This is a genomic window from Salinibacterium sp. NSLL17 (assembly GCF_015864935.1).
GTDB lineage: Bacteria > Actinomycetota > Actinomycetes > Actinomycetales > Microbacteriaceae > Rhodoglobus.
Map to the genome: position 1 here is coordinate 1,881,160 of NZ_JADYWH010000001.1, position 55,230 is coordinate 1,936,389.

Below are 55,230 nucleotides of genomic sequence, written 5' to 3' on the forward strand. Positions count from 1 at the left end.
AGCTTCACAGTCGAGACCACGAACGACGGTAAGACTCGAGCGCGCAGCATTCGCTACCTCTCCGCTTCAGGCCGCCCCATCCGCGCCCGCAAGAGCCGCCCGGGAACAATGAGTTACGTCGTATTGGCCACCTTCGCGATCGCGATCAGCATCGTCACCGCAATCGGTGCACTCCCGTGGCTCTTCGCAGCGCTTTACCTCGTGATGAGCGTCATCACTTATGCCTCTTACGCCACCGACAAGAAGGCCGCCCAAACCAGGCAATGGCGGGTCACAGAAAGCGCTTTGCTCGGGCTCGGACTCTTCGGCGGCTGGCCCGGAGCCATCGTTGCCCAACAGCGTCTTCGCCACAAAACTCAGAAGCCAATGTTCCGCCAAGCCTTCTGGGGCACCGTGGTTCTCAACATCCTGGTATTTGCGATCCTGACAACCGCATTGCGCGAACCTGTTATCGAACTCTTTCGCTTGATCGTGACCGCAACCGCGCCCTAGCGACCAGCCGTTAGGCCAGCGAGAGAAAGAGTTTCTCGATCTCTTCCGATTGAGGCGAGCCTTCGGCATCCGGATTGATGAGGCATTCCTTCATCGCTTCGGAGATCACGAGGAACCCTGCGCGGTCGAGAGCTTTCGAGACGGCAGCCAGCTGGTGCACGACGTCGCGGCATCCGGCTCCCGTCTCGACGGTGGCGATCAGTGCGCCCAATTGCCCCTGAGCGCGACGCAAGCGATTCGCGATTTTCTTTTGCGCGTCGGGATCGGCTACCGACACTGATTCGGATGTGAAGGAATCCATAGTTGTCTCGCTTCTCTCGTGTGAGTTGACAGTTTCGATACCCCATGGGGTATAGTCTGAGCATACCCCCTAGGGTATTGCAACGGATAGCCAATCAACGAAAGCAGAGTTATGTGCAGAGCAGTCACGTGTCGCGTATGCGACAAAACAACGTGGGCCGGATGCGGAGACCACATCCAGTCCATCAAGCGCAGCGTGCCCGCATCCAACTGGTGCAACGGCAAGCACTCGCAATCCGAGATTGACGCCGCAAAATCCACTCAGGGCGGCTTCTTTGCCCGCCTCTTCGGTCGTTAGGAGACCATATGTGCGCACAAGTTACTTGCCAGAACTGCAGTAAACCCACTTGGGCTGGCTGCGGAGAACACATCGAGGATGCCCTCGCCAACGTTGCCGAAAGCGATCGTTGCCACTGCTAACACGCAGACACCGTTAACGACCCACCGTCGCTAACGCCATCCCTCCCCCGGACATAGCGAACACTCACTGGAGTAAACATGCTTCTCGAACGCATCTATGACACCGACCTCGCTCAGGCTAGCTACTTCATCGGTTGCCAGGCCAAGGGCGAAGCGATCGTTGTTGACCCCCGCCGCGACCTCGACGTTTATCTTGAGATCGCCGCCAAGAACGGGATGACCATCACAGCCGTCACCGAAACCCACATTCATGCCGACTACCTTTCGGGCACCCGCGAGCTCGCCGCTCGCACCGGCGCGGAAATTCTCGTGTCAGACGAAGGTGGCCCCGACTGGACCTACGGAAGCGCTTTCGACGGTGCTGTGCGCATGAAAGACGGCCACATCATCACCCTCGGCAACATCACGCTGAAGGCTGTTCACACTCCCGGGCACACGCCCGAGCACCTCTCGTTCCTGGTGACTGATGGTGCGCAAGCGGACGCTCCCGGTTTCATGCTGAGCGGAGACTTCGTCTTCGTCGGAGACCTCGGCCGACCCGACCTCCTTGACGAAGCAGCCGGAGGCATTGATACCCGTTTCGGCGGGGCGAAAAACATTTTCGCGAGCCTGCGTGACCGCTTCCTCACTCTCCCCGACTATGTGCAGGTTTTGCCTGCCCACGGTGCCGGTAGTGCCTGCGGCAAAGCTCTCGGAGCAATTCCGACAACCACTGTCGGTTACGAGCGCGCGTTCGCGTGGTGGAGCCACTACGTCGAGAACAACGATGAGCAAGGCTTCATCGACGAGCTGCTGAATGGCCAACCGGATGCTCACGCCTACTTTGGGCGCATGAAAGTGCAGAACCGTCAGGGCCCGAATGTCATGGGCACCGTTAGCCCGCTGCGTGAATACACGACCGAGGAAGTTGCGGCGGCTCTCGACGCCGACAGCGCCATTCTCATCGACACCCGTCACAACAGCGAAGTTCACCGTGGCACTGTGCCGCGATCCCTCAACGTTCCGGGCCCCGAGAAGGCCGCAAGCTACGGCGCCTGGGTGTACAACCCCGACGCTGAGACGCGGCCCGTCATCCTGCTTGCCGACGACCTTGAACACGCACAAGAGTTGCGCGATCACCTCGTGCGCGTGGGCATCGACACCGTGTCAGGCTTCGTGACGACGCTCGATGGACTCACCCTCGTGGTGCCCGAGCTCGTCGACCCCGCCACCCTCAATGACGTCGATCGCGTGCTTCTGCTCGACGTTCGCAACAAAACCGAGTTCGCCGAGGGACACATCCCCGGAGCAGAACAACTGAGCGGCGGCCGCGTCATGTGGTCGCTCGACCAGCTCCCCCAGGAGGGAACCATCGTGACGTATTGCCAAAGCGGAGTGCGCAATAGTGTGGCCGCGAGTGCCCTGCGCCGCGCGGGCTACCACGTTGCCGAACTCGATGGCTCGTACCTTGGTTGGCTCGCAACTGCCGGTGCAGTGCCCGCGGTGTAACGCGCCCCCATGGAGCCGAATCTGATCATCGCGCTGGCCCTCGCCGTGCTCGTGGGAGTTTCTCTCGGGATGCTCGGCGGGGGCGGCTCGATCCTCACCGTGCCGATCCTCACCTACGTTGCTGGCTTTGAGCCGCAGCAGGCGATCTCGGCTTCACTATTTATCGTGGGCGTCACGAGCGCCGTCAGTGTTTTTCATCATGCTCGAGCAGGGCGCGTTCGCTGGCGTACCGGATTGATTTTCGGCGTCGCTGGAATGGCAGGCGCTTTTGCCGGAGGCATCGTCGGCGGCTATATCCCTGGCACAGTGCTGATGGTGCTCTTCGCCGCCATGATGGTCGCCACCGCAACTGCCATGATCCGCGGGCGCAAGAAGGTGCCGGCGGGATCAGTTCACGAACCAACAAAGCTTCCCGTCATTCGCATTATTAGGGACGGCTTCTTCGTCGGAATTGCCGCCGGGCTTGTGGGCGCTGGGGGCGGCTTCCTCATTGTTCCCGCGCTCACTCTTCTCGGCGGGCTTCCGGTGGCGGTCGCCGTGGGCACCTCGCTACTGATTATTGCGATGCAGTCGTCAGCAGGGCTTGTCGCCCACCTCTTTACCGTTGAGCTTCCCTGGCCAACCATCCTCGCATTCACCGGGATCGCCGTAGCGGGCTCGTTTGTGGGCGCAGCGCTCGCGGGGCGCATTCCCGAAACCGCTCTGCGCAAGGGATTCGGAATCTTTGTTCTCGTGATCGGAGCCTTCGTGCTTGTGCAAGAAATCCCGCAGTTTATTTCGCTCGTGACAGGAGCGTGACCGGTGTCGACCACCACGCCAACTAAAGCTCCCACCGTCGGCTCCATTGTCGAGGGCTACAGCATCCCTGTCGTGAACGAGCGCGCAGTTCGCGTGGCTGCGGGCATCCTCCTTATTGGCGGTGCCGTCTCGATCGGCTTCGCGATTGTCGAGCATTCTGCGGTGCCGCTTCGCCCCTTCGGAGTGTTCTTCATGATGGATATGCTCCTGCGCGTCACGGTGGGTGATCGCTGGTCACCCACACTCGCGCTTGGTCGCCTCATCGTTCGCACGCACGAACCGAACTGGGTCGGCGCCCCGCAAAAAGAGTTCGCTTGGTGGCTCGGTTACGGTCTTGCACTGATCTCCTGCGCCGGCATGGGGGTGCTCGGCGCTCCGCTCGAAGCGACCCTCGCACTCTGCAGCCTGTGCCTCACCATGCTGTTCCTCGAAGCCGCTTTCGGCATCTGCATTGGTTGCTCACTACAACGACTGCTTTCGAAAACTCCACCCCAATACTGCCCAGGCGACACGTGCCGGGTTTCCGAATAACCACTCGTTCCACAAGGAGAAATAATGTTCCGTCCCCTCACCGCTCTCGCCGGTTCCCTCGTCGTGCTGGCTTCGATTGCCGGATGCTCGGCCGCAGGCGATTCCGTCGAACTCAGCGCTGACACCATCCTCATCGACGTTCGCACCCCGGCCGAATATGCGGCAGGGCATCTTGAGGGCGCTAACCTCCTCGACCTCAACGGAGGCGAATTTGCTGCAGCACTTCCCACTCTCGACCCCGAGGCTGAGTACGCCGTCTATTGCAAGTCAGGCAACCGTTCAGGTCAGGCCGTCGCGCTGATGGAAGATGCGGGCTTCGAGAACGTTATTGATCTCGGCTCCATCGGTGAAGCAGAAGCATCCACCCAGATTGCAGTTGTGCAGTAACTCAACTCCATCCGTTCGTGGCCGCACATTCAAGCAATCTATGGATGCTGCGGCTCCGAACCACTGCGGTGAACACAACGCCCGCTTCCAGTACGCACTTCAGCGCCGACAACCGATTTGACCGCGCCACCGCGGGGTTTTCCCGCGTCGTGGTGCCCACCGCTCTCGGCGACGTTGTTGTGCACGTGGATCCGAATGCAGCTGCGCGCTCCGATACCGCCACGGTGCTTCTCCACGGTGCCGCAGGTTCGTGGACCACATGGTTGCCCCTCATCCGCGCCGCTCACAGCGCGCACGAACCATTGCAGAATGTGGTTGCGATCGATCTTCCCGGCTGGGGTGAGAGCGGAAGTGTCCGCCCTGGTACCTCGGTCGAAGACATGGTGGATGCAGTGGCCCACGTCACGAGAACCCTCGGCTTTGCGAGGTGGAACGTCTTCGGTCACTCTCTCGGAGGGCACCTCGCGCTCACGCTGGCGGCTCGGTATCCGGAGCGCACGTTGAGCGTGACGGCCATCTCGGCGACCGGACCTGGCGCGCTGGCGGTGCTGCGGCATCCGACTCGGCGTTTCACCGTTCTGCCGCTGTTGGCAGGGATGCTCGGTGCCATGCGGTTACTTTCCGTGCTCGGTCCTGCCGGACGAGTGGTCGTGCATGCGTTGCACCGCATGAGACTCCTCGCACCGCTCAGTGCTCCCCTTTTTGAGAACCGACGTGAGCTCGACAGTTCAGTATTCGATTCACTGGCCGCCGAAATCCGCCCGCGCTCGTTCGTTCAGGGTGCTGAGGCTGCGGCCCGTTACGACGAGCGAGAGTGGTCGAACATTGAGTGCCGCGTCACGCTGGTTCGTGGCGAACGAGACGCTTTTGTGAGCGCCACTGACGATGTCTGGTTTGCGAAAGCACTCCCTCATGCCACCCAGCAGGCGCTGGCGAGTGTCGGCCACTTTGCGCACATAGAAACTGTAGGAGTGCGAACGTCGACTCCTCGGTCACGACAACTGGCTGCGTAGCGCAGGCTTGCAGCACTGCAGCACTGTGGCAGTCTGCAAGAGAGGATCACGCGCGGTGTCGCTGAGATCAAGCAACTCGGTGCGCTGAAGCACCGCGAGGGAGCACCTCTCAGTCCTACGAGTGGCTAGCGTTGTCGGTAGTTAGTTTTTCTGTGGATAAAGGCGGTACTGGTGCTCCAACTCGACAACATCACCAAGGGCTTCGGGGTGCGCCCTGCACTCGACGGGGTGACCTTTGCCGTGCGCGACGGGCGCATGACGGGTTTCGTTGGTGGCAACGGCGCGGGCAAAACGACGACCATGCGCATCCTGTTGGGCGTTCTCAATGCGGATGCCGGTGAGATTCACCTCGACGGCAAACCTCTAGGCGCAGAACAACGGCGTCGCTTCGGCTACATGCCCGAAGAACGTGGGCTGTACCCGAAGATGAAGGTGCGGGAGCAGCTCGTCTATCTCGCTCGGCTCCACGGCTTCACGCAGGCCGCGGCTGGCCGCAACACTGACAGCCTGCTTGAGGAACTCGGCCTCGGTGAGCGTCGCGATTCCACCCTCGAGAGCCTCTCGCTCGGAAATCAGCAGCGCGCGCAAATCGCAGCATCTCTCGTGCATGAGCCTGAAGTGCTCGTGCTCGATGAGCCGTTCTCGGGGTTGGATCCCCTCGCCGTCGACACAGTCGTAGAGGCGCTCAAGCAGCGGGCGGCATCCGGCGCATCGGTGTTGTTCTCCTCGCACCAACTCGAAATCGTCGAGCGGCTCTGCGACGACCTAGTCATCATTGCGGATGGCAGCATCCGGGCATCCGGAGAACGCGAAGCTTTGCGCACCCAACACTCGGCACCGCGCTACGCCATCGCGTGCAGTAGCGACCTCGGCTGGCTTCGCGGCGAACCCGACATCACTGTGGTCGAGCTCGATGGCGGCCGCGCCACTTTCGATGCTGCCGAGCCCGCCGCGGCGCAGCGCGTCTTACGACGGGCACTCGCCGACGGCGACGTCACCTCTTTTTCGCCTCAGCGCGCATCCCTCGCCCAAATCTTCCGAGAGGTCATCTAATGAACGCCACTACTGCTGACCGCCGCTCCCCCCGCTTTGCGCACTCGGTTGCGCTTGTGGCCGAACGAGAAATCACCACACGACTGCGCTCCAAAAGCTTCCTCATCACCACCGGCATCCTGCTCCTTCTCGTTCTTGGCGGAGTGATTGCCGGCGGAATCATGTCGAAGAGCGTCTCGACCACGCCGGTGGCCGTCGTCAGTTCGGTGTCGTCCGAACTCTCGAACATCCCCGGACTCGAGATTACGGTCGTGGACAACCGCACTGAAGCTGAAGCCCTCGTCACCGAGGGAACCGTGGATGCCGCGGTCGTGCCATCGGAGGATGGCTCCACGATTCCCGTTACCGTCATCGCCGCAAGCGATGCGCCGTCGTCGCTCATGCAGGGGCTCAGTGTGAGCCCGGAGCTGATCCTCCTCGACCCGAGCGACACGAGCTACCTTCTGAGCTATCTCGCTGCGTTCGGCTTCGGCATCATCTTCTTTGCTTCGGGCATGACGTTTGGCCCGATGATCGCCCAGAGCGTTGTGGAAGAAAAGCAGACACGCATCGTGGAGATTCTGATGTCGGCAGTGCCCGTTTCGGCGCTCATGGCCGGAAAGGTCATCGGCAACTCGCTACTGGCCTTCGCTCAAATCATCGCGATTGCGGTGCTGGCGATCGTCGGCCTTTCGGTCACCGGCCAGGCTGAGCTGCTGGCACTTTTGGGCGCACCGCTGCTGTGGTTCGTCGGATTCTTTATCATCGGTTTCATCCTGCTTGCAGCGCTCTTTGCCGCTGTCGGTGCCATGGTCTCCCGTCAAGAAGACCTCGGAACAACGATGACGCCCGTGACGATGCTCATCATGTTGCCGTACTTCGCAATCATCTTCCTGCACGACAACCCCGTCGCTCTGACGATCATGTCGTACGTGCCGTTCTCTGCACCGGTGGGGATGCCGATGCGCCTCTTCCTCGGAACCGCCGAATGGTGGGAGCCACTAATTTCCCTCGCGATACTCGTCGTCACGGCCGGGCTCGCCATTCTTCTGGGCTCGCGCATCTACAACAACTCACTGCTGAAGGTGGGAAGCCGGGTGAGCTGGGCTCAGGCCATCAAGGGCTAACGAACGGTAATGTGCTCGTTGTCTGCCGGCATCGCGTCGCGCTCTTCTGATTCCTCGTCGACTGACACGGAACCAAAAACCATCGGTATTCCATGCGCGGTCCAGACAGAGGCGCGATCCATCAACTGAGCGTGCACGTGGGGCTCGCTGGAGTTGCCTGAATTTCCGCAGGCGCCGATGGGCTGACCAGCTGTGACTCTGTCGCCAACACCTACGATCGCTGATCGCTGCTTCACGTGGGCCACGAGGGCGAACACCCCGTCATCACCACGAATGGTGATGGTGTTCCCCACGATGAAACGCGGGCCGCCTAGTTCTCTGAGCGTGCCTTCGACCATCATGTAGCCGAAACCAAGTAGTGATGCACGGGCTCGGTGGTCTCGCTGCGAGTCGGCAACACGCACCACGACCCCGTCGATCATCGCTCGTACCGGCTCGCCAAACGCGGGATATTCGGTGGGGTATCGCAACACGATCCCGGTGCCGAACTCGGGCCTCACGCGATCTGCGGGGTCGCAGACGAGGTCAACAGCGTGCGTCTGGCCGTAAGCGCGAACCCCGTGGCTTGGCACGCGCGTTGCGGGACTGTTCAATGCCATCCACCGGCCGGTCACCGGCGACGTCACTGTCCGTGGCTCCCACGTGGGCAGGAGTTTCACCCCGGGAATGACTACGGCGAGAACGAGCAGCATCCCCAGAATCCCCACCAAGGGCAGCACCGATGCCACCGTTTTTACCGGGACAAACGGAATAACCTGGGCGCCAATTGTGCCCACAAAGATCGCAATAACCGACACGAAGAGCAGCACGCCCCGCGCCCGGTAAATCGCACTGATCAGCCCATTCATAGCGTTGCTTTCTTTGCCGTGGATGCGCTCGTGCGCGCCTCTGAATTGCCGGCGGTTAGCTGGCGAACCACTCTGAATCTCTCCAGCACCACGATGGTGTCATCGTTAACTGTGAACGCTGGGTCGCCGAGGTACGCACGCATGTCGTCGCCGTGCCAATAGCGTTCGTGACCAGCGCGCCACTGCGCAACCGAGGAATAGCCTTCGCCTTCGTCACGAGCGTGCTCCCACCCCACGTCGGCAAGCCGCCTCTGCTCGACAGCCACAATTTCGATCACGGCAACGGGGTCGTCTTGCGAATCCACCACAGCGCAGCGCTCCCCTGCCGCAGGCAGAGGGTCGTTTTCTATGCCGTATTCCACCAGAGTCGACGTCGTCGACGTTTTCTCTCCGGCCAGAATGGCCGCCACCAAGGTGTCGCGCAGCGCCCCGGGAAAACCGAATTCTGAGCGCGGCAAATCGCTCTCGTTGCTCGCCACTTCTAGTCTTCGGCAACAGGCTGCGGCGGAAGCTTGCGCACCTTTGCGCGGCGGCGACGGCGTGCCGGGATCATTGCGCGCATCTCTTCGAGCTTGCCGAAGCAGAGCAGGCGGTCGTTCGCCTCGAGCACAGTGCTGCGCCGGGGGTTCGGCACAACGTTGGAGCCGCGGTGCAGGGTGAGCACGGTGATGTCTTTCTCGCCGAGACCCGATTCGCCCAGCTGCTTGCCCACAAAATCCGCGTCGCTTCCGACAACGATTTCGGCAACGCCATAGCCGGTTGACACGCTGAGACGCTGGCGAACATCGATCTCGGGGAATGCCACCTGGTTGGCGATGTAGTCAATGATCGCGCCCGCGACATCCAACCCGGTTGCACGCTCAATGCCCTCAAGCCCGGGCGAGGAGTTGACCTCCATCACGAGCGGGCCATCTTTGCCCTCCAGCATGTCGACACCGGCCACCCGCAAGCCCATGATCTGGGCGGCCTTGACGGCGGCACGGTGGTACTCCGGCGTGAGTTCAACAGCTTCGACGTTGCCGCCGCGGTGCACGTTCGACCGAAATTCGTCACCAACCGCAACGCGACGCATCGCCGCAACAACGCGGTCACCGACGACGAGGGCGCGGATGTCGCGGCCCTTGCTCTCAGAGATAAAGCTCTGAATCAGCACGTTCTGTTTCGTCGAATGCAGGGTCTCGATGATCGCCTTGGCGACCTGAGTGTCGGGAGCCAGAATCACGCCAATGCCCTGCGTGCCTTCGAGCAGCTTGATGACGACGGGTGCACCGCCGACGCGCTCAATGGCCATCTCGACATCCGCCCGGTTGTGCACAAAGGTGGTCGCCGGCATGGCGATGTCGTGGCGAGAAAGAATCTGGGTGGCACGCAGCTTGTCGCGCGAGTTCGTAATTCCGCTCGAGGTGTTCGGCGTGTAGACATCCATTTGCTCGAACTGGCGAACAACAGCCGTGCCGAAGTAGGTGATGGAGTTGCCGATGCGGGGCAGGATGGCGTCGTAGTCCGACAGCAACTTGCCGCGATATTGCAGATCAGGTTCGTCACCCGTGAGGTCGATCGCGAAGCGCAAAGTGTTGAGAACCTTCACCGTATGCCCACGTTGCTCAGCGGCCGCCCGAAGTCGCACAGTGGAATACGCCTGCGGCGCACGGGAGAGGATAGCGAGTTTCATCGAATGACCTGCCAAGATAAGGGGGTGATAGAGCCCACCCATTCAAACACGATCGCAGGCTGGCGTGAGTGGGTTTCCTTGCCCGATCTTGGCGTGCCGTGGATAAAAGCCAAACTCGATACTGGGGCGCAGAGTTCTGCCCTCCATGCCGACGATATCGAAGAATTTGTGCGCGCCGATGGCAGCGAGTGGGTGCGTTTTCGCGTCCGCCCGTGGCAGAGGTCCGATAAGGACGACGCTGTCGTCGAATGCGCTATCCACGATCGCCGCACCGTACGTAGCTCGTCGGGGCACCGCGAGGATCGCATTGTCGTGTTGATCGATGTTGTGCTCTGCGGGCACACCGTCACCTCCGAAACGACGCTCACGAACCGTGACGAAATGGGCTTCCGGATGCTCGTGGGCCGCGAAGCACTCAGTCAAGAGTTTCTTGTTGACTCAGGCAAGTCATTTCTCGGCGGTCGACCGCCTCGTGTGACGCGTCGTCGCAATCAGGGCCAGGGCTAGTCGGGCTGCTGGCTCGTCATCATCGTGCTGATCATTTGCCGCAGCCACGGGCAGCCCGAAAGCGCACCGGCATGAGAAAGTTGTGGCCCCAGCGGCCGCTCACGCGAGTCATCGCCGCCGTTGTTGCGACCGCGCTGCTGGCTGCCGCGACCTTCGGCATCATCGCGGCCGTGCAATCCGCCGCGTTTGCGGCAACGTTTGTACGCGCCCACGGCACCGACCTCGTGCTCCACGGCGAGACCTTCGAGTTCGCCGGTGCCAACAATTACTATCTCGGGCACAAGCCCGAGAGCACGGTAGTCGCGCTGCTTGACGACGCTGAAGCGGCAGGGCTCAGCGTCATCCGAACCTGGGGGTTTCAGGACTACGGAGACACCGACGGTTCGGGAGTTGCACCGCACGACTTCGAGGGTGTCTGGTACCAAGTGTGGGATGAGGCCGCGGGTGCCCCTGTCGTGAACTCGGGAGCGACCGGACTCGAGCACCTTGACATCGTGATCGCCGAGGCAGAAGCACGCGGCATCAAGCTCGTCATCCCCTTCACGAACAACTGGAATGCTTACGGCGGCATGGACCAGTACGTTCAGTGGGCTGGCCTCGACGAGCACGCCGATTTCTACACCGACGAACGCATTCGCGACTGGTACAAAGACTGGGTATCGACGGTACTGAATCGCACCAACACGATCACGGGCGTGCAGTACAAAAACGACCCGACGATCCTTGCCTGGGAACTCGCGAATGAGCCCAGCTGTGCAAGTTCAGGCGTCTTCGCCGACGGAGAGTGCGACACCTCAACCATCACCGAGTGGGCGGATGAGATGAGCACCTACGTGAAGTCGATCGACCGCAATCACCGGCTCAGCGTTGGTGACGAAGGATTCTTGTGCGGTGACGAAGACTCCTGGACGCTGAATCAACAATTTGGGGCATCTGGTTACGGCGCCGGCTTTGGCGAAAACTGTTCCAACGGCGTCGACACCGTTGCCCTCTCAGCTCTGCGCCACATCGACATCATGTCGGTGCATCTCTACCCCGACACCTGGCAGGTCTCTACAGAATGGGGCACTGGCTGGATCGAGAAGCACGCCGAGGCCGCAGCAGAACTTGGCAAGCCCGTGTATCTGGGCGAGTTCGGGGTGAAGGATGGGTCAACCCGGTCTGACACCTACGCGACGTGGTTAGCAACAGTGCGCGACGGCGGCGTGGATGGTGCCCTCTTCTGGATGCTGGCATCCGACCAAGAAGACGGAAGCCCGTACCCGGACTACGACGGCTTCACCGTGTACTGCCCGAGCGATGCGTGCTCGGTTGCCGGAGATCACGCGGCGGTGATTCAGGGCGAGAACTAGCCGTTTCTCACACGCACTCACCTAGTCGACCATAGTGACCTGATTGCGCTCCCAGTCGTTCTGAGTATCGTGACCCCATGAGCATCGACATCCCCTCTCATGAAGACCTAGTAGCACTTTCGCAGCAGCGCAACGAGGCAAGCGTTTCGCTGTATGTCTCGCCAGGATCGACCGATGGCGGGCCACCGATCGGTCGCGACACTGAGGCGGCGCGACTCGCGCTCCGCTCGGCAGCCACGGAAGCGATGGCAGAGCTCGGCGTGCTTGGCGTAGAAAAAGCTGAGTTAGACGCGATCGGCCAGTCGCTAGGAGCCTTGGATCACGACACCGGTTTTTGGGCTTCTTCTGCGCGTTCAGTCGCTGTCTTTGTCTCGCCAGAGATCACCCAGTCGTTCCGCCTGCGCAATGAACTTCCCACCCTCGTTGCCGTTGGTGATCGATTCGATCTTGGCCCGCTGCTGCGTGCAACCACGTTCGGTCACTCCGGCTATGTGCTGGCCGTAACACTGGGCAGTGTGCGACTTCTCTCCCTCAACGCCGATGATTCGAGCGACGAGATCGCATTGCCCGACCTCCCCGAGGATCTCGGCAGAACGCTTGAAACCGCCGACAATCACGGCAAGGCAGACACTCCTCGAGCGGATGGCGCCTTGGGGTCAAAGGTAGAACTTCGTCGCTACTGCTCGCTGATTCAGGAGGCGGTGCTCTCCGTCATGGGCAACTCGGGGTTGCCTTTGGTACTTGCCGCATCCTCCGACCTGAAGCCCGCCTATCGTGAAATCTCTACCTATCGCGGACTGCTCTCATCAGCCATCGATGCGAATCCCAGTTCGCTCTCGATCGACGATCTTGAGGATCGCGGCCGTGCCATTCTTGCCGAACACCACACCGACGAGCTCGCGTCGTGGCGCACGAAGTTCGGCAACAAACAGAGCAATGGACTCGCTAGTTCGCAGTTGAGCGATGTTTCCCACGCCGCCGCCGCAGGACTCGTTGACACGCTTCTGTTCGATCTGGCGTCGACCGATGAGGGCAGTATCGACGAGTACGGCCAAATTGTCTTCGCCAGCGAGCCCGGCCCGAGCACGTACGGTCTCGTTGACGAGCTCGCCGCGCGCGTCTTGCGTACGGGTGGCACGGTCAAGGCTGTTCGAAGCGATGACCTTCCCGACGACTCGCCCGTTGCCGCAACATTCCGCGGACCGCTCTAGGTCTCGAATACTGAAGGGCGCTGCAGCGGAGGTTTACCCTCGGCTGCAGCGCCCTTCGGCGTGGGTGGCGCGCAATGCACTCAGTGGGCGCCGTGCGCCCACCGGTCCACCGCAGTGGATGCGCCGGTGCTCGCCCCTTCGAGAGTTACTGGTGGGCGCCGCCGTCGATACGAATCTCGGTGCCGGTCACAAATGCGCCATCTTCACTAGCGAGCATGGCGACGACTCCGGCAACTGCTTCGGGCCCCGCGTACCCTTCCTTGATCGCTGGGCTCATCTTCATGAACAGCGAGTAATCGGCGTCTTCAGGAATACCAGGCCCCATGCTCTGCTTGCTCTCGCCGACACCTTCGGTCATTCCTGAAGAGATCGAGCCGGGCTGAACGGCAGTGAATCGGATTCCCTGCTTCGCGTACTCAGCGGCAAGCGCGTGCGTCATCGACTGAACGCCGCCCTTGCTCGCGGCGTACGCGGACATGTAGGGGTGACCAAAAGCCGCCGAGGTCGAGCTGAAATTTACGACGGCGGATCCGTTGCCCTCGAGCAGCGCGGGAATGGCCTCCCGAATCATGAGGAAGGTACCGACCAAGTTGACGTTGAGTACCTGCTGAAAGAGTTCAAGGGACGTCGAGTGGGTGTGCGACGAGCGCAGGATGCCAGCAGCATTGACGAGAACATCAAGTCCACCCAGCGTGCCTAGAGCAGTTGCGACAGCGGATTTCACCGACTCCTCGTCGGCAATGTTCACTACGACGGTGGAAAGGCGCGCTCCAGCTTCGCCCGCTTTGCTGACCGTGTCTGCCAATCCTGCTTCGCTCACGTCGGCGGCAACGACGTCGCCGCCCTCGGCGAGGAGTCGAAGCACGGTGGCTTGGCCGATGCCTGAGCCTGCGCCGGTGACAATGGCGCGACGTCCGGAGAACCTGTTCATTGGGGTGCCTTTCTAGGTGGGTGTTGGCCCCACGGTACGGCAAAGTGGCACATTGTGCCATGGTGACAGTTGATGCAGTTCACCATTCAGCGCGTACGCTCCTCTATATGAATGCAGAACCTCTCAGCCTTACGGAGCGTCGCAAGCGCGACACTCAGCTTGAGATAGCTCGCACAGCCGCACGACTCTTCTCGGACCGCGGCGCGGCCGCAGTGACCGCCGAAGAGATCGCCCAGCAGTCCGGTGTTGCCGTACGCACCTTTTACCGGTATTTCAGCAGCAAGGAAGATGCCGTAGCTCCTCTTTTGACGATCGGCGCGGACCAATGGCACGCGCTCGTCGCCGCAGCCGACCCTGACGAAAATGTGCTCGCCGCCCTCGAACACACGATCTCCGCCGTACTTACCCCTCGCAATGCCGAGGAAATCGAGGGGCTGCGCTGGACACTTGGTCTGCTTCACGCCGCCACCAGCGACGCCGCTTTGCAACACGTGTGGCACCGCGTGAACTCCGACTCAGAGGTGCAACTCAGGTTGGTCCTTGCCCCCATAATGCCGGCGGAGACAACCCCGTTGACTCTGCGCTTGCTCGCCGCAGCGGCCACGAGCGCTCTGCGCATCGCCCTCGAAGCCAGCGCTGAAGCCGATCGCACCATGAAGGATCCCAGCGTGCTCGCCTCGCACGCGTTAGACGCGTTCAGGCAGCTGACCAGCGGGCTAGATTTCGCACCGACCCCGAGAGCTAGTTAGCCACGCCACTCTCGCCCCAGCAGCAGATTCTGCTGCTACCAACCCATCGTGCCCGGCGCGCCCTTGAACGGCCCGACGAGGTTCTTGGTGATCCACCCGCCGTAGAAATCTCCCTCTTGGGAGGTCACTAGCTCGCCGTCGATCTCGCACGAGTCCATCTGGCCCGGGTAGAGCGCAACTCGGGGCCCCAAGGCATCGAATCCTCGAGCAGGGTCGGGGTAAGTCCACCCCGCACGTTCGGCCACGACTCCCCCGGCGACCACGTCAAAGTAGTGCGCTTCGCCCTTGAACTCACAGAAGCTTGTGCCCGCCACCGGCCGAAGCGCTCCGTCTACGAAAGACTCGATGGGCAAGTAGTAGACGGGCGGATGACTCGTCTCCAACACGCGCACAGTACCGGTGGTATCCGCAATTACTTCCCCGCCCAGTCGCACCACAACCCGCTGCGACATGTGCTCCACGCGTGGAGGACGCGGGTAGTCCCACACCGACTCTTGCCCCGCTTTCGGCGTGATGGGCTTGGGACGGGGAAGGCGGCGAGGTGCGGGTGCGGGCGTCATATACCCATCCTGCCGTTGGCTGCTGGGATGCTCCTGCACGAGTATGTGCTGCTAGCGCGACGCCGTTTCGAGGGCGCCCGGAACGCGAGCCGTGCGATGAGTATCGACGACAATCACAGTGCCCACGATCACGAGAGACAACGCCATCGAGGCAAGCACATCACTCGTCCAGTGGTAGCCGAGATAGAGGCGACTGACCGCTGTTCCGATGACAAAGATAACGGCCGTAACGTACGAAAGAGCGGCGATCCACGGTGCATGGCGGCGCGAAAACACGAGGAACGTGAGGATCAGAAAGAAGTCTGCAACGCCCAAAACATGCCCCGAGGGAAACGAGAACGTCATGTCGTGGCCGTAGAGCATGAGGTCAAGTGGCGGGCGGTCGCGCTGCACCACGCGAGTGATGATCTGCACAATGATGACGCCGGTAAGCGTGCCAGCAGCGAGCAAGAATGGTCGCCAGGAATGCTCAGCGCGGATGCCCCACGTGAGCGTCACCGCCAGCACGATAATCGGCAGCGCGATTGGCCCAAATATCTCGGTGAAGATGATCATCAGGAGAGTCAGGCTCTCTGATTGGTTCGACGCGAGCCATGCCTGGATCGCGCTATCCATGGGCTCAAGCACGGTGGGCTGCAACACTGCCCACCAGAGAAAGCCGAGAGCTGCAGCCCCTGTTGCCACCAAAATGCCGGCGACGACATACAGTCGCTTCTTCGTCGAAGTGGTCACGAGTCGCTCTTCGCTAAAGAGTCTGGAATGCAGTCGTGCTCGACGGGAATTGTTCATAGATGATGCGGGATCGTTCATGCTCCGGCTTCCGAGTGTGTCGTGGGGATAGGAGATAGTAACCCGAGAGGTGCTTCGCATACACTGTCCGTCATGAATGATGTTTCAGCGACTGGCGCAGCCCGCAGCGCACACAACAGCACGGCTCTTCGTGTTCTCGCACGACTCGGTTTTGCCGTCAATGGTCTTGTTCATATCTTGATCGGCGCTTTGGCCATTGGCATCGCGACGGGTGGCGGGAGCACGGATGCGGATCAGTCGGGCGCCTTCCGCCAGCTGGCATCCAGTCCGGGCGGTGTCTTTCTCTTGTGGTCCGTTGTGATTGGCATGTTTGCGCTCGGCCTCTGGCTGCTCATTTCGGCCTTCTTGATGAAGGGAGGCGATTCCAAACGTCAGTGGGCACGACGCGGTGCGGAAGCCGCTAAGGGGCTCACCTACTTCGCTCTGGGTTCAACGGCGATTCCTTTTGCACTGGGCGGCTCTAGCGATTCCTCCAGCAGCACGAGCAGTCTCAGCGCTGATCTGATGGCCAACCCCGTTGGCCTTGTTGTGCTTATGGTGGCGGGAGTGGCCGTCGTGGGTGTCGGAGCGTATTTCGTCTACAAGGGCGCAACAAAGAAGTTCACCGAAGACATCTCGCTTCCTCGTGAGCCCCTCCGCAAAGCAGTCATTGGGCTCGGTATCTCTGGGTATATCGCTAAGGGAATCGCTATCGCCGTCGCAGGAGTGCTTGTGGTGGTCGCAGCTATAACGCACGACCCCAGCAAGTCCTCGGGCTTGGATGGCGCACTGACGAGTCTCACTGAGTTGCCGTTCGGCGTGGTGTTGCTGATCGTCATCGCGATCGGCCTCATTGCCTACGGACTCTATTGCTTCGTTCGCGCTCGGTTCGCTCGCTTGTAGATCGCGCTCGCCTCGCGAGCATTGAGCGTGCACGATGTTCGCGTATTTACGCCCCGGTACCAGCACGAGCGCTGGTGCCAGCGGCATTATTTTCTGGCCCGCGCCGCTTCCCTTTATGGATTCGGCGCTCACCATCGATCTTTGCCGCAAGCGGTGCGGCCACCACGATAGCGACCCCCACCCCGAGCAGGAGGGCACCGACCGTATCGGTGAGCCAGTGGGCTCCCAGGTAGGTACGACTCAACATCATGAGCACCGTGTAGATCGTTCCCGCGATCCACACCCATACCCGTGGGAAAAGGATCGCCAGCACGAGTGCCATCACGGCGGCATTACCGACGTGCCCAGAGGGGAACGAACCAAAGTCCACCGTCACGAGGATCGTGTCGGGGCGCGTTCGTGCGAAAAGATGCTTGAGCAGCTGAACTGAACCGCCGGTGAGCACCGTCGCGATGGTGAAATACAGGGCAGCCCACGGGCGTTTGATGAGCAGCAGAGCAATGATGATCACGCCGGGCACGATGAAACTCGCCACGATCCCCGCGCCGAGAAAGTTCATCATGAGCGACAGCGACTGCCAGACCGGGTTTCGATAATCGGCAAGCACGGCCATCCACCACTCGTCGATGCCGAGGGGCATCCCCTTGTCTCGCAGCACGATGAGTGCTCCCAGGGCGATTACGAGCCCGAGGGAGGCGAGACCACTGATGAGCGGCCACAGACGACGGACGCGATGGGCGCGTTCGTCCGCTTCAACTTCGGGATGCGTGTTCACCATGACGCAATGCTAAAACTTTGTTCGGCGGGTTGCCTACCTTCGCAGAACTCCCGCGCCCGCAAGAGACTAGAGTCATCTCACTGTCGACTCCGGCCGGCACACAGCGGCGGCAGCCACACTGTCCGACGACCACCTAGCCACACCTGCGCCCCGCGGTGCAGCCCGACACGATAGAGGGAAACCGATGACCGCGAAGTCCACTAGAGGTGCATCGTCGCCGCACTCCGCCGCCGTCGTCTACAACCCCATCAAGGTTGATCTGGATGCCATTAAGGCAGCGGTCGCAACTCTCGAAAGCGAGACGGGCTGGGCGCCGACCACGTTCCACGCCACCAGCAAAGAAGATCCTGGTGTCGGTGCAACGAAAGAGGCTCTGGATGCTGGCGCCGATGTCGTGATCGTTGCGGGCGGCGACGGCACTGTGCGTGCTGTCGCGGAAGCCATTCACGACAGTGACGCCGCTCTGGCCCTCATGCCCTCGGGCACCGGTAATCTCTTTGCGCGCAACCTGGGCCTTCCCCTCGACGACATTGAGGGCGCGGTTCGAACCGCCTTCACCGGGGTCGATCGAGCAGTCGACATCGGGCTCATTGACATCCGCGATGAGAACGAGAAGGTTTCGAAGCACGCGTTTGTCGTCATGGCCGGTCTGGGGCTTGACGCCAAGATGTTGGCCAACACCGACGACGAGCTCAAGAAAAGAATCGGCTGGCTCGCCTATGTGAGTGCGATCGCGAAAGCCCTCACCGACAGCAGCGAACTGCGCTTGGACTATCGTCTCGACTCTCGGCGTTCACGGTCTGCACGCGCCCACACCGTCATCGTGGGAAATTGCGGTTCACTGACGGCTAACGTTCTGTTGCTTCCGGATGCTGCCCCCGACAACGGATTCTTTGACGTCGCGGTGATGCGCCCTCAGGGCATCATCGGATGGGTTCAAATTCTCGTGAAAGTGCTGTGGGAGAACGGAGTGCTTCGCCGAATCAGGGGTGGGAATCGCCTCACCACCAGGGACGTGCGAGCGCTGAGCTATGTGAAGGCGAAGCAATTGACGGTTCGCCTGAGTACAGCGGAAGAGATCGAGCTCGACGGCGATGGCTTCGGCAGGGCTATCGCTTTCAAGACGCGCATCAAAGCGGGCGGATTGCGGATTCGGATGCCGCAGGTCGAATCGAAGTAGCCAGACGCGGGGACAGGGCCGAGTGCTGACTGCCGCATGCTGAGTTAGCTCGGTTAGCTCGGCTCGCTCGGCTCCACCACCTCTGCCGCCGTCTCAGACTCAGCTTGCTCGGCTTGCTGTTTCTGCTGTTCGTGTTCGGCGTGTTCCAGCCGCGCGTTCAGAGCCGCGAGGATGCGGGCAATGTCCATGGATATTGCCGCGGAGGCGCCCATTGTCGTCGCGTTTGCGTCGGCTTTGCGGGCATCCAGCTCAGCGGTCAAAGCGGCAAGAGCATCGGCGGCGAGAGCGTGTGCCTCTTCCCGTTCTTCCACCGAATCCCAGTCGCGTAGTGCTGTTGCGAGAGCAGCCAGCGATGCGCTCAACGCTGGTCGCAATTCGGGCCGCAGCTGCACCTTGATTGGCGTGCCCCAGACGGCACCGGTGAGCACATCCGTGATGTCGCGCACATGGAAGGTCACGTTTTCTAGCGCCGCGAGATCTTCATAATCCGCTTTCACGTCGCGGCGATAGCGGCGGGCGCGCGGGTTTGCTTTGCGACTTTCGTCGGCGAGCAGCACAGCTTCGCGCACCTCGCCAGATACGGCGAGAAGGGAATCTTTGCCGGACGCCCAGCCATCGCGTTCCGGCGGCCAGCTCTCGGCGAGGGCCTCAGCGATCTCGGAGAGATGGTCAGAGAGCACCGCGCGAAAGTTCGAGAGCTGCTGGTCAACCGCGTTGTGGGTGAGCGCGGGAAAGATCAAGAGGTTCACGAGCAGCCCAACGACGATACCGAGAGTCGCCTGCTCGAGGTAGCCGAGCGAGTAGTCGTCGGCATCCGGCCCGCCAATGATGAGCACGAAAAGTACTGTGACAGGGATGTATTCGCGATTAGCGCCGAACCAGCCCGTGGCCGCGACGAGCGCCCCGGCACCGACGGCGAGGGACATCGTGAGCACGCTCGGCGAGCTGAAAATAATCACGGCGCCCGCAAGTACGATCGCGACGGCAAGGCTTCCCAGAGTTTGCGCCGCATTCCTCATCGACCCCATGAGCGTGGGATACATCGCAACGATCGCGCCAAGAGGGGCATAGTAGGGGTAGTTGTCGGCCACGCCCGGCAGGTAGGGCGCGATCGTCCACGCGATTGCGACGGCAAGGCCGGTTTTCGCGGCCTGCAGCATGCGGGTTCGGGTGATATCGGACCGCATCCGTCCCGCCGTTTTTTTGACAGGCTGCAGCGTATTTTTCACCGGCTGCAGCCTAATGTCGTCGAGTCGAAGGCGTTTCACGCGTTCACCGTGATCTCGGCGGTGCCTGGAGATGGTTCCGGATGCTCGATCCTGACGCGATCGGGCCGGAAGCCGTGCTCGATCCCCCACAGCACCGCAGTGGTGCGGCTCGTAACGCCGATGGCGCGGTAGCAGCTGCGAATGTAGGTTTTGATCGAGTTGATTGAAAGGTGGGTGCGCTCGGCGATCTCCAAATTTGAGAGACCCTGGGTGATGAGGGCAAGCACTTCTGCTTCGCGCTCGGTGAGGCCTTCCTCGCGGCCGGGCCAGTCTCCCGCTTGGACAGTGGGAGTGTTGGGGCCGCCAAGATGCACGCGCTCACTGCCCACGTGGATAGCTTCAAGAGCCGCCACAAGTTTGGATGCGGGCAAGCCCTTCGACACGTAGCCGTCGGCACCATTGCGCAGCACCGCCGCGATGTGAGCCGGGTCTAAGTTCCACGAGTAGACAACGACCGCGCCGATGGAAGAATTCGCGGCAAGCTGATGCACTACGGCTCGGTCACCTTGAGTGCCCGCAAAGGTGTCGTACAGGGCGATGTCAACGCGCTCATCCACCTGTTTATTGAGGTCGAGCTCTACGACACGGATGCGGTTGGTGTACGACCGCAGCATCCCGACGACACCACGGGCTACCACCTCGTAATCGTTGACGAGGGCAACATGCAGAGCATTCATGTGTCAACGATAAGTGTCGCTGCCTGACCGTGGGGAAACTTCACCCCTAAGGGTGAAGTCATGCAGGTACCGCCCAGAATATTCTCAGCCTGTGGCGTGCCTGCCGCTCTACGCCAGCGCTGGCAGGCACGCCACGCCAACCCCCACTCCCCCACACGAATAGGAACTCTCATGAGCGCATCAGACAAGGTCGAGAACGCCGCCGAAGACTTCACCGGCAAGGCAAAAGAGGCGGCCGGCAAGGTCACCGATAACGAAAAGCTCGAAGCCGAAGGCCGTGCCGACCAAGCGAAGGCCGACCTGAAGAAGGCCGGCGAAAACGTGAAAGACGCGGTTTCGGAATAGCCGTTACCGTTCCCTGCAGTCTCCCCCACTAGTTCTTCCCGAAAGGCACATCATGAACACCCTTCTCATCATCGTCGCAATTATCGCCGTTGCCCTGCTCCTCACCGGCGGACTCGTGCAGTCGCTCAACTTCCTCCTCTGGGTCGGAATTGTGCTGGCTGTCATCGCTGTCATCGTCTTCCTCGCTCGCAAGCTCACCGGTGGTCGGGTCTAACACCAATAGTTTGCAGAGCTAGCTGAAGCAGTTCGTCAGCCCTCCCCCCAGAGAACGATGAATTGAACGAGGTGCGCGCAACCCCCTGGTTGTGCGCACCTCTCTGTTAACGACGCACGACCTGAGGATCCCGAATGTGTAAAAAAGCTAACGCTCGCTCTAAGAACACCCGGCAACACCCCGCTGTGGCGATTGAACCACCGTGTGAAGGGGATTCGGATGTGATCGCGCCGCCGTTCCCTCCGCTCTCAGCGAGCGAGCACGCAGCACTCCACGTGAACGACGACCCGATCGCCGAGTGGATAGAAGAACTCGCTCCTACGACCGGGCCTTAACTAGGCGCGTTTCCTCGCGACGTACACGGTGTTGGATGAGACCCCACCGGTGAGCGCATTGTCAAAGTCGACCGCATGCGCGATCGGGTTCTCGAACACTTGGCCGAGGCGCTCCATGAATTCATCGTCACTCGGGTCATCCGACCACAGCGCAAAGACTCCGCCGTCAGTGAGATGAGCGCGCACGCGACGAAGACCAGCAACGGTATAGAGGTCGGCGTGGCTGGGGTCGAGTTGGTGACGGGGTGAGTGGTCGACATCCAAAAGGATCACGTCGTATGGCTCGGTCGGCTCGGCGCGCATCACGGCGAAGAAGTCGGCGTGGGTGAGAGTGGTGCGGCTGTCGCCGGTAAGTTCTGCGGATACCGGGAGCAGGCCACGATTGTGCCAATCGATCACGGCCGGCAGCGCATCGATCACTTCGAGTGACGCCACTCGCGAGTCGGCCAGAGCCGCGACGGCCGTGTAGCCGAGACCGAGTCCTCCATTGACGACGCGCAATGCGTCTCCGTTAGCCGCCGCAAGCCCAAGATCGGAAAGCGCGATTTCGGCCACAGTGAAGAGGCTCGACATGAGGTATTCCTCACCGAGCTTGACCTCATACACGTCAACATCGAGTGTTGGCTCACGTCGGCGTCGCAGGTTGAGTTCCCCCATCGGGGTCTCTTGAAAGTCGAGCTCTTCGAAGCGGGAGATAGCCATGGGTTGAGCCTACGTGTCGACGACCGTCGCCGACACCGCGCGGGTCTGGGCAGCTCTAGGCTGCAGCACCAGCAGCTGTTGCCTCCGGTACTTCGATGAGCTGTCCCGTGGAGACATCGTAAATGTAGCCATAGACCGGAATGCCGCTCGGCACCAGAGGGTGAGCTTTGATTCGGGTGACGTCTTCGAGAACGCTCTCGGCCTGGTCCGCGATGGTGAGCCAGTCAATATATTTGGCTTCGGCCGAGCCGGGACCGGTGCCCACGTCTTCGAATCCGGCATCGCCCAGAGCAGCGGTCTCAAGGCTGTTGGCCAGAAGCCCCCGCATTACGTCATCGGTGAAGAACTGCATCCCGCAGTTGGTGTGGTGAATCACGAACCACTCCTTCGTGCCGAGGAGTTTGTACGAAATCACGAGTGACCGGATGGCGTCGTCGGATGCGCGTCCTCCCGCATTGCGGATGACGTGTGCGTCGCCCTCACTCAAGCCGGCGTATTGTGCAGGGTCTAGGCGCGCATCCATGCAGGTGAGGATCGCGAAGCCACGAGCGGGCGGCAAAGCGAGTTCGGATTTGTCGCCAAAGTTTTCGGCATAGGCGGCGTTGGCGGAGAGAACTTCGTCGAGCACTGACATGGTGCGCTCCTTCGTGGGTTCGGGGTTAGTGACGGATGTAGTTGACACGTCGCGAGCATAATCACCGATCCCGGGTAACGGCCGATTGTTTCGCTACGCTGCAGAGCTGCGCCTCACCGTCAGCTTTCTGTGGAGGCGCGCGAATATCCGAATTCGCCGTGATCCGTGGCTTCACTCTGGCCGATACCGCGACTGCTCCCTATGCTGAGGAAATGACAACACTTGCGTGGGATGGCTATATCAATGCTCGAGATTTGGGCGGCTTTCCCACGGCGTTATCACGTAGCGGCGTGACAGCAGCGGGTCGAATCGCCCGCGGACCGCGCCGAGAGCGGTTGACCGCGGCCGGATGGGATGATGCGCGGGCCTGGGGTTTGGCATCCGTTGTTGATCTCCGCTGCGAGCACGAGGTTGGCCCGGGCGAGGGCGATCACGTGATTTCAGACGCGGCACTCGATGGCATCAGAATCGTCAACGCCCCCACTGAAGATCAGAACGATCCGGAGTTCTGGGAGACCTGCGCCCCCATTCTCGACTCCCCCGAATACTGGGCCCACAATTGGCGACTGCAACCCCATCTGGTGCTTGGCGCTCTCGAAGCCATCGCCTCGTCGCAACCGGGAACCCTGGTGCATTGCAGCGCAGGGCGCGATCGCACCGGGATGATCAGTGCGCTCCTTCTGGGCAATGCGGGGGTTGATCCCGCCGCCGTCGCCGCCGACTATGCAACCTCCGTGCACGCAATGGCCGCCGTTGAGCAGCTTGCTCCCGGCGCCGAACCAGAAGAGATCCGCTCACCCGCTGAGGTGGACGAATGGATGCGCGACAAACTCCCCATTGTTCACGACACTGCCACGCGAACCCACGAGGTCTTCGACCTGCTCGGTGTCTCGATTGCGACGCGTTCGGCATTGCGCAGGCTGCTGATCGCCGAGCAGCCCACGCAATAGTCCAACGGTCGGGGTTTAGGGCGTCTCCGGAACTTCCGGCCCTTCCGGCGGCGCGGCTGGTGCCGCTGCATTTCGGTGCCGCTCGGGCTGAGGCTTCTGATGACCCATTTCGCCTCCGATGCGACCGCCGAACGGCCGACCGTGGTCGGCGTATTCTTCGCGGAAGAACCCGAGGCGCCATTCGCCCATTTCCATTCGCGCGCCCGTTCTGAGCGTGCGCGCGCCGGGATCCTGACCCGTAAGCGGGCGCGATCCGCCACCCACGGCACCGATGGCGTGAAGCACGTACTCGTCATCGTCATCGTGCCGGATTTCGGCGTGGAACGGCTCGAGGCCGGGAAGCTGCAGGTCCGCGGCAGAAGACGATCCAATAGTGGTGACTTCTGATCGCAACTCGAACTCGCGCGGCACTTGGCCGTTCCAGTTTTCGGAGCCGACGACGAAGAACAGTCGAGGTCGCCCCGCCCCAGCCGTGTAGTGCGTCGTGGTGATCTGTTTGCGAACAAACCGATCGAACGTCGGCACCAGCGGCAGCAGCGTGCTTGGCGGAAACTGCATTTCGGATGCTGGAGACGCAGTCGAATCGCGCCGCCGCAGCAGCGGTGCAATCGCAGCGCGACTCCCCAGCGCGATATGAGGAGAGCCGGTGAGTACTCGCTGAGCAACGGAGGGCTTGATAGCACCGACGCGAGCAATGAGCCCGAGCGGTCCCGAGAGCGCGACAGTCAGCCCACGGTCGGCGAGAGCTTTAGCCGCGATACGCACGTCCTTGAGCTTGACTGTTCGCGCCTGCAGGAACAGCTCTGGCTTGCTCGAGAATACGTCGATTTCCATGCCGTTGGCGTTGATCGTGCCCGTCATTTTCTCTGTCTCGAGCTGTGAAGCTGGCTCCCCGCTGCCCGGTGACGCGGCATCCGCATCGTCAAGTATTGGTTCGATGAGCGAGAACGCCAGATCGATGTCGAACCTCGTTGAGGTACTCATCGTTACGGGGCGGTCGGTTCGGAGCCGGATCCCTCGCTGGTGGTCACCCGCAGGGTTCCGTTGAGTTTCCAGGTCGCGCGGGGCGCATCCTGGCCAACATCGCGGGGAACTTCGACGGTCATGTCGATGAAGTTGTAGTCGATGACAGCACTGCGACCGGTGAGATACGACCACATCTCTTTGCCAAGATCTGTCCAGTCTTGGATGTTGTGGGCGTCGGGGCCTGAACCGTTTTCGGCGGCTGCTGGGCTGTTGAGATCAGACATGGTTTCGTCCTTTTCGCTCGCGTTGAGGAATCGGGCAACCATCGTGATCGGTAGCCGCCCACTGTAATGCCACGATAATCGCGTGCCTCAGACGGCGGAAGAGTTGCGGCCCAGGTCACGGCATTCTCACTGGGAAGGACGGCGTGCGGGGCGGATGCTCGCGCTCCGCTTATTACGCTGCGGAGCGACCGCGGCCAACCAGCCCGGCACGCACGAGCAGCACATAGAGCTGGCATCCGAGGCAGTAGTCGAAGACCGAGTTGAGGAACGCGGCGATGAATGCGAGCCCCGCGAAAATCACGAGAGCGTAGGGCACAGCCGCGAGGTGCAGCACAATCCCGATTACGGTGACGAGGAGGCCAACACCCTGCGAGAACGTAGGCGGGCGTGGGTCTTCGAGGTGGCTGGGCGCGCTGAGGCGCGGACGGATCGCGGCCTTGAAGAAGAGTCCATACGGGTGACGCTGGATGCCAGCGAAAGCGCCCCACGCGAACAGAGCCGTGATGAGGCTCAGGAGAATGAAGGCCGGCTGGCTGGCGCGCTCGGCAAGGGTGGCCGGGAGGGCTGCTGCGGCATCCAATCCGAGGCCGATCACGGTGAGCAGCAGCACGGCCGTGATGCCGGCGCCGAAGCGAGGACCACGCGGGTCGATTCCGGCTTGGCCCGGCTTTGCTGCGAGAGCTGCTTTAGAGCCGGAGAGCTCAGCCGCTCCGGCGGCGTGGGTGTCATTCGAAGTCATGGGAGTCGCTATCTGTGGTGCTCCGTGTGGGAGCGCTGTCTCGGGGTGGACGGGTGCGAAAACTGGTCGTTAGACCAACGCGGGGGCGAGCATCCGGTCCAGTTCGGCACGGACGTCGTTGATCTTGGGGGCTCCGCCGATGCGGGCCTGCAGCACACCGTTGCCATCAAGGATGAACGTGGTCGGAGACTGCAACAGGTTGAACTGGTTGGCGATCTCGGGACGCGCGGTGACATCCACATTGACGTGAACAACGACGCCGGTTCCGTCATCGAACTCGCTGGCAAGACCGCTCAGCTGAGTGTGAACAGTGGGGCAAATCGCGCAGGCTGCTGTGGAGAACTGGACCAGGGTGACGCGACTGCCGAACGGGGCGGCACCGGGAATCGAAATGCGATTCTCTTCGGATGCGGCGGTCGAGGCGTCGGTTCGAGTGTGCTTAATGCGGCCGGTACGGGCACGCCAAACTAGGCCAAGCACAGTGGCGAGAGCCACGAGGCTAAGAAGCACAGTCAGGGTTTCCACAGCGTTCACCTTTCGAGGTTATTGCGAGTTCAGGGCCGTCGCCGTTGTGTGACGCGAAGTTACTGACGCGACGTCGTACGGGGACGGTTGGTTACCAAGAGAACAAGCCGAATAGGGCTCCGGATATTCCACAGGCCGCCAGAAATCTGGCGGCCTGTGGAACGAGCTGTGCTGATCGGGCGCGTCTTGCGGGCTCTGGGAGTCTTGCGAGCCTGATCAGTCGAGCAGCACTAGATGCTGTTGTGGTCCTTTACTGCCGCTTCCATGTCGGCAAGCCCTGGTGCCATGGCGGCATCGACGGCGAGGGGGTTGGATGCGTTGAGCTCCTGCATTCCGCGGCCGTCGGGTGCCGATGCGTTGATCTCATGCTCGTCTGAGGCAAGTCCGGTCATGACCTGAGCGACGACGTCAGAAACGGGGCGGCGCTCCCAATCAGCGTTCTGGCTGCTCATCATCTCGGTGTCGGTGGCGCCGGGGTAAACCGTGGCCACGTGCACGCCAGTGCCGTGGAGTTCGCGACGCATCGCTTCACCGAACGCGGCCAGACCAGACTTGGTGGCCGCATAGACGGCGTAGAACGGCATCGCGACAAGGGCGATCTCGCTCGAGATGTTCAGGATGAGGCTTCCGTTGGCAGAACCGCTGGTGCGAAGCTGCGGCAACAGTGCCTGCGTAAGCAGCACCGGTGCGGTGAGGTTGAGGTCGATCATCGCGGTGGCTTCTGCGGCGGTGGACTCTTCGAGTCGGCCGGCACGCACGTTTCCGGCGTTGTTCACGAGAAGGTCAATGGTGTCCCACGACTTCACGGCGTCAGCAACGTTCTGTGCGCCATCCGCTTGCCCGAGGTCTTGAACCAGAATTTCGGAGGTTCCACCGGCGTTCTTTACGAGGTCGGCAGTCTCCTGCAGTGTGGCTTCCTTGCGGCCAACGAGCAGCAGGTGTGCACCCTTGGCAGCGAATTCGAGGGCGATAGCCTGACCAATTCCTTGGCCAGCTCCGGTGATGATTCCGCGACGGTTGTTGAGATCCATTGTGGGGATCCTTCCTATTGTGGGGACGGGTCGCGAGGGCGACCCGGAAACAAACTCTCGTTCTGTACCGAACGGTACCATAAACATCTGGCTGCTCTCCGAATAGGTCGGTATTCTGTTCCTCACACAATGACGTGCAGCGGAAAAGAGGAGCTCATGCCTTACTTCACCGTAAACAAAAAAGCCCAGCCCAACTCCGGCGACCACGAAGTTCATGATTTAGCTTCGACTCGGGGCTGCCTGCCTAGCGTCGAGAATCGCACCGATCTCGGCGAGTTCGCCTCGTGCAGTGAGGCCGTGACTGCCGCGAAGAGCCAGTACCCGAAAGTCAACGGCTGCTACTGGTGCGCGATCACCTGCCACACGACCTAACACTGCTCGCGCCAGTACTGTGTGACCATGCCGAACCGCATCCTCATTTCTGGCCCCGTGTCGTGGAACAGCATCGTCTATCTCGATCACCTGCCCGAACCTCGCCCGCACATGCAGTTCGCGCTAGAAGATTTCGAGACTGTCGGCGGCACCTCCGCCGGTAAGGCTCTGCACCTAGCCGGGATGGGCCGAAGGGTCAGTTGCCTTACTGCGGCGGGTGATGATGCGGCGTCTATCCGGCTACGCGCGGTGTTGGAATCGGCGGGGATTGAGCTGCTGTGCGCCACCGTTCCCGGCGCCAGTGAACGCCATCTGAATCTGATGACGCGGGCCGGTGAGCGAGTGTCGCTCTACCTGTCGACCCCCGCCTTCGTCGAGCCAGATGTCGCGCAGTTTCGCGCGCTGGCCGAAGGTGCGGAGGCGCTTGTTATGGACCTATCGGAGACCTCTCGAGCGCTTCTCCCTGAGGCTGTGGCATCGGGTATCCCTATCTGGACCGATCTCCACGATTACGACGGCCGGTCAGATTTTCACGAACCGTTCGTTCAGGCAGCGTCGCACCTATTCATGAACGCCGATGGGATGCCGGACCCGCTGCCTTTCATGCGCGATCGGGTGAACGCGGGAGCGACGGTGGTCGTGTGCACGCTAGGTGCCGAGGGAGCTATGGCGCTCGACGCCGATGGACTCCACCGAGTGGATGCCGTACCTGCCGAAATCCGCGACACAAACGGTGCCGGTGACGCATTCTTCGCAGGCTTTCTGCACGCAACACTGTCGGGCGCCGACACGGATGGGGCACTCGCTACGGCAGCCTCGCAGGCGGTAGTCGCGCTTGAGTCGAAGCACCTTCATCCGTGCGTTGAGGATGCGCTCGCGTAACTAGCGGGTTCCGGACTACCGCGGCGTGCGCGACCGTTTCAGCGCCGCCATTGCCGCACGGTCGAACCCGAAGGTACGGCGAGCAACGAATCCGCCGATAGTGGTGCCCGCGGCCAGCCCGAGGCCGGTCGCGAGTGCCATGACCATCGAGGGCAGTGCCTCGCTGACCCCAAACTCGGAGTCCATGAGCGCATAGATACCGCGATACAGCGCGAGACCAGGCAACAGCGCGATGATGCCGACCATGTTGGTGGCGCCTTCTGGCACTTTGAGCCAGCGGTAGAGAAGGTAGCTCACGACGCCGGCCGCTGTTCCGGCAATGGCAGGCGCGAGGCCCGGCGACGACGCCAAGGGCAGCACGAACCAGTAGACGGCGTACACGAGGGCGGCACCCATCGCCATGATCGGGAGCAACCGCATCCGCACATACGAGGCAAGGGCGAAGCCGACGGCGATGATGGCCGAGCCGACCATTCCCGAGATAACACTGCGGCTGTCCCCCAGCGTGTCACCGATCGCCACCGGGATTCCTAGGCGCAACGAGATGCTCAGCACGATCGAGATACCGACCGCCAGGCCGAGCGTCATCATGATGACCTCCATGCCGCGAGCCGTGGCGGTGACGTAGTAGCCGCCGATCGCGTCACTCGCCGCCGACGTGAGGCCGACACCGGAAAGCAGCATGATGATTCCGGAGATCACAATCACGGTCGGGCTGTTCGATCCGGGAATATCGATCCCGATTGACCGCAGCCAAAACATAAACACCGCAATGACGCTAATAACGCCGGCAGCGGCCATCTGCGCGAAGAAAGCGGGGACCGACAAACGTTCAAGACGACGCGTCAGTACATCCGAGAGGGCGGCGGATATGGCAGCCACAAGAACCAGCACAAAGCTGGCACCGAAGATCACAACAACACCTGCCGCGAGTATGCCCTTGCCAGCGGTGACGACCCAGCGTCGGTAGGGATGCGGTGTAGTGAGGATCGCGCCCAGCTCCTCGCGAGTCTCATCCACATCCCCAGGGCCATCGGGCCCGGTAATGACATCGATGAGCCAGTACACGTTCTGCAGCCGCGTGTAGTCAATGGTGCGCACTTTGACGATGCGCATGATCGACATGGGGTCTTCGTTCATCCCTCGGTGTATCGACACGGTGAGCGACGTGAAGGTGATGTCGACGTGCATCCCGGTGACGCCATAGGCGGTGCTGATGCGCAGCACGGTCGCCACAACGTCAGCGGCGGATGCTCCGGTCGCGAGCATCGCTTCGCCCGCGCGCAGACAGAGGTCGATTACCGAGCGCGCGTGACGCTGAGACAGCTGATGTTCGCTCCCCGGCAACGACAAAAGTTGCGTGGGCGCATTGTTGGAGCGCAGGGCTCCCCCGGCCATAGTGATGAGGGATCGACTGATCCGTTGCTGGAATGCGCGAAGTCGATTGTTGCCCGTAGTCACCCCTCTAGGCTACGGGCTGCAACATGGGAATCGGTCCGCGACGGGACCAATATCCACCGCCACCCCAACTAAATCGACTACTCTGCACGATGGTGAAAAAATCCACCACTTCGGATGCCGCGCCCTGCGTTTCAGCTCAGGGCGGGCTCCCCCAACAACTACGGCACGCACCACTAGCCACTGAGAAGAAAACGAGTAAGCGATGACCCGAGTCCACCCCGTCATCCGCACTGTCGGTGATGCCTTTCGCGGCATGCTGATCGGCTTCGCTGAGATCGTTCCCGGCGTCAGTGGCGGAACCATCGGCCTCCTCGTCGGCGTCTACGACACGCTCATCGATGGCGCCGGGCACCTCGCCCGTGGAGTGGCGCTCACGGTCGCCGACGGCATCCGTGGTCGCGGCCTTTCTCGCGCTGGCGCCCACTTCCGTTCGGTGCGTTGGAATGTCGTGTTGCCCATTGGTATCGGTATGCTCGCAGCCATCGTCATCGGAGCTGCGCTGCTCGCTCCCCTGATTGAGCAATACCCCACCGGCACTCGCGCAGTCTCGGCCGGACTCATCGCCGCGTCACTCATCGTGCCCGCCCGCATGGTTGGTGGGCGTTGGACGTTCCCCGAGGTTCTGATCGGCCTCCTGGCCGCCGGTGTCGCCGTTGCGCTCACGGGCTTGCCGCGTGGCGGGGAAGCGGATCCCACCCTCATCATCGTCTCGCTCGCTGCGGCCCTCGCGGTGTGCGCCCTTGTGCTGCCCGGAGTTTCGGGCTCCTACCTGCTGCTGATCCTGGGCATGTATGCGCCCACCCTCGCTGCTGTGAACGACCGCAACTTCGCCTACCTCGGCGCCTTCGCCCTCGGCGCCATCGTTGGTCTCGGCCTCTTCGTCTCGGGCCTGCAGTGGCTCCTCAAGAACCGCCGCCGCGTCACCCTCGTCATCATGACTGGCCTCATGCTCGGCTCGCTGCGCGCCCTCTGGCCCTGGCAAACCGAGTCCGGCGAAGTGCTCGCCCCCGAATCTGACTTCGGACTCGTGCTGCTACTCATCGCCATCGGTGCCGCGGTTGTGCTGGGCATCATCGCTGCAGAAGCTGCTCTCACGAAGCGGCGGATGCTCTCGCCAGAGATCGTGGCAGATCCTGCGCCGCACGACGCCTAGTCACAAGAGCATACGAACGCGTTAGGGCGCTTCAGATGCAAACTTCGGCAGAGTAATCCGGTTGAAGTCCTCTGATATGACGATTAGAAGCGCGGTGCCACAAGCCAGCGCGGGCCGAATGTCTGCGGGGTAAAGACGGATCTAGCGACGTCGTTGATCCCCATCTTGATTAAGTACCGTGTCGACGGCAATTGCCGCTGACACGACGAGTGAAACCAACGGATCTTCCAACTTTCGATGCATCTCGAGTACGTAATTATCGGCCTTGGTGAACATCTCTTTACTGAATCCGGCCCAAGTCTTCGTGATTCGGGCGATTTCTGCCCCGTGCGTATCCTGAATACTGAAGTCCCAAGCGCGCCAGCTCTCAGCATTGATCGTTCCCAGCACCTCACCCTCGGATTCCATGCGGAATCGAATATTGAATCGACCGCCCAGAAGCGATGCCATCACACCAAGGTTGTCCTGCACTATCTGGCCCACCGGCATGCCGTCCTCACGCATGACCGTCACGGTCGACTTGAGAATCGCCGCTGGTCTTATCAACGTCAGGACTGGAATCCCTGCAGCATCAACAATCTGAAGCCGTTTAGTGGCGTTGTCTTGCCCGACCACCATTCGAGACATGCTCATGCCGAACTGTCTGGCCCCACCAACCCGGACACCTTGCTGGCTGAAAATTGAATATTCGGCTCTCTGTTCGAATAGCTTGGCTCTTTGGTTGATGACGAGAACTTGCTCAGTGAATAGCGATCCTCCACCCCCGTTTTCGCCAGTCTCGATTCCGTGCTTACGGATCTGGTTTTGCACGGCTTTATTGGCCTGCGCGCTTAACTCCATGGGAGCGACAGCGACCGCGGGCTTTGGGGCAGTCAGAGCCGGCGCTGAGATCACGGGCGCGTCAATAGATTGGCCTTCTGCCGAGCCGACGTGTTCGGTCCACAAGACGCCGTCCCACCATCGATGTATGTACCTGCCAAAAGGGTCGGGAAACCAACCCGGTGTCGCTTGCTGACTCATGAAGCGAGGCTAGCAGTGCGGAAGCGTTGGGAATGCAAGCGTCAGAATCAACAATCGCAATTCTGATGCGCTGCTCGTTGGGCGCCCGCTGGCCTTGGCAAGCCGAATCGGGCGAAGTCCTGGCGCCCGAATCCGACTTCGGGCTCGTGCTGCTCCTCATCGCCACCGGTGCCGTGGTCGTGCTGGGCATCATCGCCGCAGAAGCAGCCCTAATCAAGAGGCGGATGCTCTCGCCCGAGATCGTCGCTGATCCTGAGCCGCGCGACGCGTAGACCTCGGGCCAACGTCGCTACCGGCGGCTCAGGATTCGATAGTCTTCACGCCGGGCTCTGAAGGCTCGATAGGAGAATTCGTCTCTGACTTTCGCTTCCAAATCGCACCGATCGCCCCGGTTACGGTGGAAGCCGCACCTTTTACGACGTCGCCCGCGTTCTCCGCCGCGGTTACTGCGCGTGGCTTATCGGGGACTCCATCCCCGTCTAGATCTATTGACCGAAACACCCCACTGGCTCGATCGAAGGTTTCAGCACCCAGACGCCCGGCTACAGCGACTCCCTCAGAAGCCGAGGCAAGCGCCTTGTCACGCACCTCAACAGCGGCCTGCCGCCAACGTTTGGGAACGTTTTCCCCGTGCTCGGAGTCGATACCTAGTCGCCCCCTAAAGGTAAGAACACCTGCAGCAACTTTGTCGCTTGATTTCACAGCTGCTGGGGCATCGAACGGATTAAAGAGCACTGACTTGTTTGCTCGTTGAACGGTGTCGTTCATTTGGGTAAGGATGCCCGCGGTGCAGCCAGCGATCACTTCGACACGATTCTGCCGCGCATGTGTCAGACCGATTCGATGACTCTCCAATTCCCCTGGTGCGGCGTCGAACACTCTATCTAGCTCGAGTATCGACAATCCGTCTTGAAGCTGAACCGTGCGTGCCAGGACAGCTAGCCATTCGTGCACTTTAGGTTCCACTGCTTTGGTAACCTTCACAACTTCAGCGAGGTCAGCTTTCTTTCCCAGCTTTGATGCGATGCTGTCGAGCTGGCGAAGTGCGTAGCCCTGCGTGCGAGCAAGTAGAAGCCCACATGACTGGACCTTGGACCACGTCACCTCGGAGACCCGGCCTACTCGATTTCGAACAGCCAATGCATCTTCGATAATCAGGTCGACGCCGATGACGTCGGCGAGCACGGCATCCTTCTGGCTGCGAAGGATATCGTCTACCTTTTCGTTGATCTCCTGCAGATATTCAACGATGTCATCCATCTGTTCCTGCATCGCGCGCTGCTGCATCATGGTTGCGAGCGCGGTGATCGCGAAGGGTCCGCTGAGCAACGCAGTGGGAGCTTGCGCAATCTGAAGCCACTGCTTTATATCGCCGGGATCACCGATCATGGCGTGGCTCACTCCGGGAGTTTTCGTCGCCATCAAGCCGAATTCCTTGACTGCTGCCGCTGAATCGGCCGTCAGTTTCACCCACTGGCCAGAGTTCGCGGCAAGCTCCGCACCGACTTTCGCGGCCTCCGCTCCGGTGTTTGAGAAAGAGCGCAGTCGCTGAAGATCGATTTCGCGCGATGGGAGTTGCGCTAGCCCTGTCGACAGAAAGAACCGTTCAATATCAGCCGAGGCACCAATCGCCACGAGACTATCGCCGTCGCTAACCAGTTCAATTTCGCTGCCCATCGCCATCCCTGTCATCCGTTTGCTTCCTCTCACACTAGAGCCAGCGTCAGTTCTGTTCCGGCACAAATGACCGGAACTCAGGCGAGTCTTCGCGAAGCACTCTCCTTCGCTGCAGAATGACCCGCGAAAACAGAGCGGTGACATTAGGCTTTCACCGCTTCCAATCTTCTTGATCACAGGAAGCGATCTCGAGCACAAGAGCAAATCTGTTGTTAGTGCCTCGCATCACTAGCGGCACCGGGACCTAATCTTGTCAGTTCGCGCAATCTCAGCACGGCAGCAGCGCGACTCGTCACCTGCAGCACACGAAACACCCCTTCGAGGTGCTTCTTGACGGTTGACTCCGACATGCCTAGTTCGCGCGCGAGCTCGTTGTTTGAGCCTCCGGTGCGCGCGAGGGTGAGCAGCACTTCGGCTTGACGAGGGGTGAGGCCTGCCACCAAGAGCGCGTTCGTGTCGGCTGCGACATCCTGTTGCCTGCGGAGTAGTAGCACCGTGGGGCCGAGCCGCACCGGATGCACGATGCACTGCCACCGGTGCGTGCCGATGAGCACATCGTGACGAGAATCGTTGCCGGGCGCTTGCGCGGTGTCGGCGATGATTGACGCGAGGCTGTCGGGAACCCGGGCTCCGGCATCCAACACCGTCGATGACGACGCCTCCACCACGCCATCAGAACGCACCGAAACGACTGCCCAGGCGTAGCGGTCCATCTCCGCATCCACGAGGCGGGAACGCTCAGCGTCGAGCGACGAACGGTGGTGCATCGCGAGATGACCGCTCAGAGCGTTCATGACAGCAACGTCGCGGTCGCTGAACTCCCCCATCTGCTCGCTGCGGTTCAGGGCATAGGCGACCACGACATCCGGTGGCGACGGCAGCTGCGTCACCAGCTGAAAGCGCACACCGAACGGGCCATAGAAATGGCGGTACAGGTCGGTGTCGGTGACATCCGCGCCGCCCGCAACATCGCAGAAGCGGATAGCACCGAGCCCGAGCGCAGAATTTGCGGCGGCGTTCAGCGGATGCTGGTGAAAGTACTTGTCGTACTCCGGCTTGAGCCGGGTCGCCTTGGCAATCTCGCTGGCCGGCGACATGACGTACCGAAAGTCGCGGGTGGCGAGCACCATGTCATTGAAGGATGCGCTGTCGCAGTCGATGACTTCGCGCACAGCCTCGAGCACATCCGCAAATTCGAGGGGCGGATGCTGCGTAAGCCGACTGGCAACTCGCAAGACTGCTTGCGCATCAGAATCGCTGAGTCCCATGCCCAAATACCCTACCCGCGCGGCTACGCCGAAAGACGTATTGCACAACCACTCTGCCGGCGAGGAACCTTGATCTCATGACAACTGCGCACTCGTCCCTCACGCCGTCTCCTCTTTCTTGGGTGCGCACAGCGCGGGTCGCCGCGTTCGTTGTTGCCGTCACCGCAACGCTCGCTGCGTGCTCCCCCGCTGCCGACGAACCAGCAGACTCTGCCACGACAGAGGAAACGACGACAGCGGATGAGACGACGGGTGACGAAGGAACGCCAGACGAACCTGCTGCCGATGGCTACACCTCCGACGATGTCGGTAACGCCACGCTCCGCATCGACGGCGTCGAGTTCCCCGACTTTACTGGCGAATGCGACATCAGCAGGCAGGCCGGCAAAGAAGTCGTCGGAGACCTGAGCGAGCCTGGACTCTTCATGATCATCGCCCTCGACAATGTGAAAGCACACGAAGAGATGTCTATGAACCTCGTGTCAATCGCTGATGGTGGATTCAGATTTGGAGACCTCGTAGAAGCTGCAGGGGTTGGCAGCCCCGCCAAGGGCGAACTAACGCCGCAGTCGGAACTGGGGCCGCGAACGGCAGACGGTAGCCGCGACATCGTCGAACTGCGCTTTGCCGGAGCCTTCGAAGACAGCACCCCAATCGAGGCAGACATTGTCTGCGAGCTGCAGAACGCGTTCTAGCTCGCGACACGCGCGAACGCCGCTCGCGCTACCAGAAGGCAAGGCTCAGCCAACTGGCGTAAACTAGGCCTCTTGCTTACTGAGCCCGCGGGGCTCGCTCGACGGAGGTTCCGTGGCCGGAAATGCCAACACGCGCTTCAACAATGTTTCCCTGTTGTCGGTCGCGAGCACACTACCCAGCCGGGTAACCACATCAGAAGACCTTGAGGCGCGCCTCGCCCCGGCGTTCTCGCGCCTCGCGCTGCCCAGCAGACTCCTGCAACGGGTGGCCGGCGTGCTCGAACGTCGCAATTGGGCTGCCGGTGAAACATCCGACGACGCCACCGTCTCGGCAGGCCAACGCGCGCTAGCCGAAGCCGGTGTGGATGCCTCAGAAATCGGCCTCCTTATTAACACCTCGGTCAGCCGAAAGCACCTTGAGCCCTCGGTAGCGGTGCGCCTGCACCACGGCCTCGGACTGCCCAGCTCGGCCATCAACTTCGACGTCGCAAACGCGTGCCTCGGTTTTGTCAGCGGGATGAACCTTGCCGCGAACATGATCGAATCGGGCCAGATCCGCTACGCGATCATCGTCAATGGCGAAGACGCCGACGACATCCAAACCAACACCATCGATCGACTCCTGAAGCAGGATTCCGATCGTGACGGCTTCATGAGCGAATTCGCGTCGCTCACGCTCGGATCCGGGGCTGCTGCTGCCGTACTCGGACGCACCGACGAACACCCGGCCGGGCATCCGATTCTCGGTGGAGTCACCCGCGCGGCAACCCAGTTCCACGAGCTCTGTGTCGGCAGCGTCGACGGCATGTTCACCGACGCGAAAGCCCTTCTCAAAGGTGGCCTCGACCTCGTCGTTTCGGCGTGGAAAGAAGCATCCACCGAATGGGACTGGTCCGCAATGGATCTCTACGTCACGCACCAGGTGTCGTCCGTGCACACCAACGCGATCGTCAAGGCCGCAAAGCTCGACCGAGATCGCGTGCCCACCACCTTCCCGCAGTACGGCAATGTCGGCCCCGCGTCGATTCCCATCACCCTTGATGAAGCGCAAGGTTCGCTCAAGAAGGGCGACCGCGTACTGCTGATGGGTGTGGGCTCCGGACTCAACACCGCAATGATGGAGCTCGCATGGTGACTGAAGCCGCTTCCCGCCCGCCGCACGACCTGCCCGGGCTCGACCCGCGCTTCAGCCGAGTTACCGCTGTACCCGGAAGTGGTCTGGATGCGGGACTCACCCGCGACTGGCACTACCTCGACACCGGCGACGAGTTGGCTCGCCTCGGCGTGCCCATTGCCGGCACCATCCTGGCCGTCCACGGCAACCCGACCTGGTCGTACTATTGGCGCGAACTACTGACGCAATCGGTGCAGGCTGCCGAAGCAGGGGTTGCGGCTGGCGACGGGGCTGGGGCGCCCGCGTGGCGGATCATCGCCGTCGACCAGCTCGACATGGGCTTCTCTGAGCGCACCGGCATCCATCGTCCACTCGCGCAGCGGGTCGCCGATCTGACCGCCTTCACCGACGCACTTTCGCTTACCGGCCCCGTTATTTCGCTTGGGCACGACTGGGGCGGTGTCGTTTCGCTCGGCTGGGCAGTCGATCACCCGGACCAGCTCTCCGGCGTCATGCTGTTGAACACGGCCGTGCATCACGAGACCGGCAAGCCAATCCCCGCGCCGCTGCGGCTGGCGCGCGCCCGTGGAATGCTGGCGGCATCCACCGTGCGCACCACCGCGTTCTTAGAGACCACGCTCGCACTCACGACCGATTCGCTCGACCCGGCGGTGAAGGATGCGTACCGCGCGCCGTACCGTACGGCAGCACGACGTGGAGGAATCGGCGGCTTCGTTGCCGACATCCCCGTGGATGCTGATCACGAAAGCTACAGCGAACTCGACCGCATCGCGACCGCCGTTGCCAAGCTCGACCTGCCGGCGCTCATGCTGTGGGGTCCGCGCGATCCGATCTTCAGCGACTACTACCTCGACGACCTCATCGAACGACTTCCGCACGCAAACGTTCACCGCTTTGAGGGTGCCGGACACCTCGTTGCCGAAGACGTTGCCTACGCAGAATCAGTGCTGACCTGGCTCGGTGACAATGCCGCGAGTCTCGCGAACCCGGGCTCGGCCTCGCCGTCGCCGCGGGAAGTGTTCGCCGCAGCATCCGCATCCACCGATTCAGACGCCGACGCCGACGATTCGAGCTTCGTGCCGCTCTGGCGCAACCTTGATGAACGCGCCGGCGACACCACCACCGCCGTGATCGACATGTCGACGCGCGGGCAACGCGGTCCTCAGCAGGTCAGTTGGCGACAGCTCTCGGACCGCGTGAGTCAGATCGCCGCCGGCCTCACCGCGATCGGTGTGACGAAGGGCCAGCGGGTCTCGTTGCTCGTCCCGCCCGGGCCGACACTCACCGCAGTGGTCTACGCCTGCCTGCGCATCGGCGCCATCATCGTCGTCGCGGATGCCGGCCTCGGCGTCAAGGGACTCACCCGTGCCGTGCGCGGATCGTGGCCCGACTTCATCATCGGCGAAGCCCCCGGCCTCACCGCCGCCCGCACGCTCGGTTGGCCCGGAGTGCGCATCTCCACCGCGCGACTGCCCAAGGTTTCCGCCGCAACGCTCGGAGTCTCGTACAGCCTGCGCGACCTCATCACGCTCGGCGCCAACACAGCCCTCCCCGCCGAACCGCGGGCTGAGGATGACGCAGCGATCCTCTTCACGTCAGGTTCAACCGGCCCGGCCAAGGGCGTTGTTTACCGTCACGGCCAGCTTTCTGCTCTGCGGGACGTGCTTGCGCGCCACTTCGAAGTCACCGCCGACACCGGGCTTGTCACCGGATTCGCTCCGTTCGCCCTGCTGGGTCCGGCACTCGGCACTCGATCAGTGACGCCGGCGATGGATGTCTCGTCTCCCCGCACTCTCACCGCCCGCGCCGTCGCGGCCGCGGTGGAAGCATCCGGGGGCAGCATGGTGTTCCTCTCCCCCGCCTCGATCCTCAATGTAGTGGCAACCGCGGGAGATCTCACCGCGCACGACCGCAGCGAACTCGAGCGCGTGCGCACCTTCCTCTCTACTGGGGCACCGATCGGCGCAGAACTGCTCGCCTCGGCAGCCACCATCATGCCGAACGCAACACCGCACTCGCCCTACGGCATGACCGAATGTCTCTTGGTGACGGACATCACGCTCGACGGCATCCGTGATGCCGCCGGTGGCACTCATACCGGCGTGTGCGTGGGCAAGCCAATCGGCGAGAACCTCATTCGCATCAGCGCACTCGATTCCGACGGCGCCGCAACCGGAACACCGAGCACTGAGCCCGGGGTTCTTGGCGAGATCATCGTCTCGGCGCCGCACCTGAAGGATCACTACGATCGCCTGTGGCTCACCGATCGCGCCGCTGCTCGCGAGACTGCTGTTGACACGGATGCCGTGGATACGACGACCGCGCCCGATGCGCCCTCCGCACGCTGGCACCGCACCGGAGACGTTGGCCACCTCGATGAACTCGGCCGCCTCTGGGTCGAAGGTCGTTTGCCTCACGTGATCGTGACAGCAACGGGCCCGATCGCACCGGTCGGCGCCGAACAGGATGTCGAAGGCGTCACCGCCGTGCGCCGTGCTGCTGTTGTGGGCGTTGGCCCACACAAGCTTCGCCAAGCTGTCGCGGTGGTGGAAACCATCTCGCCGACGCGCAAGCCTGGGCTCGCCGACCCCGAACTGACGGCGGCCATTCGCGCGAGCACAACCCAGCCGCTCGTGGCCGTGCTCGCTGTTCCTCAGCTTCCGACGGACATCCGCCACAATTCCAAGATCGACCGCACACGGTTGTCCGAGTGGGCCGAGCGACTGCTGGCTGGCGGAAAGCCGACCGCACCATGATCGTGCTCGTCACCGGGGCATCCGGATTTCTCGGACGCGCGGTTGCCGCGGAGGCAGTCGCCGCGGGGCATGACGTGCGCACGCTGCAACGTCGTCCGTCTGGCGTCGCCGGGGTTACCGACTTCCTCGGCTCGATTACCGACGCGGATGACGTCGCGACTGCGATGGAAGGCGTCGAAGGCGTCATCCACCTCGCCGCGAAAGTATCGCTCGCCGGCGACCCGCACGCCTTTCACGCGGTCAACGTCGAGGGAACCCAGCTCGTGCTCGCCGCGGCCGAAGCAGCGGGTGTTCCTCGCTTCGTGCAGGTGTCATCGCCCTCGGTCGCGCACTCGGGCTCCGCGTTAGCCGGCGTTGGTGCCGAGCCTGCGTCACCCGAACACGCGCGCAGCGAATACGCGCGAACAAAGGCGCAAGCCGAACTGCTCGCTCTCGCCAGCGATTCCGACCGGATGCGCGTGGTTGCCATCCGGCCGCACCTCGTCTGGGGTCCTGGTGACACCCAGCTCGTTGGCCGCATCGTCGACCGAGCTCGCCGTGGACGCTTGCCGCTACTCAATGGCGGCACCGCCCTCATCGATACGACCTACGTCGACAACGCCGCATCCGGAATCGTCGCCGCCCTGCACCGCGCCGACGTCGCCCACGGCAAGGCCTACGTCCTGACCAACGGCGAACCGCGTCCCGTTGCCGACATCCTGGCGGGCATCTGCCTCGCGTCGGGAGTTCAGCCTCCGCGCTGGAGTGTCCCGGCCGCCGTTGGACGCACCGCTGGCTCTCTCGTCGAACGAGTGTGGGCAGTGCGCCCCGGTGCGGACGAGCCGCCCATGACGCGCTTCCTAGCCGAGCAGCTGTCGACAGCGCACTGGTTCGATCAGCGCGACATCCGCGAGGCGCTCGACTGGTCGCCCGCCGTGAGTATTGACGAAGGCCTACGCCGACTCGCCCGTCACGAGCGTTAGCGGGTACGCTCGGGGCACGAGCCACTCGGCTCACAGGAGGACAACGTCATGGCCGATAAATCACCCAAGAAATCATCCGGCAAGACTGTAGCCAGCAAGTCTCTCAAAGAGAAGCGCGCTGACAAGAAAGACAAGGCCGCCGGCAAGCGCAAGGACTAGAACTTGGTCAGCGGCGCGGGTGCTTCTTCGAACGGAAGCGCCCGACCCGCTGATGGGCGGTTGTGCACCGATACCGCAGCCGACGCGTCGCGCTCCATGTCCGCACTCAGCGGCGAATGAATCTGAACTACCAGTTGAAAACGTAGGTTGAACGGCGCGCAGAACTGGCGGTAGAGGTCGGTGGGGTGACATCCGCGAACTGAAGAGACGGATGCTCCGTGAACCGGCTCTGAAACTCGGCTGGGATTGGTCCTGGCCTGGGAGAAGTCTTCAAAGAGAGACTGGTCTTCACACGTTCTGGGTAGCCGCCCCTGAAGCACGTCGACCAAACCAAGTCAGTGCATCGAGCACGTTTCCTATTCGCAGGCACGCGGCTCGAAGCTTTCCGAGGATCGTTGCGGAGAAAAGGAGCGTCGGTCGGCGTGCGTCCTACCGTCGCGCTGATGCCCTAGCAAGGCCTAGGTTTGCCACCAGCCCCGTAAGTTGCGCGGAAGGGGCGACCCCGAGTTCGGTATCCAGAATCGCTGTGTAGTGCTTGACGTGGGCCAACGCGTCGGAGATATTGCCCTCGGCGAGGAATGCGGCGACGAGCGCTCTGCGTGGGCTCTCGCGCATCGGCTCCACCGCGATCGCGGCAAGTGCAGACTCGATCGCCTGCGCAAACTGACCCTTGCGACGGTACGACGCGGACATCTGCTCGAGAGCGTGCAGCGCCGTCATCCGAAAATGTTCACGCTCGATGTACACCCAGTCGTCGTCCCAGTCGGGCAGGAGCTCGTGCGCAAACCAGCCCAGCGGCACCACCACGCCTTCGTCGGGGTCGTGACCAGACGCGAGTGTGTCGGCAACACGAATGACGAGGTCGACGTCGGCCTCCACCTCAGCCCCGATCCATAGCATCTCGGCCTCGCCCTGGATGAGTTCGGGGAGCACCTTGCGCAGTCGCCACAGCGTAGATCTCAAGCAGGCGAATGCGTGATCCTGAGACGAATTGGGCCAGAGCACACCCGCGGCACGCGATCGTGGCACCGGCTGATGCTGCAGTCCAAGGTAGGCGACGAGCCGCGTCGCACTGGCCGGAATCGGGCGTGGCCTCCCGTCCTGGGTTACAGCGAACCCATTTAACAACGTGAGGTGCGTCCCACTTAGCGCGCCCATGTCCCACTCTCCACGGTCATCGTCGGCCCCTCCACGGGTCATCAATCGCGTGCCCACCACTCGCGGCTGGACCTCCACTTTATGACTGTTTGTCCTAGTTTGCGTCGATTGCGTCACCGCACTGTCACCGAGCGCTGTCGAGCGCGGAGATGCAACGGTGATGACGCGGTGATGGTCCCGCGATCACCATCGACGCTATGGATGAGGCACAACCACACGACGCCATGCTCTTCATTGCGGTGTGGCTCGAGGGAGGCCCGGAGCGGGCACTGCGGGTGAAAATCACTACCGTGGGCGATTACGCCGACGCAGTCTTCTACGCCACCACCGTTCCGGAAGCAGCCACCCAAGTGGAGCGGTGGCTGCGTCGTCAAGAAATGTCGCAACGGTGACGCTGCCATCACGCAGCGGTAACACTGCAGGGTTCATCGTGGGTCTCGCAACAGTCCACTTCAGCGGTCGTTGGGAGCAATGATGGAAACGGTTCACGGCACGTACGGCATGACGAGCGAGTCCTACCCACCCGCATTTACACCGCTAGTTGAGCCGAATCAGCTCCTCGAGGCAGGCACCGAGCCCCTGCAGCCGGAATCCCCTATGACCTCACCGTTCGCGGAGAGTTTCGCGACGCTCACCGAGGAGGAGTGGGAGGGTCAGGCACTCGAAGATCTCGCGAGCGAGATGGAGGATGAACAGTTCTCGGCTGCCGTCGACAGTCTGGTGAATGAGGCCGCGCGGCGCCATCTCAACGCAATGTCTGGGTGGCGCGAGGCCGAGGGTGGCTCTGCACTTGCGCAGAGCGACGTGGAGCAGTGGATGGAGTCCATCGTCTCCGAGGCGGAATACATGATCGATGAGCTGGAGCGCGAACACGACGGACAGTCACTCGAATGGTTTTCAGAGCTTGAGCTCGAAAACGAGTTGTTCGGTGCCGCCGAATACGAGGACAACGCTGGCAATCCGCTCGACTCTCAAGAACTCTTTTTCAAGGCCCTGCGGCGCAAGTTCAAGAAGGTGGTGAGTTTCGCCAAGAAGGCCATCAAGAAGGGCGTGAAGTTCATCGGCAATTTGAACCCGCTCAAGCGCATCTTCGCCGCCATCAAAAAGGCGGTGCGCCCGCTACTCAAGCGTGTCTTGCGCCGCGTGCTCGGCAAACTGCCACCACCATTGCGTGCCGTCGCGGTCCGTGTGGCCAAGAGGTTGGGGATCAAGACTGAGGTCAGCGAGCTCACCGAGGCCGAGGCGTTCGACCTCGACGTCGCGGGCGAACTCTTCGCCCCAGCGTTCAACACCGAGGGCGACTTTGAACACGAATCCGAATATGAGGGTGCACCCGGTGGCGACGCCTATGAGGCTGACGTCGCAACGCTCGACCGAGCCCGCGACCGCCTCGCGCATCAGCTCGCAGAAATGGAGAGCGGTCAGACGCCGCTGGCAGAGATGGAGCAGTTCTTGCCCGCCGTTATGCCGCTCCTCAAGATCGGCGTCAAGATCGTGGGCCGTAAGCGGGTGGTCGGCGTGGTCGCCAAGGCTCTCTCCGTCGTCATGGCTCCGCTGGTCGGGTCGCAGGCCGCAAAACTCCTTTCGCGCTACATCGCGGATTCGGGGTTGAAACTCATCGGCTTCGAAGCCGAGTCTGCCGCCAACGACCCCACGCTCGGAACATCCGCCCTCGTCGCGGCAGCTGAGGCGGCCGTGGCCCATGTCGCGACCCTCGACGAGTCTGTCCTTGACGACGACCGGCTGCTAGAGGGTGAGGTGCAGGCCGCTTTCGCGGAGGCGGCCGCGCAACACATACCCGCTGCGCTCCTGCGCCCTGAGTTCGTGGACCCGTCGGCTGAGGGCGGAGTGTGGGTGTCGATGCCACGGGCAACCGCGCCAGTGTTTCGCTACAAGAAGTTCAGTCGGGTGATCCCGCTTCGGGTGCATAAGTCGCTCGCGCAGTCGGTGCGATTCACCAACGGAGAGACCCTGGAGTCGCGGATGCTCGAGGCAGGGGTCGAGGAGTGGCCCGCTGAGGGCGAACTGGAACTGTATGAGTTCCTGCCAGGTGGTGAGGTGGGCCACCTCACAGAGTACGAGTCAGACGGTGAAGCCTCGACCGCCGACGAGTTCGACGAGTTTTCCGAGGAAGTCGCCGGGATGCTGGCTCGCAACCGGCGCCTCGGCAGCAACGCCCGCGGGCGCGGGTCGCCGCGCAGGGTTTTCCGGATCAAAGTTGCGGGCAAGCGACTGCGCAAGCGTTCCCCGTTCTCGGTTCGACTCGACCTCTCGTCGCCACGACCTGAGATCCGCCTCCTGCTGCGCGTGGGCGAAGGAAACGCCCATCGCATGGCGCGCATGCTCGACGCACGTCAACTCACCGAGGTGGTGAAGGTCGCGAGGTCGGTGTTCGGCGAGACTCTGACCGACGCGCTCGCGGCGCGGCTCGTCCACATGACCAAACGCCGCCAGATCATGATGCCCGACGGATCCACCAAGAAATTGGCGGGAGTTCTGGTTACTGGGGCGATGACAGCCTTCTCGAAACAGCTCCCGGGGATGGCCTCGACGCTCAGTGCCGCCGCCAAGGACGCGGCCTCCGGAGTGACGCTCATGGTGACGTTCCGCTTCGCCGACAAGGCGGCGCTGATCGCCGCGTCGCCCGCGGAGCCCACGTTATCGATCAAAGCGGGGTACCACCGTGCCTAGTGCAGCAACAAAGCGCCAGCTCGCCGCAGAAATCGCCCACTGGTCGCTCGCCATCGACGCTCTCTATGATCTGGACACAGCGGCTTCTCCCGAGGGCTGGCGATCGCTCGAAAGTTATCTGAGCCGCAAGTTGAGAGACCGCATGCACGCCATGGTCGCGGAACTGCGTTCAGAGGGAGCCGACCTCATGCGCTGGCACGATGCCGGCGGCGAACCACACGAGGTGAGGCGCCGCCTACTCCGGCTGCGATCGCGTTACCTGCGCGCGGAGACGATCCTCGACTTCTACAGCACCGCGATCAACTCGCGATCCAATCCCACAATGGGATCGTTGCTGCGCGGCTACGACACGCTCGCGACCGACTCCATGGCTGCGGCTCTGCTCCCGCTCGGGCACGAGCCCATCCCGGCACTCGTCTACGCCGCGATCGGCAAGGGAGCGAGCGTGCTGCGGGCCGATGTCCAATTGTGGGACCACGCGCACCCCTCACCGGCCGCGGCCATCAAACTCACCCGGCACAATTTGTCGCACCCTACGGCCCTGTTCCACGAGACAGGACACCAGGTATCTCACCAAATCGGGTGGAAGGCCGAGCTGGCCGAGGCGCTCGAGCGCGAGCTGTCCCCAGCGTCCCGCAACGTCGCGCTGATGTGGGCGTCGTGGTCGAGCGAGATCGCGGCTGACGTCCACGCCTGGGCGCAGAGTGGCTGGTCGTCAGTCGCGGCACTCGCCAACGTGGTGGACGGCAGCACTCGCGAGGTCTTCCACATCCGACCGGGCGACCCCCACCCATTCCCCGCGGCGCGCGTGGCATTCAACGTCGCTATGTGCCGCAGTTGGTTTGGCGCCGGTCCTTGGGACGACCTAGGTCAGGCGTGGCAGGAGCGACACGACGTCGAGAGCGCGGGACAGGCCGGCGAATTCATGACAATCAGCTCAGGGATGATGGAGCGCATCGTGGAGGTCTGCACCCGTAGGCCGATGAAGGCGTTTCAGGGCGCGACCGTCACCCACCTGATCGACCCGATGCGCGTCAGCCCTAGCGCGCTCGCCGCGCTGGCTACTCAGGCGGGACCGTCGCTCTTGACGTCCACCTACCTGCGCCGGCGCGAACCGCTGCGCATCCTTGGTTTGCTCTCTGCGCGGTCCCTTGAAGAGCCGCACGAGGCCGCCGAACATCGCGCGGTTCTCCGCAGTTGGGTTACCCAGGTGGGTGCCGATGCTATCGACGCCACTGGAGCGCGCACCAGCGTCACTTCGCCACCTTCAACACTTGTTGCCTAGGAAAGGAAAACCCTCATGACCACTAACGAGTCCACCGCACCCGCATCGACCGGGTGGGACGAGCGTCAATTCGAGGAGATGTTCGACAGGGCCATTGCACGCTTTGCCGGCGGGCCGTTGTCCGCGCCTCGCGACTCCGGGCCAACGCGCGAGGAGGTAGTTCAGTCGGACACGGCATTTCGGTACGGGATGATTACTGGTCTGCTGGGGAGAACCGGGCGAGGCGGCAAGTCCACGTTCAGCGGCTTTGTGCCGTCGACGCTGCACGGCAGAACGCTCGTCATCGAAGTCTCTCCGCGTGCACGCCGCGGTGAGACGGTGGAGCTTACGCTGCGCACAAAATCTGGCGAGATCGACTACTACGATGCGGGCGAATTGTCCGACGCGGGCACCGTTGAGGTGCCAAGTCAATCATCCGGATCCGCAGTGGTACTCGCGGTGGTGTACGACTCCGCTGGCCGCATGATCGCTGCCTCTGCGCACCCGACGAAGAGTTCGGCACATCTGCCCGAACCCGCTGTCGGTGCCCGCTCGAACTCCCCCAAATCGCCGAAATCACCCAAGAACTAGGAGAGAAGCCATGTTCCTCAATCTAGCGAACACGTTTGTAGCGCAGGGCAAGCCCGCCACATCCGTTTTTCTCGTGCACCCGGTCCAGCTCAGTCGATGGCTCGACGAGGCCTGGGCCGCGGGCGCCCTCGTGCCGCCCCTTCCTGGCGTCACTCCCCCGAACGCCGCTCCCCTGCTCGGCGCGAGCCAGATCATCGAGGACCTCAATCTGCCAACGCAGGCTGCAGGGGGGCTGATCGATCCATCCGGAATCAGCGTCACTAACCCCGACAACTGGTCGCGCGTGCGCGGGCCGCTTGAGGCTTCCCCTGGATCGGGCGGGCTGATCTGGCACCAGCTGATCTACGCGTACCTTGTCGAGAGCACCGGCGTCATGGAGATCTTCTCGGAGGTGGTGCGCAGAATGGTGCTCGGCGAGACCCTCGGCTCGCTGTCGCCCGAGAGTGTGAAGTGGTTGCGCAGCACGGAGGAACTGTTCTTCAGGGATCCGCCACTGTTTTCCATCGGCGGCGTGATCAGCGAGATGCGGCCCTACGCCCGCGTGAACCGCCGCAACGCCTACTGGCGGATGTTCGGGCTCGACCTCCCGCACCAGATCCCCAACATCTGGGGCGGCGCCACGACTCCCGACGCGTGGAAACAGGGAGTCGGGAGCGGAGTGAACCTCGACTTCCGCGAGAAGTGGACGGAGTTGTTGCGCCAAGTCTGGATGGGACTCGAGAACCGCAAGAACGCGGCAGGAGTCAACCCCACAGATCCCTCGTACGTCGCGCTGCTGTGCCGTGCGATCCGCGACATGCTGAATCAACGCAGGCAGGGCGGCGCGCTGGCGCGCGAGGAGTTCGCGTACGTGTCCGCGCTCAGCTGGTTCGACCTGACATTGCGCTCAGACTCGCCGATCGTGAAGGACCTCAAGGCCCAGGCGAGTACGCCAGACGGGCGTCTCACGGCCATCGCAGAGCGGGTGGGAATGAAGTCCGCCACCCGAAGCCGCGAATTGCTGGAGATGGCGGAACTCTCGTCGAGCGTTCTCCGCGCCATTGAGTTGGGAATCTTCGACGATCCGGTTCAGGCCGAGGCCCTCTACTCACCCGCGTCGCAGTTGACCGAGGACATGAACGACCTCATCAACCTGTGGCAGTCAGCAACAGGCGATCGAGTCAAAGAGCGTCCCACCGGCACGGCCGTGACCGCCAGCGCGCAGCCGCTGCGCGTGCCACGCCCGGAACTCGCGGTCACCCGCGCAGGTGCCTGACATGTCGACCGCAGGTTACTTCGCCGCCCCGGCGTCGCCGTTTGGGGAGGTGTCGGACGTCGATGCAGACGGCGCCGCGCTGAGCGAGTGGGAGTCGTCCGCCGCCCGGGAGGACTTCGCCGACGACGAGGGGCCATCCATAGCTGAACCGGTGGGTGGGGATGCCACCGCGGAGGAAGACGGTTGGGAGACTTCCGAGGACGAGTGGGTGACAAGCGAGTTCTTCGACGAGGGTGCACGTGAAGCAGGCGACGAGTGGCAGCGGGAGCCAAGCGAGTCGCTGCAGGCCGAGGGCGACTTCGAGTCCGAACAGGAGTGCGAGGTCGACGAAGAGGATGAATGGGAAGCGAGCTTTGAGGATCAGGCATCTGCCCCTGCGCCAGCCCAGGTCGGCGCGCCCCACGCTCCGGTCCCCTCTACTGGCGCCCACTTCCCCGTGCGCTCTACCCACGCCCAGCCCACCGAGGTGAACTACAAGGCGAGCGACGGCACAGGCGTGGGAAGAAACGCGGGGCGCCGCTTCTCTGCAGGTCGACCCGCACGGGGTCCATTCACGCGGAGGCACTGCGCCGTCGATCTCAACGCTAATATCGGCGACGAGGTCGTGGCGTGTGAAGACGGCCGCATCGTCGCGTTCTACGGGTTCTGCTGCGGACAAACCAAGACCACGTGGGCACTGCTCGTGGAACACCCACAAGTGGTCATCAACTACGGAGAGGTCTCGCCCGACTCCCTCACCCGTCACGGGCTCAAGGTCGGAGACAACGTCACAGCGGGGCAAACTATCGGCTTCGTTGGGCGCAACCCGGGCGGCGGGCACATGCTTCACTTCGAGACGTACACCCGAGGAACCACCCGAAATAAGCAGTGGATGCACGGCCAGGCAGCACCTGTGGGATTGCTCGACCCCACGACCTACCTGCTCGCGACCCTCGGTGCCACAGTTTCGGGGCCGTCGCCAGTACCCCGTTCTGCCCCCACACCGCCCGCACCAGGAACAGTGCGCCCGACATTGAGGCGCGGCGCCCGCGGTAGTGCTGTGCGGCAGCTTCAGATCGACCTCTCGGCAGCAGGATTCGCTACAGCCAGCGACGGTATCTTTGGCGCGGGTACGCAGGCGAAGGTAAAGGCCTTCCAGGCGGCGCGAGGGCTGAGTGCTGACGGCGTCGTTGGTCCCATCACGTGGGCGGCTCTAGGCTCGCCGGCCGCAGGTGCTGGCGCAGGCGCAGGCGCCGCCGGGGCAGGGGCGGGATCCGCGTCGAGCTCGACCTCCTCGGGAGCTGCTGGGTCTGCATCGACGAGCGCGAATCTCGCGGGGATCACACTCGGTACGCTCGAGTGCACGACACCGCGGGGCACCTTCACGTACCCGTTCTCTGCGGACGACCTCATCTGGTCCGCCAAGTTGCTGGTGCACGAGGCCGGCGGCGCTGACAACGCCGACAACGCCGCCGTGCTGTGGGCGATGTTCAACCGCTTCGCGCTATTCACGCACACGGTTTATCCGACATTCACCCGTTTTATTAGGGCGTATTCCACGACACTGCAGCCAGAGCTGCGCAACCGGCGCGCGGCCGAACGACACTACAACCGGCCGAGCAGTCACTTTGTGCGCACCGGTGGCGTCTACCCGGGGACCAACATTCCCCGAGGCCAGTTGCAGCGTCACCTCGACGTGCAGCGACAGCCGTGGTCCGCCGTCAAGCTGTCCGCGCGCCAACTCGCGCAGCGCGCGCTTCAGGGCAATTTGCCTAACCCCGGCATCGGACTCGCGAGCGAATTCTCTTCGACGCGGGTGTACTACAGACAGAATCATGGCGGCGCGGAGCCGACACTGCAGCAGTGGTTGGAGTACACCCACACGTTTGCACGGAGAAAAAACTGGCAGTTCGTGGGCGACATCTCGGGCCTCGACCCCCGCAAGAACGCCTTCTTCCTCGACAATCGCGCCCGGTCCTTGCCTACCGATGCCGTGCGTGTAATCCCCGCAACTGGTGCCCGAGAGCACGAGTGGGAGTATGAGTTCGACGAGCTCGGCGAAGTCGATGAGGCCTTTGGTGTGAACGAGAACGTGGATGCGGGGTGAGGCCGCGGCCAGGGACGCCAGCTTAGCCAAACCCACAATCCGTGAGTTCGGGGTATTTCAGTAGCTTGCGACAACACATAAATCACCCAAGAGATCATCCGGCAAGACTGTAGCCAGCAAGTCTCTCAAAGAGAAGCGCGCCGACAAGAAAGACAAGGCCACCAGCAAGCGCAAGGACTAAAACCCGCTCAACGGCGCGGCTGCTTCTGTTTGCAGAAGCACCCTTCCCGCTGATGGGCGGTCGGGCACCGGTAACAGTGCCGCGATCATCCCTTGGGCTGAAGGATGACAGCTCGCGAACCGTCCACGTCGCCAGTGGCTGCCTAGGCTTCGTATAGACACTCAGCGACCGTTTCGGCCGATGCAGGGGTTGCGAGGGCGAACCAGAGAGCGTTAGCTACTCGGGGACGAACATCGTCAATATCGACCTGGCTCAGAACCCAAGTAGCGGCGGCACGAGATACATCACGGAGCGAAACGTCGCCAAGCGTGGAGATCTCCGCCGTGAGGTCTGGAGCAACAGTGTTTAGTCGCACAAGCGTCAACTCAGTTTCTCTCGCGCGACGCCTGCTTCGCGACAGAGGTTGCGGTAAGTGAAGAGCAAGTACACGGCGTATGCCGCCGTGGCGACCGCACCGCCGATTCCGGAGATCGCATATACAAAGGCCCACGAAATCTCTGGGCGCGCAGCAACCAGAAACCCGATCACTGCGAACACGACCGCGATTGGCGCGAGAAGAAAATCGATGCGACGTCGGAAGATGAACGCTAACGGGAAGAAATGGGCTCCGATGATGAGCGCCACAGCGGGAAACACTAGACGCCACTCACCGAGCAACGCGAGCACGATCGCTACGATCCACAGCGTGCCATAAGAGATTCCCGAAAGGATTCCCATGCGCTTTCCGATAAGCGCACCTTCAGCGGTGGGCACATTGGGAAAGTTGGCGGCGTGCCGGATGTTGCGGACTGAGAGAAACACGACGACCGCGGCATAGGCGACCCCCACGACGAAAATGAGCGTCCCGACAACGGGAGCAGCGAAGATCCACCAGATCAAATACACGAGCATGAAGAACACTTGCACGATCGGCTGATACGCGGTGTTGCGCGCTGCTGAACCGAACCACTCGGGCGTGTTAGTTGACATGAGGGAATCGTAGCGGTGATGTGGAGAAGAACTCACCTCTTCGCCTTGTGGATGCGAAAAAAGGACCGTCCAGATGGACAGTCCTTTTTCCATATTGTCGGGCTGACAGGATTTGAACCTGCGACCCCCTGACTCAGAATCGTGGAGTCTGCCGGATACCGAACAGTGCCGGAAACCCCGGAAACATAAGGGCTTCCATACGCCCGTAAGCGAAACTACATCTGCCGCTTTCTGAGGATTTAAGAGCAATCCCGAGTCAAAGTGTTGGGTAAGTGTTGGCCAAGACTTGACGAACGACGTTTCGCAGACCGTTCACGTCACCCGCGACTGCTTGTGCTTCGTACATGCAGTCAGCGACCGTTTCAGAGGCTGCCGGGATAAAGAGGGAGTACCAGAGCGCGTTCGCTGCACGCGCTCGGGCAAACGCGTGGGCGTATCCCACAAGGGTTTCATCACCCGCTTCTGACTCCTGAAGATCCCAGGCCGACTCGTCCAGTTCTTGCACGAGTTCCCACAGTTGGTCGCGAACTCGATCACTCACGCGCCGCTCCTTCAGAGCGGAGAGCGCTACGGCGAGGCGTGGGTCCTCTATCTCCACCTGCCCGATCGCCCAGGCCACGACAGCGTTCGATAGAGCACTCAGCTCGGAGTCGTCACGCCGGAATATCTCTTCCACAAGATCCGGTGCCACGGTGGCCAATCGCACAAAGCTCACTTCATTTTTCCTCTCACAACGCGCTCGGTTAGTCGAAAAACGCAGCGGTAGTTACTACCCAATCAGGCTTGAGCTCATCAAACTCTTGATGCCAGGGCTCCAAGCCCAAATACGCTCGTAGAGCCATCTCCAATCTGACTGGCGCCACTGTGCTCCGGTATTGCAGGAAGTTGATTTCAGCGCGAGTGGCTAAACGCCGACGAGTCCCCGAGTAGTCCTCGACGTGCATGTTTTGGGGACCCCCAACACCTATTTTGTAGGCGGGGAGGCGCACCGCAGCATGCACAGCCGTCCGCGTGACTACCGTCCAGTGCCCGACATAGATTTTGGCGTCCAAAGACAACGCGAGAAAGAGCACTGGCGATTTAAGCGCGTCCGTTACTCTCTCGGCCGCAACTTCGAGAGGGAATACAACGTCAAAGATCGCGAAATAATAAGAGCTCCTTCCGTATAGCCCCACCACTTGCCCGACGCCAGCACGACCGTCACCCGTAGGGACGATGAACACATCCCCGACGATGATCTCTTTCACTGCGGGCGGCGGCGGGGTCGGAAAGGTAAGCACTTCAGTCCGGAACACAGGTGAACTACCGGGCTCGATCAGGGCAAGTTGCACAATGAAATCCGGCAGCGCATCCGGGGAAGCCTCCCCAGATGCATCTCTCGCGCCCAACTCCGCGTCCCAGTCGATGAGGTGGGCAGTGACTGAATAACTCCCCTTGCCCACAGAAATTTCAGTCGCACCCCCCATGTAGGAACCAATTTCTTCTAGGGCACCCACCTGTATCAGCCCCTCGGTCTTCAACAGATACGGCTCCGATGTCACGGCTCGTAGCCGCTGTTCCGTTTCGGTGAGCGCTTCGGAACGAACATCAATCTTAAAAGTTGAGCTCCCGCCCACGTTCAGAGGAACAAAAGCACCCTCTTTGATCATGCTTATGATCGATTCATCGTTATCGAACGCAACTGCCCACGTTTCTGCGTCAGTCACATGGGTGAAACGCGATGGCTCCCACAGTGCACACATTCCGGCACGAGTCGTCGAAAGAAAAGCAGGATGGGGCCGTTCAAAAATGGTCATGTTCTATCACCTTGGTTCAATCGTGATTCTGCAAGAGACGATTCCTGTGGGTCAACCACCACAGCCGCTCAGTCGAAGAGTGCCGCGGTCGTAGTCAGCTCATTGGGCTTCAGCTTGTCGAACAGCTCTAACCACGGTTCCAAACCTAAAGAAGCTCGCAAGGCAAACTCGAATTCCACAGGCGCCACGGTCAATCGGAAATCCAAGAAGTCAACTTCGGCCTCAGTGGCTGGACGACTACGAGTGCCCGTGTAGTCAATTACGTGCATGTTATCTATGGTTCTCATAGATATCTTGTAGGCAGGAAGCAAGATCGACGGGTCCACTTCCGCATGCGCTACAACGGGCCAATGTCCCAGATAAATTTTGGCGTCTAACGACAACCCGAGGAAAAGCAACGGCGATTTGAGCGCCTCTATTGCTCTCTCGTCTGCAACTTCAAGCGGCACAACAGTGTCGAAGATAGCGAAATAGTAGTAGCTCTTTCGATACATTCCCACCACTTGCCCTACCCCTGCACGACCATCGCCAGTAGGGACGATAAAGACGTCCCCAACCTTGATTTTCGTTTTCACCTTGGACCGCCTCCAACATGGAATTAGTAAGCTTCGCTCACCTGATGTCTCATGTTAGCCAGACCGCGTCTGGGATGAACCATTTTCGTGCTCAAACTAAGCGCGAGGCCACAATCCGAAGGTGCTTGGGCATAGAAAAAGCCCCGGACTTCGTGAGAAATCCGGGGCACATTGTGGGCTGTTCTAACTACTCAAACTGTCCCGTGAACACGGAGCCCTTTTCTCTTACGAATTACGTTTTCCTCTAGCCCCCTCCGGATTATCCTCTTTTCAAAGGATGAGAGGCTTTGCCCTCTAGTATTCCCAATGGTGTCGGCGCGCTCCGCGCCATCCTCCCTCGTCAGGGTGTCGGAGTTGCATCTTGTGTTCACTACGTTAATGTCGGCAATATGGCCGCTATGGTGAACGTCTTGTCTGTGACTGATGGTGCCTGCACCGTGCTTCGTCCGTGGCCGGAGCACGCGCCTGGCCCTACCGCCATCATTGACTGCGGTGCTTATCGCGCACCCGCTCTGGGCGCAGCGCAAGTGTTGTGGGACTCGCTCGGTGGAACGCTGGCGCATATCAATGCAATAGCGGTTACCCACTTCGACAGCGACCATTGGCGCGGGTTGGCCGAGTTGCGAAACGTGGTTGGAGTGACACGTGATCTCGGCTCCTGCTCTCTCTACTATCCGGCGATGCCTGTCGCCCTTTCTTCATCCCTCATGGCAATGCTCGGGAGCCCCATGGGCACAGGTTCTGTCGCCCTCGATCTGGAGAACTGCTTGAAACCACTGCTTAGCGTCGCCGGAAGCCTCCGCCTACAGGCACTTACATCAGCGAGTGGCCCGATAGTTCTCGCCGGCGAAACGTTCGACGTCCTTTGGCCTCCCCCAAGCATCGACCGCGCCCTCAGCAGACAAATTCATGGTGCCATTGTCGCCGTCGAGCGTCTCGCTGCGAATCTCGCCGAGCGCAACCGTCCGGTTCTATCGCAGCGGATTGAGGAAGCGCTCCGTGCGAGCGACGATACCGGAGAGCGCTCGATACTCGTTCCTCGTGATGGCACAGGAGACGCCCCGGATGACGAAATGACAGAGGACGGTGCATTCGAAGATGAGCCGATTGACGTTCCAGTCGGACTAGAAATACCTGAAGATATGCTCGATGAGTACCGGAAGGTCCTCAAGCGAATTCGACGCGCGAACAATAATCTCTCGCTCGTCCTAGCAAGCGGGTCTGGGTCGCTGATATGTTTCGGCGACATCGGCGGACCCGCTCTTCGTTCGGTGCTGGCGAATCTGCCCGCGCACGGTTACCAAGTAAGTTTGGTACCGCATCACGGAACACATCATCTTCCTCTCGGCATGCCCAGCACGAGGTGGTGCATCGCTCAGGGCGGGC

At 61.8% G+C, this 55,230-nt stretch carries 60 protein-coding genes (2 of these 60 cut by a window edge); 33 read left to right on the plus strand and 27 right to left on the minus strand.

Annotated features, from left to right (window positions below; translation table 11 throughout):
• A protein-coding gene (locus I6E51_RS09150; RefSeq protein ID WP_197110026.1) for a DUF1294 domain-containing protein crosses the window boundary here: on the plus strand, positions 1–492 show its 3' portion. It extends 204 nt beyond the left edge of the window; only the last 492 of its 696 coding nucleotides appear in the window; the start codon falls outside the window, past its left edge; its stop codon occupies positions 490–492.
• Positions 493–502: 10 nt separating this feature from the next.
• Here the strand turns inward: I6E51_RS09150 and I6E51_RS09155 are convergent, their stop codons facing one another.
• Entirely contained in the window at positions 503–793 is a 291-nt protein-coding gene (locus I6E51_RS09155; protein ID WP_197105468.1) for a metal-sensitive transcriptional regulator, read from the minus strand.
• A gap of 111 nt (positions 794–904) precedes the next feature.
• Here I6E51_RS09155 and I6E51_RS09160 point away from each other — a divergent pair, with 111 nt between their 5' ends.
• The 8 genes from I6E51_RS09160 to I6E51_RS09195 all read left to right on the plus strand — a co-directional run bounded on the left by I6E51_RS09160 (position 905) and on the right by I6E51_RS09195 (position 7,588).
• On the plus strand, positions 905–1,090 hold the full coding sequence (locus tag I6E51_RS09160; protein ID WP_197110027.1) for a hypothetical protein: 186 nt from the start codon (positions 905–907) through the stop codon (positions 1,088–1,090).
• A gap of 200 nt (positions 1,091–1,290) precedes the next feature.
• Positions 1,291–2,700, plus strand: coding sequence for a rhodanese-like domain-containing protein (locus tag I6E51_RS09165; protein ID WP_197110028.1), 1,410 nt, complete (start codon positions 1,291–1,293; stop codon positions 2,698–2,700).
• Positions 2,701–2,709: 9 nt separating this feature from the next.
• The gene (locus I6E51_RS09170; protein WP_197110029.1) at positions 2,710–3,498 is read left to right on the plus strand and encodes a sulfite exporter TauE/SafE family protein; all 789 of its coding nucleotides are present in this window, start codon (positions 2,710–2,712) and stop codon (positions 3,496–3,498) included.
• 3 nt (positions 3,499–3,501) lie between these two features.
• Entirely contained in the window at positions 3,502–4,029 is a 528-nt protein-coding gene (locus tag I6E51_RS09175; protein ID WP_197110030.1) for a DUF4395 domain-containing protein, read from the plus strand.
• Positions 4,030–4,053: 24 nt separating this feature from the next.
• Positions 4,054–4,416, plus strand: a complete 363-nt coding sequence (locus I6E51_RS09180; RefSeq protein WP_197105465.1) for a rhodanese-like domain-containing protein — start codon at positions 4,054–4,056, stop codon at positions 4,414–4,416.
• A gap of 68 nt (positions 4,417–4,484) precedes the next feature.
• A complete protein-coding gene (locus I6E51_RS09185) occupies positions 4,485–5,429 on the plus strand; it encodes an alpha/beta fold hydrolase (RefSeq protein WP_197110031.1) in 945 nt (314 codons plus the stop codon).
• A gap of 171 nt (positions 5,430–5,600) precedes the next feature.
• Entirely contained in the window at positions 5,601–6,482 is an 882-nt protein-coding gene (locus I6E51_RS09190) for an ABC transporter ATP-binding protein (protein WP_197110032.1), read from the plus strand.
• Complete coding sequence (locus tag I6E51_RS09195; RefSeq protein WP_197110033.1) at positions 6,482–7,588, plus strand: ABC transporter permease; 1,107 nt, start codon at positions 6,482–6,484, stop codon at positions 7,586–7,588. Before I6E51_RS09190 ends, I6E51_RS09195 begins: the two co-directional genes overlap by 1 nt.
• Here I6E51_RS09195 and I6E51_RS09200 read toward each other — a convergent pair.
• From I6E51_RS09200 to rimK, 3 genes are read right to left on the minus strand one after another with little or no spacing between them, the layout of a single operon-like run.
• Entirely contained in the window at positions 7,585–8,436 is an 852-nt protein-coding gene (locus I6E51_RS09200; RefSeq protein ID WP_197105461.1) for a M23 family metallopeptidase, read from the minus strand. The genes I6E51_RS09195 and I6E51_RS09200 overlap by 4 nt on opposite strands.
• Entirely contained in the window at positions 8,433–8,915 is a 483-nt protein-coding gene (locus I6E51_RS09205; RefSeq protein ID WP_197105460.1) for an ASCH domain-containing protein, read from the minus strand. Before I6E51_RS09205 ends, I6E51_RS09200 begins: the two co-directional genes overlap by 4 nt.
• A 2-nt stretch (positions 8,916–8,917) precedes the next feature.
• A complete protein-coding gene (rimK, locus tag I6E51_RS09210) occupies positions 8,918–10,108 on the minus strand; it encodes a 30S ribosomal protein S6--L-glutamate ligase (protein WP_197105459.1) in 1,191 nt (396 codons plus the stop codon).
• Between the two features lie 24 nt (positions 10,109–10,132).
• Between rimK and I6E51_RS09215 the strand changes: the two genes are divergently transcribed.
• The 3 genes from I6E51_RS09215 (at position 10,133) to I6E51_RS09225 (ending at position 13,178) form a co-directional block, all read left to right on the plus strand.
• Complete coding sequence (locus I6E51_RS09215) at positions 10,133–10,615, plus strand: RimK/LysX family protein (RefSeq protein WP_307783890.1); 483 nt, start codon at positions 10,133–10,135, stop codon at positions 10,613–10,615.
• A gap of 71 nt (positions 10,616–10,686) precedes the next feature.
• Positions 10,687–11,967, plus strand: a complete 1,281-nt coding sequence (locus I6E51_RS09220; RefSeq protein ID WP_197110034.1) for a cellulase family glycosylhydrolase — start codon at positions 10,687–10,689, stop codon at positions 11,965–11,967.
• A 77-nt stretch (positions 11,968–12,044) separates the two neighbouring features.
• Positions 12,045–13,178 (plus strand): hypothetical protein, encoded by a 1,134-nt coding sequence (locus I6E51_RS09225; protein WP_197110035.1) that lies wholly within the window; start codon positions 12,045–12,047, stop codon positions 13,176–13,178.
• 145 nt (positions 13,179–13,323) lie between these two features.
• Here the strand turns inward: I6E51_RS09225 and I6E51_RS09230 are convergent, their stop codons facing one another.
• Complete coding sequence (locus tag I6E51_RS09230; RefSeq protein ID WP_197105455.1) at positions 13,324–14,109, minus strand: SDR family NAD(P)-dependent oxidoreductase; 786 nt, start codon at positions 14,107–14,109, stop codon at positions 13,324–13,326.
• A 107-nt stretch (positions 14,110–14,216) separates the two neighbouring features.
• Here I6E51_RS09230 and I6E51_RS09235 point away from each other — a divergent pair, with 107 nt between their 5' ends.
• A complete protein-coding gene (locus tag I6E51_RS09235) occupies positions 14,217–14,858 on the plus strand; it encodes a TetR family transcriptional regulator (RefSeq protein ID WP_197105454.1) in 642 nt (213 codons plus the stop codon).
• Positions 14,859–14,893: 35 nt separating this feature from the next.
• Here I6E51_RS09235 and I6E51_RS09240 read toward each other — a convergent pair whose 3' ends face one another.
• Together I6E51_RS09240 and I6E51_RS09245 are read right to left on the minus strand one after the other, a co-directional pair.
• Complete coding sequence (locus tag I6E51_RS09240) at positions 14,894–15,418, minus strand: DUF427 domain-containing protein (RefSeq protein ID WP_197110036.1); 525 nt, start codon at positions 15,416–15,418, stop codon at positions 14,894–14,896.
• Positions 15,419–15,469: 51 nt separating this feature from the next.
• Positions 15,470–16,150, minus strand: a complete 681-nt coding sequence (locus tag I6E51_RS09245) for a phosphatase PAP2 family protein (RefSeq protein WP_307783891.1) — start codon at positions 16,148–16,150, stop codon at positions 15,470–15,472.
• Between the two features lie 150 nt (positions 16,151–16,300).
• Here I6E51_RS09245 and I6E51_RS09250 point away from each other — a divergent pair, with 150 nt between their 5' ends.
• Positions 16,301–17,110 (plus strand): DUF1206 domain-containing protein, encoded by an 810-nt coding sequence (locus I6E51_RS09250; protein WP_197110038.1) that lies wholly within the window; start codon positions 16,301–16,303, stop codon positions 17,108–17,110.
• Between the two features lie 46 nt (positions 17,111–17,156).
• On the opposite strand, the gene I6E51_RS09255 is transcribed toward I6E51_RS09250, so the two are convergent.
• On the minus strand, positions 17,157–17,888 hold the full coding sequence (locus I6E51_RS09255; RefSeq protein ID WP_197110039.1) for a phosphatase PAP2 family protein: 732 nt from the start codon (positions 17,886–17,888) through the stop codon (positions 17,157–17,159).
• 184 nt (positions 17,889–18,072) lie between these two features.
• Between I6E51_RS09255 and I6E51_RS09260 the strand changes: the two genes are divergently transcribed.
• Positions 18,073–19,068, plus strand: a complete 996-nt coding sequence (locus I6E51_RS09260) for a diacylglycerol kinase family protein (RefSeq protein ID WP_197110040.1) — start codon at positions 18,073–18,075, stop codon at positions 19,066–19,068.
• A 53-nt stretch (positions 19,069–19,121) separates the two neighbouring features.
• Here I6E51_RS09260 and I6E51_RS09265 read toward each other — a convergent pair whose 3' ends face one another.
• On the minus strand, positions 19,122–20,255 hold the full coding sequence (locus I6E51_RS09265) for an aromatic acid exporter family protein (RefSeq protein ID WP_197105448.1): 1,134 nt from the start codon (positions 20,253–20,255) through the stop codon (positions 19,122–19,124).
• Positions 20,256–20,332: 77 nt separating this feature from the next.
• Positions 20,333–21,013, minus strand: coding sequence for a response regulator transcription factor (locus I6E51_RS09270; protein WP_197110041.1), 681 nt, complete (start codon positions 21,011–21,013; stop codon positions 20,333–20,335).
• Between the two features lie 171 nt (positions 21,014–21,184).
• On the opposite strand from I6E51_RS09270, the gene I6E51_RS09275 reads away from it, so the two are divergent.
• Together I6E51_RS09275 and I6E51_RS09280 are read left to right on the plus strand one after the other, a co-directional pair.
• Positions 21,185–21,358 (plus strand): CsbD family protein, encoded by a 174-nt coding sequence (locus tag I6E51_RS09275; protein WP_197105446.1) that lies wholly within the window; start codon positions 21,185–21,187, stop codon positions 21,356–21,358.
• A 52-nt stretch (positions 21,359–21,410) separates the two neighbouring features.
• Positions 21,411–21,572 carry a hypothetical protein gene (locus I6E51_RS09280; RefSeq protein ID WP_197105445.1) on the plus strand — a complete coding sequence of 54 codons (162 nt, stop codon included), beginning with the start codon at positions 21,411–21,413 and terminating at the stop codon, positions 21,570–21,572.
• 335 nt (positions 21,573–21,907) lie between these two features.
• Here the strand turns inward: I6E51_RS09280 and I6E51_RS09285 are convergent, their stop codons facing one another.
• Together I6E51_RS09285 and I6E51_RS09290 are read right to left on the minus strand one after the other, a co-directional pair.
• Complete coding sequence (locus tag I6E51_RS09285) at positions 21,908–22,609, minus strand: spermidine synthase (RefSeq protein WP_197110042.1); 702 nt, start codon at positions 22,607–22,609, stop codon at positions 21,908–21,910.
• Positions 22,610–22,664: 55 nt separating this feature from the next.
• Complete coding sequence (locus I6E51_RS09290; protein WP_307783892.1) at positions 22,665–23,291, minus strand: carbonic anhydrase; 627 nt, start codon at positions 23,289–23,291, stop codon at positions 22,665–22,667.
• Between the two features lie 164 nt (positions 23,292–23,455).
• On the opposite strand from I6E51_RS09290, the gene I6E51_RS09295 reads away from it, so the two are divergent.
• Positions 23,456–24,193 carry a tyrosine-protein phosphatase gene (locus I6E51_RS09295; protein ID WP_197110043.1) on the plus strand — a complete coding sequence of 246 codons (738 nt, stop codon included), beginning with the start codon at positions 23,456–23,458 and terminating at the stop codon, positions 24,191–24,193.
• 15 nt (positions 24,194–24,208) lie between these two features.
• Here the strand turns inward: I6E51_RS09295 and I6E51_RS09300 are convergent, their stop codons facing one another.
• The 5 genes from I6E51_RS09300 to I6E51_RS09320 form a co-directional block, all read right to left on the minus strand.
• Positions 24,209–25,177 (minus strand): FHA domain-containing protein, encoded by a 969-nt coding sequence (locus I6E51_RS09300; RefSeq protein ID WP_197110044.1) that lies wholly within the window; start codon positions 25,175–25,177, stop codon positions 24,209–24,211.
• Between the two features lie 2 nt (positions 25,178–25,179).
• Positions 25,180–25,443 carry a hypothetical protein gene (locus I6E51_RS09305; protein ID WP_197110045.1) on the minus strand — a complete coding sequence of 88 codons (264 nt, stop codon included), beginning with the start codon at positions 25,441–25,443 and terminating at the stop codon, positions 25,180–25,182.
• 172 nt (positions 25,444–25,615) lie between these two features.
• Positions 25,616–26,182, minus strand: coding sequence for a DUF4395 domain-containing protein (locus I6E51_RS09310; RefSeq protein WP_231599712.1), 567 nt, complete (start codon positions 26,180–26,182; stop codon positions 25,616–25,618).
• Positions 26,183–26,251: 69 nt separating this feature from the next.
• Entirely contained in the window at positions 26,252–26,707 is a 456-nt protein-coding gene (locus tag I6E51_RS09315; RefSeq protein ID WP_197110046.1) for a thioredoxin domain-containing protein, read from the minus strand.
• A 230-nt stretch (positions 26,708–26,937) separates the two neighbouring features.
• Positions 26,938–27,738 (minus strand): SDR family oxidoreductase, encoded by an 801-nt coding sequence (locus tag I6E51_RS09320; protein WP_197110047.1) that lies wholly within the window; start codon positions 27,736–27,738, stop codon positions 26,938–26,940.
• A 156-nt stretch (positions 27,739–27,894) separates the two neighbouring features.
• Here I6E51_RS09320 and I6E51_RS09325 point away from each other — a divergent pair, with 156 nt between their 5' ends.
• Positions 27,895–28,110, plus strand: a complete 216-nt coding sequence (locus I6E51_RS09325; protein WP_197105438.1) for a hypothetical protein — start codon at positions 27,895–27,897, stop codon at positions 28,108–28,110.
• Between the two features lie 27 nt (positions 28,111–28,137).
• Positions 28,138–28,992: a carbohydrate kinase family protein gene (locus I6E51_RS09330; RefSeq protein WP_197110048.1), complete on the plus strand. Its 855-nt coding sequence runs from the start codon at positions 28,138–28,140 to the stop codon at positions 28,990–28,992.
• Positions 28,993–29,007: 15 nt separating this feature from the next.
• On the opposite strand, the gene I6E51_RS09335 is transcribed toward I6E51_RS09330, so the two are convergent.
• Positions 29,008–30,453, minus strand: a complete 1,446-nt coding sequence (locus tag I6E51_RS09335; RefSeq protein WP_307783894.1) for a threonine/serine exporter family protein — start codon at positions 30,451–30,453, stop codon at positions 29,008–29,010.
• 202 nt (positions 30,454–30,655) lie between these two features.
• Here I6E51_RS09335 and I6E51_RS09340 point away from each other — a divergent pair, with 202 nt between their 5' ends.
• The gene (locus I6E51_RS09340; RefSeq protein WP_197110049.1) at positions 30,656–31,606 is read left to right on the plus strand and encodes a DUF368 domain-containing protein; all 951 of its coding nucleotides are present in this window, start codon (positions 30,656–30,658) and stop codon (positions 31,604–31,606) included.
• A 141-nt stretch (positions 31,607–31,747) separates the two neighbouring features.
• Here the strand turns inward: I6E51_RS09340 and I6E51_RS09345 are convergent, their stop codons facing one another.
• Positions 31,748–32,626, minus strand: a complete 879-nt coding sequence (locus I6E51_RS09345) for a phospholipid scramblase-related protein (RefSeq protein ID WP_197110186.1) — start codon at positions 32,624–32,626, stop codon at positions 31,748–31,750.
• A gap of 32 nt (positions 32,627–32,658) precedes the next feature.
• Between I6E51_RS09345 and I6E51_RS09350 the strand changes: the two genes are divergently transcribed.
• The gene (locus I6E51_RS09350; RefSeq protein WP_197110050.1) at positions 32,659–32,898 is read left to right on the plus strand and encodes a hypothetical protein; all 240 of its coding nucleotides are present in this window, start codon (positions 32,659–32,661) and stop codon (positions 32,896–32,898) included.
• A gap of 28 nt (positions 32,899–32,926) precedes the next feature.
• On the opposite strand, the gene I6E51_RS09355 is transcribed toward I6E51_RS09350, so the two are convergent.
• Positions 32,927–34,303, minus strand: coding sequence for a hypothetical protein (locus tag I6E51_RS09355; protein ID WP_197218698.1), 1,377 nt, complete (start codon positions 34,301–34,303; stop codon positions 32,927–32,929).
• 212 nt (positions 34,304–34,515) lie between these two features.
• Positions 34,516–35,571, minus strand: coding sequence for a LuxR C-terminal-related transcriptional regulator (locus I6E51_RS14235; RefSeq protein ID WP_231599713.1), 1,056 nt, complete (start codon positions 35,569–35,571; stop codon positions 34,516–34,518).
• 77 nt (positions 35,572–35,648) lie between these two features.
• Here I6E51_RS14235 and I6E51_RS09365 point away from each other — a divergent pair, with 77 nt between their 5' ends.
• The 4 genes from I6E51_RS09365 (at position 35,649) to I6E51_RS09380 (ending at position 41,119) form a co-directional block, all read left to right on the plus strand.
• Positions 35,649–36,266 carry a hypothetical protein gene (locus I6E51_RS09365; protein WP_197110052.1) on the plus strand — a complete coding sequence of 206 codons (618 nt, stop codon included), beginning with the start codon at positions 35,649–35,651 and terminating at the stop codon, positions 36,264–36,266.
• A gap of 112 nt (positions 36,267–36,378) precedes the next feature.
• Positions 36,379–37,401 carry a 3-oxoacyl-ACP synthase III gene (locus I6E51_RS09370; protein ID WP_197110053.1) on the plus strand — a complete coding sequence of 341 codons (1,023 nt, stop codon included), beginning with the start codon at positions 36,379–36,381 and terminating at the stop codon, positions 37,399–37,401.
• Positions 37,395–40,157 (plus strand): alpha/beta fold hydrolase, encoded by a 2,763-nt coding sequence (locus I6E51_RS09375; protein WP_197110054.1) that lies wholly within the window; start codon positions 37,395–37,397, stop codon positions 40,155–40,157. Before I6E51_RS09370 ends, I6E51_RS09375 begins: the two co-directional genes overlap by 7 nt.
• On the plus strand, positions 40,154–41,119 hold the full coding sequence (locus I6E51_RS09380; protein ID WP_197110188.1) for an NAD(P)-dependent oxidoreductase: 966 nt from the start codon (positions 40,154–40,156) through the stop codon (positions 41,117–41,119). Before I6E51_RS09375 ends, I6E51_RS09380 begins: the two co-directional genes overlap by 4 nt.
• A gap of 588 nt (positions 41,120–41,707) precedes the next feature.
• Here I6E51_RS09380 and I6E51_RS09385 read toward each other — a convergent pair.
• Complete coding sequence (locus I6E51_RS09385) at positions 41,708–42,241, minus strand: bacterial transcriptional activator domain-containing protein (protein ID WP_197110055.1); 534 nt, start codon at positions 42,239–42,241, stop codon at positions 41,708–41,710.
• 392 nt (positions 42,242–42,633) lie between these two features.
• Between I6E51_RS09385 and I6E51_RS09390 the strand changes: the two genes are divergently transcribed.
• The 6 genes from I6E51_RS09390 (at position 42,634) to I6E51_RS09415 (ending at position 50,323) form a co-directional block, all read left to right on the plus strand.
• Positions 42,634–42,828, plus strand: a complete 195-nt coding sequence (locus I6E51_RS09390; RefSeq protein ID WP_197105425.1) for a hypothetical protein — start codon at positions 42,634–42,636, stop codon at positions 42,826–42,828.
• Between the two features lie 82 nt (positions 42,829–42,910).
• Positions 42,911–45,127, plus strand: coding sequence for a hypothetical protein (locus tag I6E51_RS09395; RefSeq protein ID WP_197110056.1), 2,217 nt, complete (start codon positions 42,911–42,913; stop codon positions 45,125–45,127).
• On the plus strand, positions 45,120–46,412 hold the full coding sequence (locus I6E51_RS09400) for a hypothetical protein (RefSeq protein WP_197105423.1): 1,293 nt from the start codon (positions 45,120–45,122) through the stop codon (positions 46,410–46,412). The genes I6E51_RS09395 and I6E51_RS09400 overlap by 8 nt, the downstream gene beginning before the upstream one ends.
• Positions 46,413–46,427: 15 nt before the next feature.
• Positions 46,428–46,982, plus strand: a complete 555-nt coding sequence (locus I6E51_RS09405; protein ID WP_197105422.1) for a hypothetical protein — start codon at positions 46,428–46,430, stop codon at positions 46,980–46,982.
• A 10-nt stretch (positions 46,983–46,992) separates the two neighbouring features.
• Entirely contained in the window at positions 46,993–48,237 is a 1,245-nt protein-coding gene (locus I6E51_RS09410; protein ID WP_197110057.1) for a hypothetical protein, read from the plus strand.
• A gap of 1 nt (position 48,238) precedes the next feature.
• The gene (locus tag I6E51_RS09415) at positions 48,239–50,323 is read left to right on the plus strand and encodes a peptidoglycan-binding protein (protein ID WP_197110058.1); all 2,085 of its coding nucleotides are present in this window, start codon (positions 48,239–48,241) and stop codon (positions 50,321–50,323) included.
• 323 nt (positions 50,324–50,646) lie between these two features.
• On the opposite strand, the gene I6E51_RS09420 is transcribed toward I6E51_RS09415, so the two are convergent.
• The 5 genes from I6E51_RS09420 to I6E51_RS09440 all read right to left on the minus strand — a co-directional run bounded on the left by I6E51_RS09420 (position 50,647) and on the right by I6E51_RS09440 (position 53,844).
• Positions 50,647–50,859 (minus strand): hypothetical protein, encoded by a 213-nt coding sequence (locus I6E51_RS09420; RefSeq protein ID WP_197105419.1) that lies wholly within the window; start codon positions 50,857–50,859, stop codon positions 50,647–50,649.
• A gap of 5 nt (positions 50,860–50,864) precedes the next feature.
• Positions 50,865–51,473, minus strand: coding sequence for a hypothetical protein (locus I6E51_RS09425; RefSeq protein WP_197105418.1), 609 nt, complete (start codon positions 51,471–51,473; stop codon positions 50,865–50,867).
• Positions 51,474–51,729: 256 nt separating this feature from the next.
• Positions 51,730–52,188 carry a hypothetical protein gene (locus tag I6E51_RS09430; protein WP_197110059.1) on the minus strand — a complete coding sequence of 153 codons (459 nt, stop codon included), beginning with the start codon at positions 52,186–52,188 and terminating at the stop codon, positions 51,730–51,732.
• A 28-nt stretch (positions 52,189–52,216) separates the two neighbouring features.
• Positions 52,217–53,269, minus strand: coding sequence for a hypothetical protein (locus I6E51_RS09435; RefSeq protein ID WP_197110060.1), 1,053 nt, complete (start codon positions 53,267–53,269; stop codon positions 52,217–52,219).
• 68 nt (positions 53,270–53,337) lie between these two features.
• Positions 53,338–53,844: an Imm26 family immunity protein gene (locus I6E51_RS09440; protein WP_197110061.1), complete on the minus strand. Its 507-nt coding sequence runs from the start codon at positions 53,842–53,844 to the stop codon at positions 53,338–53,340.
• A gap of 416 nt (positions 53,845–54,260) precedes the next feature.
• Here I6E51_RS09440 and I6E51_RS09445 point away from each other — a divergent pair, with 416 nt between their 5' ends.
• Positions 54,261–55,230: the 5' portion of an MBL fold metallo-hydrolase gene (locus I6E51_RS09445; protein ID WP_197110062.1), read on the plus strand. The gene runs 131 nt beyond the window's last position; only the first 970 of its 1,101 coding nucleotides appear in the window; it begins with the start codon at positions 54,261–54,263; its stop codon lies off the right edge, out of view.

What these genes read in the sequence shown, in the direction of transcription:
- I6E51_RS09155 (WP_197105468.1), bottom strand. Translation starts at nt 793, where the DNA reads ATGGATTCCTTCACATCCGAATCAGTGTCGGTAGCCGATCCCGACGCG.
- I6E51_RS09425 (WP_197105418.1), bottom strand. Translation starts at nt 51,473, where the DNA reads ATGTCAACTAACACGCCCGAGTGGTTCGGTTCAGCAGCGCGCAACACC.
- I6E51_RS09285 (WP_197110042.1), bottom strand. Translation starts at nt 22,609, where the DNA reads ATGGCTATCTCCCGCTTCGAAGAGCTCGACTTTCAAGAGACCCCGATG.
- I6E51_RS09325 (WP_197105438.1), top strand. Translation starts at nt 27,895, where the DNA reads ATGCCTTACTTCACCGTAAACAAAAAAGCCCAGCCCAACTCCGGCGAC.
- I6E51_RS09225 (WP_197110035.1), top strand. Translation starts at nt 12,045, where the DNA reads ATGAGCATCGACATCCCCTCTCATGAAGACCTAGTAGCACTTTCGCAG.
- I6E51_RS09390 (WP_197105425.1), top strand. Translation starts at nt 42,634, where the DNA reads ATGGATGAGGCACAACCACACGACGCCATGCTCTTCATTGCGGTGTGG.
- I6E51_RS09380 (WP_197110188.1), top strand. Translation starts at nt 40,154, where the DNA reads ATGATCGTGCTCGTCACCGGGGCATCCGGATTTCTCGGACGCGCGGTT.
- I6E51_RS09240 (WP_197110036.1), bottom strand. Translation starts at nt 15,418, where the DNA reads ATGACGCCCGCACCCGCACCTCGCCGCCTTCCCCGTCCCAAGCCCATC.
- I6E51_RS09255 (WP_197110039.1), bottom strand. Translation starts at nt 17,888, where the DNA reads ATGGTGAACACGCATCCCGAAGTTGAAGCGGACGAACGCGCCCATCGC.
- I6E51_RS09330 (WP_197110048.1), top strand. Translation starts at nt 28,138, where the DNA reads ATGCCGAACCGCATCCTCATTTCTGGCCCCGTGTCGTGGAACAGCATC.
- I6E51_RS09375 (WP_197110054.1), top strand. Translation starts at nt 37,395, where the DNA reads ATGGTGACTGAAGCCGCTTCCCGCCCGCCGCACGACCTGCCCGGGCTC.
- I6E51_RS09415 (WP_197110058.1), top strand. Translation starts at nt 48,239, where the DNA reads ATGTCGACCGCAGGTTACTTCGCCGCCCCGGCGTCGCCGTTTGGGGAG.
- I6E51_RS09195 (WP_197110033.1), top strand. Translation starts at nt 6,482, where the DNA reads ATGAACGCCACTACTGCTGACCGCCGCTCCCCCCGCTTTGCGCACTCG.
- I6E51_RS09320 (WP_197110047.1), bottom strand. Translation starts at nt 27,738, where the DNA reads ATGGATCTCAACAACCGTCGCGGAATCATCACCGGAGCTGGCCAAGGA.
- I6E51_RS09230 (WP_197105455.1), bottom strand. Translation starts at nt 14,109, where the DNA reads ATGAACAGGTTCTCCGGACGTCGCGCCATTGTCACCGGCGCAGGCTCA.
- I6E51_RS09280 (WP_197105445.1), top strand. Translation starts at nt 21,411, where the DNA reads ATGAACACCCTTCTCATCATCGTCGCAATTATCGCCGTTGCCCTGCTC.
- I6E51_RS09235 (WP_197105454.1), top strand. Translation starts at nt 14,217, where the DNA reads ATGAATGCAGAACCTCTCAGCCTTACGGAGCGTCGCAAGCGCGACACT.
- I6E51_RS09165 (WP_197110028.1), top strand. Translation starts at nt 1,291, where the DNA reads ATGCTTCTCGAACGCATCTATGACACCGACCTCGCTCAGGCTAGCTAC.
- I6E51_RS09220 (WP_197110034.1), top strand. Translation starts at nt 10,687, where the DNA reads ATGAGAAAGTTGTGGCCCCAGCGGCCGCTCACGCGAGTCATCGCCGCC.
- I6E51_RS09200 (WP_197105461.1), bottom strand. Translation starts at nt 8,436, where the DNA reads ATGAATGGGCTGATCAGTGCGATTTACCGGGCGCGGGGCGTGCTGCTC.
- I6E51_RS09395 (WP_197110056.1), top strand. Translation starts at nt 42,911, where the DNA reads ATGGAAACGGTTCACGGCACGTACGGCATGACGAGCGAGTCCTACCCA.
- I6E51_RS14235 (WP_231599713.1), bottom strand. Translation starts at nt 35,571, where the DNA reads ATGGGACTCAGCGATTCTGATGCGCAAGCAGTCTTGCGAGTTGCCAGT.
- I6E51_RS09355 (WP_197218698.1), bottom strand. Translation starts at nt 34,303, where the DNA reads ATGGGCAGCGAAATTGAACTGGTTAGCGACGGCGATAGTCTCGTGGCG.
- I6E51_RS09275 (WP_197105446.1), top strand. Translation starts at nt 21,185, where the DNA reads ATGAGCGCATCAGACAAGGTCGAGAACGCCGCCGAAGACTTCACCGGC.
- I6E51_RS09365 (WP_197110052.1), top strand. Translation starts at nt 35,649, where the DNA reads ATGACAACTGCGCACTCGTCCCTCACGCCGTCTCCTCTTTCTTGGGTG.
- I6E51_RS09160 (WP_197110027.1), top strand. Translation starts at nt 905, where the DNA reads ATGTGCAGAGCAGTCACGTGTCGCGTATGCGACAAAACAACGTGGGCC.
- I6E51_RS09405 (WP_197105422.1), top strand. Translation starts at nt 46,428, where the DNA reads ATGACCACTAACGAGTCCACCGCACCCGCATCGACCGGGTGGGACGAG.
- I6E51_RS09250 (WP_197110038.1), top strand. Translation starts at nt 16,301, where the DNA reads ATGAATGATGTTTCAGCGACTGGCGCAGCCCGCAGCGCACACAACAGC.
- I6E51_RS09260 (WP_197110040.1), top strand. Translation starts at nt 18,073, where the DNA reads ATGACCGCGAAGTCCACTAGAGGTGCATCGTCGCCGCACTCCGCCGCC.
- rimK (WP_197105459.1), bottom strand. Translation starts at nt 10,108, where the DNA reads ATGAAACTCGCTATCCTCTCCCGTGCGCCGCAGGCGTATTCCACTGTG.
- I6E51_RS09295 (WP_197110043.1), top strand. Translation starts at nt 23,456, where the DNA reads ATGACAACACTTGCGTGGGATGGCTATATCAATGCTCGAGATTTGGGC.
- I6E51_RS09340 (WP_197110049.1), top strand. Translation starts at nt 30,656, where the DNA reads ATGACCCGAGTCCACCCCGTCATCCGCACTGTCGGTGATGCCTTTCGC.
- I6E51_RS09345 (WP_197110186.1), bottom strand. Translation starts at nt 32,626, where the DNA reads ATGAGTCAGCAAGCGACACCGGGTTGGTTTCCCGACCCTTTTGGCAGG.
- I6E51_RS09350 (WP_197110050.1), top strand. Translation starts at nt 32,659, where the DNA reads ATGCAAGCGTCAGAATCAACAATCGCAATTCTGATGCGCTGCTCGTTG.
- I6E51_RS09180 (WP_197105465.1), top strand. Translation starts at nt 4,054, where the DNA reads ATGTTCCGTCCCCTCACCGCTCTCGCCGGTTCCCTCGTCGTGCTGGCT.
- I6E51_RS09265 (WP_197105448.1), bottom strand. Translation starts at nt 20,255, where the DNA reads ATGCGGTCCGATATCACCCGAACCCGCATGCTGCAGGCCGCGAAAACC.
- I6E51_RS09435 (WP_197110060.1), bottom strand. Translation starts at nt 53,269, where the DNA reads ATGACCATTTTTGAACGGCCCCATCCTGCTTTTCTTTCGACGACTCGT.
- I6E51_RS09170 (WP_197110029.1), top strand. Translation starts at nt 2,710, where the DNA reads ATGGAGCCGAATCTGATCATCGCGCTGGCCCTCGCCGTGCTCGTGGGA.
- I6E51_RS09410 (WP_197110057.1), top strand. Translation starts at nt 46,993, where the DNA reads ATGTTCCTCAATCTAGCGAACACGTTTGTAGCGCAGGGCAAGCCCGCC.
- I6E51_RS09300 (WP_197110044.1), bottom strand. Translation starts at nt 25,177, where the DNA reads ATGAGTACCTCAACGAGGTTCGACATCGATCTGGCGTTCTCGCTCATC.
- I6E51_RS09310 (WP_231599712.1), bottom strand. Translation starts at nt 26,182, where the DNA reads ATGACTTCGAATGACACCCACGCCGCCGGAGCGGCTGAGCTCTCCGGC.
- I6E51_RS09305 (WP_197110045.1), bottom strand. Translation starts at nt 25,443, where the DNA reads ATGTCTGATCTCAACAGCCCAGCAGCCGCCGAAAACGGTTCAGGCCCC.
- I6E51_RS09270 (WP_197110041.1), bottom strand. Translation starts at nt 21,013, where the DNA reads ATGAATGCTCTGCATGTTGCCCTCGTCAACGATTACGAGGTGGTAGCC.